Origin of the sequence: Sphaerospermopsis sp. FACHB-1194, from assembly GCF_014696235.1 — a bacterium.
GTDB classification, from domain to species: domain Bacteria; phylum Cyanobacteriota; class Cyanobacteriia; order Cyanobacteriales; family Nostocaceae; genus Sphaerospermopsis; species Sphaerospermopsis kisseleviana.
In genome coordinates this window covers 57,672-115,342 of sequence record NZ_JACJPU010000011.1, presented here as the reverse complement: position 1 = coordinate 115,342, position 57,671 = coordinate 57,672, and the positions used below count along the sequence as shown (strand labels likewise).

The following is a 57,671-nucleotide window of genomic DNA, read 5'->3' as shown; positions in this document are numbered from 1 at the left end:
ACCAATTTGGTTGTACACATCAAAGCTGTAAACGGAAATGCCAATAACGATAATTGCTGGGATCGCTGTCCAGAGTATTTCTAAAGGTACATTACCTTCAATTGGTGGACCATCTTCGGTGTCACCTGGACGGCGACGGTATTTTAAGACAGAGTAGAGTAAAACGCCTTCAACTATGAGAAATATTCCTATGGAGACGGTCAACATAGCACTAAATAGACCATCTATCAATACGGCTTCATCTGCTGCGGCTGCGGGTAACAGCCCGTGATTTTGACCGTACCAAAGACTGACCAGGGTTAGCACGATGCCTATGATTAGTGTCCAGATCGAACTTGGAATTTTCACGGCTTAACTTAATGGAATTAACTACGTTGATTTCACAGTAACTCACTTACTAAGGTAGTGCAGGGTTGGGTATCTTGACTCTCAATGTCTGAAATTTTTATTAAATTTTTTAACTATGTCGCTAATCTTGAGTAAAGGTATCCATAGTCATTTTGTCAAGAATAAATGATAATTTAAAGCCAAATTTAAGGAAAATTTTAGAAAATTGCCAGTGAAATTTCAATAAATGTCAACAATTAATTATTGCTATCTTAAAAAATGCCTAAATCTTACAGCGAAAAGTTGTGTTGGTGATTCAAAGTATAAGGTAACGTCAATTTTTCAACCCTAGTTCATAAGTTAGGGTGGAGATAGGTGACTGGTGACTGGGGACTGGGGACTGGGGACTGGGGACTGGGGACTGGTGACTGGGGACTGGGGACTGGGGACTAGTGACTGGGGACAGAAAGTAAAAAGCAAAAAGCAAAAGTTAATATTCTCCCCCTGCACCCTGCACCCTGTCCCCCTGCTTCTTCTTCCCCTGCCTCCCGATCTCCCCACATCTCCATTTCCCAACGGTTCAACTCTCGCAATTTAGGTCAATAGACAATTTTAAGAAGCTCTACCTCAAGCGGTGATAAAGTATCAGGTATCGTTGATGAACGAATTTGTCCTAGAACAACAAAATGAAGCGGCCGCACCACAAAACAGCCCCAAGGAAGTGATTCGTCGCTTGGTGTGGAAAATTTGCATAGCTACTTTAATTTTGATGGCTATAGGCAGTGCCACCCGCGTGATGAATGCTGGTCTTGCTTGTCCAGACTGGCCTTTGTGTTATGGGGAATTAGTGCCGGCTAAACAAATGAATCTCCAGGTTTTCTTGGAGTGGTTTCACAGATTAGATGCAGCTTTGATTGGCTTTAGCGCGATCGCCTTAGCTGGTTTATCCTGGTGGCATCGTCGGGTTTTACCTCACTGGTTGCCTTGGGCTGCAACTTTTGCTTTGTTTTTAATTGTCTTCCAAGGGATTTTAGGAGGACTTACCGTTACCGAATTGTTGCGGTTTGATATTGTGACTGCCCATTTGGGAACGGCGTTATTATTTTTCACTACCCTTTTAGTCATTGGTACGGCACTTAGCCCTTATCAAGGTACGGGAACTGTAGGAAAACTGCCTTGGTTGGGTTTGGTTGCTGCGGTTTTGGTTTATCTGCAAAGTTTACTCGGCGCTTTGGTAGGCTCTCGCTGGGCTTTGCATCAGTGTTTTGCTGGGGATCAACTTTGTGGTGTGATGTATAGCCACATTTTTGGTTTAGTACCACCAACGTTAGCAATTTTAGCTGTTGTCTTAATTTCCTGGCGTACACCTGCTTTACATCCTGCTTTACGAAAATTGGCAAATATGGCAGGTGGGTTATTGATTTTACAACTGCTGTTAGGTGTTGCCACCTTCCGGTTACATCTACAAGTCGAACCTCTCACCGTAACTCACCAAGCTGTCGGTGCTACTTTGTTGGGTACTTTGGTGGTATTTACGGTTTTAGCTTTGCGTGACAGCACGGTTAGTCATGCTAATGGGTAATTGGTAATGGGTAATTGGTAATGGGTAATTGGTAATGGGTAATGGGTAATTGGTAATTGGTAATTGGTAATTGGTAATTGGTAATGGGTAGTTGGGTAATGGCTAATGGGTGATTAATCGTCCCAGTCCCCAATCACCAGTCCCCAATCACCAGTCCCCAATCACCAGTCCCCAGTCACCAGTCCCCAATCACCAGTCCCCAGTCACCAATCCCCAATCACCAGTCCCCTCAGTTATTAACAAATTTAAGCAAAGAGAGAGAGCTAACATGATTGAGACTAATGTCTCTCGTCGCCACCATGATTCATTTTTTCAGGTGATTCAAAGTTATTATCAGCTAACTAAGCCCCGGATTATTCCGTTGCTTTTGATTACAACGGCTGGTAGTATGTGGATTGCTGCTAAAGGGCAAGTTAATCCTTGGCTATTGTTAGTAACGCTGCTTGGTGGTACTTTGGCTGCTGCCAGCGCCCAAACAATTAATTGTATCTATGACCGCGATATAGATTATGACATGGAAAGGACGCGCCATCGTCCTATGCCTTCTGGTAGGGTGCAGCCTCGTGATGCGTTGATTTTTGCGATCGCTCTGGCTGTGGGTTCTTTTACTCTCTTGGCTGTTTTCGCCAATCTCTTGGCTGCACTTTTAGCATTTTCTGGTATCGTTTTTTATGTCTTGGTCTATACCCATTGGCTAAAACGCCACAGCACTCAAAATATTGTGATTGGTGGTGCTGCGGGTGCGATTCCAGCTTTGGTTGGTTGGGCTGCGGTGACAGATACTTTAAGTTGGGCAGCTTGGTTAATTTTTGCCATTGTCTTTTTATGGACTCCGCCTCATTTCTGGGCTTTGGCGTTGATGATTCGGGATGATTACGCAAAAGTAGGGATTCCGATGTTACCTGTGGTTGCAGGTGATAAAGCCACAGTGAGGCAAATTTGGTTTTACACGGTAATTACTGTAACTTCTACTGTGCTGCTATTTTATCCTTTACACGCTAGTGGTATTGTGTATGTGGTAATTGCTTTGACTTTGGGTGGGGTATTTGTCCATAAGTCTTGGCGGTTGTTACAAAACCCAGAGGATAAAACTGTTGCTAGGGAGTTGTTTCTATATTCCATCTCTTACATGATGTTGCTGTGTTTGGGGATGGTGGTTGATAGTTTACCAATTACTCATCATCTTGTGAGTACAATTCTTACTCAGTTGCATTTGCTTGGTTAAGAAATTTACACAAATAAATGCAACGAAAAAGCGATCGCATTTCTGAGTTTTGGGGGTGCGATCGCTTTTTTTAGGTGACTGGGGACTGGGGACTGGGGACTGGGGACTGGGGACTGGGGACTGGGAAGATGGATAACCTAATTACCAATTACTCATTCCTAGTCTCTGACTAGAACACCGATTCATTAATCGTAAGGGCGAAGCATTCGGGTGATAACCTATCGCTGAAACCATTGATATTCTGTCCGAATGCTTCGCCCCTACAAGACGTTCTAGGAATGCTATGATAGAGTCTCTGACTCTAATTTTACTCAAGGCAGAGCCTTTAATAATTCATTCCCATACAGAGTATGGGAACGAGAAATAACGAGAAATATTTATCGTACCCAGTCACCAGTCACCAATCATCAATCACCAATTTTTACAAATCGTAAATTAAACACTCTAGGGCATCTGGATACATTTCACAGTAGCTTTCTAGGGATGTTTGACGATGTTTTGCTTGTTGTTGATGGGCTTTTTCGGCTTGCAATTCTTCGACGATATCCCAAGCTACTGCACAGTTAGGGGAATTAATACCATTTTGATCACAAACTTCTCTGGCTTCGGCAATAGCGTCTAGTATTGCTTGTTCAATGGTTTTTTCTTGTTTTTTTTCGGAGTTGTTTGCAGCGTTAACTCCGTTGCAGGTTGTCATGATACTTTCACCTTTTTTCGAGTGAGATAAAGATTGATATGGGGGTAATAAGGGATATCAATTAATTCTGATTCTGATGGTGATATCCTCTGAAAACTTCATCAAGCAGTATTGGCTCAACTCTGATTAATGTTAACAATTTAAAGAGATTTTTTTAGTTAATTATTATACTGTTTTTGTGGTTGAGATTTAATCCCCTTGCGGGGAAGTGGTGATAACTGAAACAACTGTTCAATCACCATACTAGAGGCGTGTTTCAATCCCCTTGCGGGGGAAAACTTAAACTCTCTAGTATCAATAAACAATAGCTTGACATGAAAAAAAAGTCAAGCTATTGATGAGGGTAATTTTTGTGAATTAACTGTGAATTAACTATTACTCAAATTGAGCAAGAGTAATTTCTTCATTGGGAAAATGAGCTACTATTTTGAGATTACCACCAAGAGCTTTGATATAACGAGAAAGAGTGGAAATTTGAATATCCTCTTGGTTCTCTAATTCAGCAGTAGTAGCTTCAAAATTGTTGAAGTCTGCTTCTATTTCCTCTGGTTTCAGTCCTAGAGACTCTTGTAGTTCTAAGAGAGTAAGATGGAGTGACATCAGTTTGGCGCGAGTTTTATTTTTTGCTCGGCGTTCAGGTGTCATTTGTTTGCGTAATTCGCTGAAAGGTTTTGTCTTCATATTAATCCTTCATCTTCAAGCTCTTGTATGTATTCGTCATAGAGCTTGTCAGCTTTTCGTATATTCTCTACATACCAACGGTCGTTACCTGTTTTGTTACCACCTAGAAGTAGTATTGCAGTTCTACGAGGATCAAAAGCATACAAAATTCGGTATGGTTGTCCTTTATGCTGTATACGAAGTTCTCGCATATGTTGATGACGAGAACCGTTAATAGCAGAACTGTATGGAGCGCCAAGATTTAGTCCTCTTTCTTCAAGTAACTCTACTACTGCATCTATGGAGTCTTGAGTACCTTCATCCAGTTCTTCATACCATTCCCCAAACTCATTTATATACTCTACTGGGTATGTCATGTTTTTCTGTATCCTATTCTCTAAAAACGTCGTGCTGTCTGCTGGTTGAAAAGTTGATTCAGTCGCTATGCTGTGTGTTGTTTGAAAAGTTGGTTCAGTTGCTTTAGCGAATGTTGGAGGCGTTGAGCCTAGTAATATAAATTGGTTAAACTTGTACATACATTTTTACTGGATTAGTAGAATACATACACCAAAAAGCGAAATTTTGGGTATAGATTCTATGTTACAACCTTTACCCAAAATAGTGTAATAAAAAAAGGATTCTCGTTTAGTAAATATCCTTTATGATCTAAATATTTATTCTATAACTCTTTTTACTTTTCTGATACACGAGCCTTGACATTTTTCAATTTTTACTTTTACTACATCACCTATAGACAGATTAACTTCTTGTTTATTCACTTCCTCATCTGGTTGACAATCAGAACCTTCAATTTGATAAGTTATTATGGTTCTTAATTTAGTCTTTTTACCAGATTGAACGTGCTGTTTGTCAATTTTTATTACTGTTGCTTCTACAATTTCACCGATTTTGAATTTATCTTCAACTATTGGTTTTGCAATTTGCACAGCAGGTACTTTAATTTCCCCCACAGGAACACCTGCATCTTTGTAATATCGCATTAAGCGAGATACCCAACCTAAAATTTGCAGGATGGTATGAGCATCACTGTTATTTTTGAAATACTGACTACAGGTAATTTCTATGTTGCGATAATATCCCAGGGTTTTACCACTATGTCCGATTTGTTTACCATCTTTAACCAAGGTTTTGAGGTATGTTAAAAATCGGGATGTAGCATCAGATTTATCAATGATTGTCCGCAGATATGCAAGGATTTTACCTACTTCATTGACATCTGTATCTTCTTGGACTAAAGTTTGTGCGATCGCATGAGCAATTTCCCATTGTCCATCTGTTAAACTCATAATTAATACATTCCTTCTGGTGGTAATCTATCACTGGGATAACGTAAAATAGCCGCAAGTTCTTCTAGTTGCTGTTTTTGAATCAAGCGTGAATGTGCAATTTGAATATATTTCTGGATAAATTGCACTAATTTCACTCCAGTTAATTCATCATCTTCACTAATTTCATAAGTTGAATAACGCTGTTTTAGATTTTGTGGTTGATTGATTTTATCTACATTTACTGTCATTGTTCCCATTCCAATAGGTTTACCACCTCCTACTTTTAAAGCAATGGGATATTTTTTATCTTGTCCTAAAACAATTAATAATGTTCCTAATTCTTCAGGAAGTAAATTTTTAAATTGTATTTCTGTTGTAAATGTATATTCTCTTCCTGCTTGTTGTACAGAAATTCCTTCTTTTTGTCCTTTATCAATCGCTTTAGAAGTATTAAAATAAAACTTTCTTCCAGCTACTTTACCATTAATAAAGTATGCCTTACTTTGGTCTGGACGAGGACGATATAAAGAAGGCATAAATCCTGTGGAAAAACTGACTATTTCACAATGAGCATCATTAAATTCTATCAAACCTTGCCAATCTAATGCACCAAATACCCGACTAGCAGGACAAAGTTTTTCTTTATTTTTACAAGATAAACGTTCTGGAGGAATTTTATCTTTATATCTAGATGTAATTACGGGTAAGGTGCTATTAGTAATTGCTTCATATACAGAACGAATGCAACCTTTTAAAGAACTTCCTTGAATTGATAATTTATTATCAACTCCTTGCACCATTGTTTTAATTAGGGAAATTTTTGTCCCAATATCGCTACCTAAAACTACTGCACCTGTGGAAACATGAAGGGGTGTTTGCACTTTTAAAGTCAGGTAAAGTGTACCGTGCAAACGATTTTGATCATATTTATGATGTCCATAGGGACGCTGTAAGTTAGGTCTGTCTTTGGGAAATGATACAAAATTATAAGGTTTGGCATTTTCTGACTGAGATGCACTTTTAGGAATTGGTTTTTTCGGTGGTTGGTAAGTCATGTTTATGATTATAATGTGAGTGCTACAAAATGAACTGTTGCAGTTGTTTGATCTAGAAAATATCGTTGTTTTATTTCTAGATGTTTGGGATAATTAAAACCTTTAGGAAAGCGGGTTTCTGTAGATGGATAAAAATACGCATTTCTTTCTTCTATTTGCCATTCTTTTTCTAATGGTTTAAATTCTGAATTTGCACCATTCATACTTAAAAGTAAAACTTCATAAGTATTATCTTTTTTGTATTTCCATCTTAGTTCAAATTGATCATTAAACATTTGTCCTTCTAACATAGGAAATTGAAATTGATCACTAATTGAGTTTTTCTGCAATTTATTAATTCCACTGACTCTATGAGTCCAACGTAGAAAATAATAGGTATTATCTGTGATTGATTTATTGATTAATTCTAATAAATGCTCAACAGATACAGGATGTTCTTTATATCCGATAAAAGCTGTCATTTTGCACCTAATTAAACCTAAACTAATACTTGACTCCAAGACCTAACACCACGTTCAAATAAATCATTAACTGTTCTTTCTTGCCAAGTTAATTCTACACCAAATCCTAAAGCCATTTCTTGAGCAGCAACAGGTGTATCTTGACTATCTTTGTCAGGGAAACCATAAGATTTTGCATCATTTTCGGTTAAAAATTCACCTACACCTAATAAAAAAGTATTTCGCCATTTTTTGTTAGTACCGAAAGCGCAGATTTCTTGTTTATCTTCTGATAAAATACAACCAGGATATTGAACAACGGCTTTATTTAGTTGGATTTTTACAGTTCCTAAACCACGAGATTTAGCAAAACCTAAACCAAACCAACCATCGTTTAAATCACGCAATACTAAACCAATTAAACCTAACTGTGCTAAGGTGAAGTTTTTTAAATGTAGTTTAGTTTTAAATTCTCCCGCAGTGCAGACTTGATAATTAAATGGACCGACAGCAACAGAACCAAATACTCTATCTATTGCTACACCGTTTCTTTCTTCGGTTCTTACTGGTTTTGATTTTTCTGGATAAGCATCTTCTATTCTGAGTCTACTTGCAATAGAAGTATTACCAAACATTTGATCAGTAAATGATGATTGTTTATAGATTTCATGACTTGATAAGTTTTTAGGTAAATAATCACCTTTCATTGGATCACTTGCCCAAAGTTTTTGGGTATTATTATCACCTCCTACTGTTCTGACAATACGTTCAGCATGGGCGCGAATTGCACCTTTTAAACTGCTTCCGGGTAAGTATATAGTACGTCCTCCAGCGTGATAGGTTTCCACAAATTCCATGTCTGGTTTTGTGGGATCTGCACCTTCTTTTCCAGATTTTATCAGAATTGGACTATCGGGAATGATGGTTAAATCTATGGTGCAATGATTTACGAATTTTTTGTGCATAATGTTAATTGATTCAGGTAAATTTAAGCAGCAGATAAAACTAAATTATTTAACTGTAATTCAGATTGTTGAAATACGAAATTAACAGCAGCAAATAATTTATCTAGTTCTTGAATTGTGTAATAAGTGCTATTTCTAGTAAAAACCTCATTTTCTAATTTTCCAAATTGCCATGTTATTCCATTAGAAACAATCCCCAAAATAATTATTTGATGTTCTCCATTTAATCTTTGAGCAGCGATCATTTCTGCTAAACATTGCGTCCATCCTGCTTCAAAGTTATCTTGTTTAGCTTCTACTAAAATGAAATAGGGTTTGTCAAAGACAACTTTACCTAAAGGGGAGCGTTTAGCTAAAATATATTCAGGAAAGCCTGATAATTTCTCATCATAGTTTAATGATTGATGACTCCATAAAATAAAATGTTGCCGGTAGATTTTCCAAACTTCTTTGAGAACGGGATAAATAAGATTTTCACAAATAGCAAATTCTGAATTATCAACAACTGCATCCCGCATCATTAATTCTAAATCTTCGCGGAAGTAGTTAGAAATATTAAAGGCAATTTCGCTGATAAAATTGGCTTCGGTATAGGTAACTTGAAAAGCTTTGAGGACTTCACCGATGGTTTTGTAATTACTGAAAGCCATTTTTTGACCTCTTATTAAAGATAATATAGTTTTTGTGTAATTAATAATTGACGCGATCGCACTCTGCTGGCAGTATTAAACATCAGTAAACGTGATGTAGCTTCACCAATAGAAGTAATACCAATGATTTCTCCATTTTTTATAGTAAAGTGTTCTGTCCAAATTTGTAAACGATTAGCAGAAATTAAATTATTGGTCATTTTTCATCATACTGTAAGCTCTAGCTTTACTTAAAATCATTAATTGATCTAATTGTTCATAAACTTCTAATTCGCTATTTTCTAATTCAGAAATTGTCCCCATACGGCTTTTTTCTAATAAAGTTTCCAATCTGTTTTGTGCTTGATTTGAAACTTTAAATTTGGCTATTTGTTCTGGGGTTGGTTGTTGAATTAAAAAGTCTAAGACCTCAGTATAAGTTGTTGGTAGATCACTGGAATCGGCTAAGGTTAATGGTTCTGGTGTATGGGATTCTATCAGTTGTGAAAGTAGTTCTGGAAGACGATGTAATATTGGTTGTAATCGGTTAGCTAATTCATCTGGTACTTGTATTGTTAGTTGTGCCATTTTGATTAATAATGATGATGTTTATTTTTATGTTAACTCCATTTGGGTGAGATGGGGAAGTTTACAAGATTAATTTTGATGCGTTTATCTGTAACGCACTCTACGGAAGATTTAAGCTGTTGTTTGGGTTGCATCTTTTTGAGATATTTGTTTGTTTAAATGATCAATTAATTGATGTACCCATTCATCTCTATAATCTGCTGCATCTTCATAAGCGGTTTCATCTCCCATAACTAATTTTTGAAGATATTGCAACATAAATTTTGGATCGTCTTCAACATCAACCCAGCGCATTTTTTCTATATTTAGTTTAACAACTCCTAAACCGCGAGAACGTCCACCACCAAGGGGAATTTGTTCGGTTTCAAATTGGTGTAACCCAATCATTAATAATCCTAGTTCCCAAGGTTCTGCATTTTCAACTATGGCATGAAATTGAAATTCTGTACTTGCTGGTACTACTTGAAAATCGTAGAGTTTACCATCTGCGGCGGTTTCTGTGTCTCTATCAATTGCTACTCCGTCTCTTTCTTGATATTGTCCAAACCAGGTGTTAGGTACTACGTTTAAATCTCTGATTTGAAATTTACTTGCTATCCAAGGTGAACCAAAGAGGCGAGAGATTAAATCTGTCATTTCTAACAAATTTTCTGTTAATTGAAAGTCATTATCTTTGTATTTATCTTTTAAATATTTAACCTCATTGTTTCTAGTTGTAGTTGTGAAATCTGCGGGATCTTCTGCCAAACTGGGATCAATTCCTCTGAGGAAACTTTCAAGACGGGATCTTAAAGCACCTTTAAAGCTAGAACCGGGGATTAATGGTTGTCCTAATGCGTCTTTGATGACGGGTAAATCTGTGCCGATGGGTTCGGTGGAACGTCCCGCACTTATGCGTAATGCGGTGATTGTTGTGAGTTTTCCGGTGATTTCTAGGCGGTTTTTGAATGTGTCGAACATAATAATTATACCACTTATAGTTAATTAATTGAGACGGAGACAACTAAATATGTCCTCAACAGATATTTCCCATGCTGTTAAAGAATTTAAAACAGGTAAAAAGTCTTGATTTTGCTTAACTTCTGGTAGTTGATGGGGTAAAAAAGTCATGATTAAACGTTCTTGAGGGTCAATAAGCCAGCCTAATTCTGTACCATGTTTTAAGCAAAATAAAATATTGTTAATTACACGGGTTGAACTTTGTTCTGGTGATAAAATTTCAATTGTCCAATTAGGAGGAATTGTAAATTCATTTTGAATTTCTCCATTATTATCAAGGGGAATTAATTCCCACTTAAAAATACTGATATCTGGAACAAGAGAACGACCTGCAAAGGTGCAACGCAGTTCTGTAAATGCACGAGCTATTTTTTTAGGTATGCTAATTTGATTAATAGCAGGTGCTAAAAATGTTTGTATGGCGCTGTGTTTACCTTTAGGCATGGGTTTTTGGTAGATGTTACCATCAATATATTCACTCGCTGGTTTTGTTTCTGGTAGTTTGAGGAAGTCTGTTAAGGAGATTAAAGTGGAGACGGGAGTGGAGGTCATAGTTTTAGAAACTATACAGTAGGACTAAATAAATTTATTCTGTGAACATTATAGACTTAATCAAGGGATTAAATTTCTAGGTCAGTTGGAAATTGAGGAGGTTGTATTTGTGGTTTATTGCTGACTACAGAACTGATGGCAGATTTAATGAAGTTAACAAATACTTCGCTGACATTTTCATAGTCAGTGCTAGTAATTGGCTTAAATCCATGAGCAAATAATGAGTTATTTCTAACTTCTAAAGCATTGATGATTTTATTAGCATTTTCTAGGTATATTTTACCTATAGGATCATCAGGAAGTTCACTTAAAAGATCATAGCTACTTCTTAAAGCTATTTGGATTTTTCCCTTGACATTAGAACGTTTTTTCTCATATTTATCCCGTAAATTTTCTGGTAATTTCGCAGTATCAATATCACCTGTTTTCATACCATAGGTTTTCAACAACCGAATTTGAGCTAATAATTCCAAAGCTCTATAAAGTCTTCCTACTGCATCATCATAACGTTGTTGTTCAGCGCGTCTTTCTGCATTTAATATTAAATCTTGAACTATTTCATAACCATTTCCTTCTGTACCATTACTAGAATCAAATTTTTCATCTATTTGTCCTCTACTATTAATTACTCGTTTGAGAAATAGAACTAGATTCCTAATAACTGGATTTTTCATTTGAGGTTCTAATAACTCTAAAGCATCTCTATGTTCAAATCTATCCCAAGCATCTAAACCTGAACAACAAGCATATAAAGTTTGGATTTGTCGTTTAATATCAGATGGTAATGCCATTGATGATAAAAGACGTTTTAGTTGTGCGATCGCTGCTGGATAGTTGTACTGTTGTAGGAAAATAGGTAAAAATTGTTCTAGAGTCCGTTGTACAACTACAGGTGCTACTGTTGCTTGTCCTGTTAATTCTCCTCGTTCAACTTTAATAATATTTGTGCGGACGGCTGTAGTTACATATAATGTAAGTTGATAATCCACAGATGCCATTGCTAAACCTACAGACATGGATTTAGTACCACCTGTATAATCAGCCATCATTTGAGCATCTGCAACAGTTTCCTGAATCTTCTGAATACATAATGATGCTTTCAGATAGCATTCTGATAAATCATCTGGTTCTTCAATCAAGATTACATCTCTATCTGGTTGAAATTTATCACCTAGTCCTATTTGTGTAGGAATATTGGGCAACTTTTCAATTACTTCTGTTCCGCGTCTTACTTCACAAGGTGTTCCGCTTCCTATTACTTGCGATTTACTACCTTTGGGACCATCAGAACAAAGAAAAACCACTCGATCTGGTTGCAATTCACGAATAGCGGTGATGATAGGTTGATGAGAACCACCGACTGTAATAAAAAGAATTTTCGGCATGATTTAATTTTCTCCTGATCAATGAATTGTTAAAATGATTAATGATTTAATTAAGCTATTAAAGCTGTGTGTTACCGGCTAAGATAACCAAGACAAAGTAGATAAAGTTGAGTTAAATGTAAATGAGATATTATTTATTGATTTAACGCCTTAAATACGTAGGATCTTGCATTTCTTTAGTCAAAATCTCAGTTATATTCATGAGTTTATCACCTGATACAACTACCACTTTATTATTTTTCGCTGTATTTATAAATTCTTCATCTATATCATACTCGCTTGTTATGAATATCTTCACACAGTAATTAGATCCCAATTTATCAGCCTTTGATACAAGGTCATACAAATCTTTAGATTTTAATTTTCCACCAGTTTTACACTCACAAATCATAGCATTAGCACTATTTAAACAAAAGACATCTATTTCACCTCTATAGTTATCAATTGTCACGCCTATTTCTACAGAATCAAATTTACACAATTTAGCAGAAGAATATACAAATACTTCTAACCAGCCACCCGCTATGAAAGAATAATTCTCCTTCGTTTCAATTCTGAATTTTATATTTCCATTTAATTTCTGCAATTTACTGAGCAACGATAAACTTTCTAATTTTTGCAAAAATCCTTCTAAATCACTAATTGATACACCTAATTTCGTAAATTCTGTTTCATTTATATTAAATCCTTTTGGTGCTGTTTTAATAGTATCTGCATCTCCAGAATTTTTGCGGATTACATAAAGAATTTTTCTTGCAATTTCAAGATTATCTACTATATATTGTGCTGTATTCTCTATATATCTTTCACAAACTAATTGCCGTCTAAATATGTTAAGTCCATACATAGCGACATAATTTTCTACGGTTAATCGCTTATTAAATGATAAAGGTTGTCTACCAAAAACTAATGGAATAATCTGTGATTGATCGGTGTTAACACTAAAAACCAATACGTCTTTAAATTTTTCCTGAACATAGCTATAAACTGAAATAGCCATAGTTTGAGGAACTGATGTCAAGTTTACATATTTTATTTGTTTGACATCTTGACAAAGTTTTTTAGTAGCCATATACACTTCATCAAATTTATTAGGATCAACAGTTATGACATCAGTTTCATTATTAAAAATTAAGTCTTGTCGGTTCTGTTTTATGACAGTTTCTACATTTTTTTGATATTGTAAATATTGTCCTCCTTTACACAATATAAACTTAATTTTATCAACTTCATCGAGAAATTGAAGAACTCCTGCAACGGTTGGAACAGCACTCCGTCCTCCAATTAAAACTAGCATTACTTTTTCCGACATATTTCAATACCTCAATTTCTTAAAATTGCTTGGTTAATTATTAGCTGTATATTGGGTAATTGTTTAAGAATTACCATCACGTTTAAACTTTAAATGACGTGCGCCATATCCCAAATAACGGCGAATTAATTCTAACCAAATAGGTTTAAAATCAGCGTCGCAACATTCACCAATTATTTGAGCAGCTTTTTTGATATTATTATCAATATCTTCAATGATTTTCTCGGCTAAAGAACCTTTACCTCTTCCCCATTTCTTGTCTCTTCCAACTTGATAACAGATAAAGTTCTTAATTACTTCTGCGCTATCTGTAGTGTCAGCAACACGGAGTAAGTTACGAAATTGTGATTCTTCTAAGTCTCCATAGCTTGTTTTATCTAAGGCGTTTTTAATCCAGATTACTAGATCATCTTCAGATTGAAGTATACCTTTTTGAATTTTTAATTGCTGTTGGTTTGATAATTCACTCATACTGCTTCCTCTCTTAATACATTATGAAACTCATTGCAAATTTGCACTTGTCCAAAACCTTCAGAAGTTCTTTCTCCAACTCCTTTTATTTCTAATTCTTGCAATTTTTCAATCCATATTTTTTCCTTTTCTTTATCTACACTAAATAAATACACACCCCCTCTATTTGTTACTAATTCGATATCTTTCATTAAACCCCAAGCAGCATTCCAACCTGAACGATAATCATAACTACTATAAACTGTATGTAGTTTTAAAGATGAATCTTCCAATCCTGTAAATTCTTTGAGCATTGCTTCAGAAATTACGGTTGTGTATTGCCAATTTTCTGTTAAAATCGCATCTGCTTGTAAATCAATTGTGAAATAAATTCTCTTGTTTGGTATTTCTGATATTATACCAAATATATCACTCCATTCATGCCATCGTTTACGTAATTTTACATTAAATTGATTCAGGCGATCGCCCAAATTTGTTTTGATATCACTTGGTTTTTTAGCGGTTATTTTTACTTTCCCTAAACCCCGTGAACTTGCACCTCCTAAGCGAAAATTATCTTGATGATTATCAATGAATGTCTGCAAAGATGCTGCTAAATCATCAGGTACTAAAATTGCACTTTTATATATTACAGCTTCTTTTTGATGTTGTTTTGATTCATTCAAAACTTGAATACTGTAAAGTACACTTTCTTCAGAAGTTGCACGTCTTCTATTTATCCCAACTCTGGTTAATAATCGAGAATTGGCTGCTTTTTTCTCATAGTTACTGATATTTTGACTATAAAATCCTGTAAAATTATCTACTCTATCTCCCTCTAATTCATTGTTCTGGGGTTGTACAGGACTATTAAAATCATATACTTGACCATAATTTTCTGCACAAAAACGGTCTATTAAGGTGTCAAAAACACCATCCCCTTTTGATATTTTAAACCCTGGTTTGATTTTAGAACTTAAAGCAGTTGCAGGTATGACCCTAACTTCTGATTTAATTTTACCATGTCCTGGATACGCATTTTGAAAAATCGCGGGATTTTCACTCAAAAATAATTGATGAAAATCATCACCATCTGTAATTTCTTGATTTGATTGTTGCAATATTTGATTAGCAACTGCACCACGAATGACTGAACCAGGAATAAATGTTTCTACTTCACTAATATTACCTCCTGGTTTCTTTTGTCCAATTGCTAAAGGTGATAAAGCTTTGATTTCTAATTCGATTTTTTTCATTCTTTCTCACTTCCTTTAGCTAAAAATTCCCATGCTTCTTTTTCTATTGTTAAATCTGGTAATTCCCAATGTAACCAACCTAAACCGGCTGATTTACTTCCACCTAAAGCGTTAATATGTTTCAATCCTGCTAATATTAATGGTTTTGTATAGCTAGGTGCATCATTTAATAGGTGAATATTTCCTGTAAATCTGAGTTTTGTATTTGGGGGTGAGGTTTCTAAAAAGTAAAGTTTACTTTCTTCAGCAGTGCGACGACGACGGTTAATAGTTACACCAGGACGAATAATTTCTGGTAAGTTTTCTGGTTCTTCTTCACAAATTAAATCATCAAATATTATCCGAGAAGGTAAAACCGGATTTCCAAAAATTTGACAAATTAAACAATGATAATTTTTGTTATCTTCTGTTTTTTTATCTTTTGGTATTATATACTCTTCTCTGGTAAAATTTCCCACTAAACCCGCTCTTTGGGGACACATGGTTTGCGGGTTGGGAGAATAGCAAACATCCCATTTTAAACCTCTAACTATTTTCTCACATTCATGGCGCAATCTTCCCTTTAATTGGGAAGCGGGTATGAGTAAATTTCCTTCTGCGTTGCGAACTATTGGTTTATCTGCAAGTGAACCAGATGAACCTCCAGCACCTATACATAATGCTGTGTCAATGATAGCGGTGATGGTTTTTGTGTGGATTGAATTATTAATTGTTTCTAATTTAATCATGACTCAACCCCCGCAATTAAATTTTCTAAGTTTTCTGATTCTTCGGTTTCTGGTTCTTCTACAAATCCATAAATATCAACCATATCGCGCCAAATTGTTTCATAAACTTTGTCTTCTGTATCATACATCCAAGGTGCTAAGTTACCACCATTTTTATCATCCTTTGGTAAACACCAAGCATCTTCAAAATGTTGTTGTAATTCTGTTTTTCCCTGTTTCAGTCTGACTCTAAAATAACGATAATTGAGAATCGCTGTATGTTTACCCCGTTCTAATAAACTACGAATTTGATAAAGTTGTGATTTGGGGAATTTGGTTTTTTTCAATGCTGCTATTGATTGAATTAATCCCCCTATTTCATGTAATGTGTAAGGTCCTCCATAGAGTTTTAATTTCTGCGGACTTTCTTTAGTTAATGCTTCTTGGCGAAAATCTTTAATATTAGATGCAATCATGGTGACAGATTTTAAGGTGATAAAATCTATTGTTCCTCCATGATATTCTACTTTTTTTAATTTCTTGGCTTTTTCTTTGGCTGATTTCAGTAATTGTGTTACTAAGTCTTGGGCGTAGTAAATTGGTGTATCATCAGCGGTAATTAAAACGCCTATGGATGTGCTAAGTTTGCACTCTGAAGGTTTTGCTGTTTGTGGTTGATAACGATGGATTTTTTTCTGATCTACTGGTTTTTTAGATTTTAGTCTATAATCTGCTATTTTTTCATCTGATCTTTGTACCATTATTTCTTCAAATTTTTCTCCTATTCTTTGGGAAATTTCTAAGGTTTTATTAGCAGGTACAATGATAAATATATCATCTCCTCCAATGGTAATGATTTCAAAAGGATGAACTAAATCACCATTTTCTAAATCTGAATCTTGCTCATTTATTCCTTTCAATTTATGAGGATGTAAACTTTCAGCTATTGCATAATAAACCGCTTCTTCTGTTGCTCTACTTACATCTTCACTGAATTTTTTGTATTTTTCTGGTGTGCGAATTTGTTGAATATATCCTCCCATGTTATTACCATCAGCGTAAATGTAGCTAATAAAGTTTTTACTAGCATTAGATACATGAGTTAATAATTCGGCAATTTTGACATCTTCATGGTTTAAATTACCATAATATTTAGCTTTTAAGTCGTGGTGTTTTTCTAAAAAGTTATGGAATCTTTTTACCCAACTTTCAAATATTCCTCTATCCCATTTTAAACCAGTATTACGATACCATGCTGGTGCTTGTGTTTCACCATCTTTTGTTCTATCACCAACTATGAATTTTCTGGCTGATGCTTCAGAAAAGTTTACTTCTCTACCATTTTTATCTACTTTCATGATAGCAGAACGTCTATCACTCCCATCTCTCATTAAATAAGGATGGGTTTCAAACATTACTGGATAACGACGGTTGTTTTTACGTCCAAGAATATCATTACCGCTACGTCTTTGATTAAATAAAATCGCTAATTTGGTGGTAATTTCGTTAAAACTTTTGCGGTTTCTGAATGCTTCTAACCGTTCTTTTTCATCTTTAGGAAACCCAAAATAAGCTTGAACTATCGGTTTTTGATAATTCTGATTATACCAATCTAACCAAGGTGTATCTTCAATTTTTTCTTTGAGTAAACCAAATCTAATTTCTAATGGTTTAAATGTCTCACCAACTGCACAGGAATTTGCTGTTAATGTTTCATGGGCATAGCGTTTTTCAATAGCATCTGCTAAGTCATTTACATAAGCAGCAGGACAAAAAGCCAGAATATTTCCCCCTGTAGAATAGATGATTAATTCGGGAATGAGAACTTCTGATAATTTGTAATCTTGATAGAAGTTTTCATCTAACCATTTCTTTACATCATTACATTGAATCGTATATAAATTTTCAGGTTTTTTCCTATTGTTTTCTTCTTGTTTGCTATCGTTGTCATCTGTATATAATGAAGGCTGATAAATTTTGTTGAAAAAAGCAGGTAAATCAATTAAATTGATTCTATCTAACAAAGCTGAAGCACCACGCACTTCTTGAATTTTAGCTGATTCAAATACATACTGCTTAACCTTAGTCACACCTCCATAAACTAAACCGATATTAGTTGTTTGATTCCATAAATCAAGATAATTATTTTTTAGCTGTTCCACAGTCTCAGGAAAATCATCTTCGTTAATTTTTTGCAAATCTTCCACTTGTTGAATAATAGTTCTTACCTCTACTGGAACTTCTCCCCCAGTTCTCAAAGCTTCGCACATTTCCCGCAAAACAGAAATATCAAATTGCGGTTTTCTTCCATTACCCCAAGCTAAACACCAACTAATTCCTATTGCTACCGAACTTTTACCTTTCATCACCATTTTTCCCTTGCTTGACTACTATTTTATTCCTTCTTGGCACTTCTTCAACAATAGACATCTCCAGAAAAGAAATTATGGAACTTATTTATGGAGACAGGTCGAAGCTGATGGGATATCTAGATGTCTGATTTTTCCGTTAAATTATCGCCCTGTAAGGGCGAAGCATTCGGAAAATATCCTTTGGTGAATACCGATCATTAATCGCTCGAATGCTTCGCCCCTACTTCGCCCCTACAACTTATGACAAATTAATACATTCTATTTTGGAGATGTCTAATGGTAATTGACAATTACCTGTCTCTCATTCGTGAGAGGATGGGGAAATAGGAAATTTTTTCTTTTTTTCTCCTAGAAAGCAAAAGATTCAAACCGTTCGGCTGACGCTCACGGCGGAAGCCTTGAATGAAACCATTATCAATTATCAATTATCAATTATCAATTGATCATATCTTGTACCCGTTCCAGTAAAATATCAGGAATAGGACGCGCTTTACCTCTAACCCAAGCACCACAAGTCATTTCTACATAAGGTTCTAATTGATGAACTATCTCCGTTTCTGTGAGAGTGCTGAAAATGACACCAACTGGTATTAAATTAGCACGAATACCACAAAAATTATGCCATCCTTCCACCGCTTCTAGTCGAGAACTAATTATTAAATAATGTGTACAAACTTCCAACAGTGGTAATTTTTCTGGTTGCACCATCCCACCCACATCTACTATTACTAAAGATTTTTGTCTGCGTAACTGAAGAATAGCTTGCGCTTGGTAGGGAAAAAACCTCTCTGTTAAAGATCCGCGATTACGTGCTTTAAAGGCTTCGATTTCTTCATCGGTAGCTTCTGCACCCATTTCTAACACATAATTTCCTTCACCGTCCCAATGTGCGCGTTGTAAATAAATATCAGGATTTTCTTTGAGCAATGCTTGAAATAACCCATGGGAAAATACACTTTTACCACTGTCGGGGGGACCAACTACCATCAACGCTGGACACAATTTTTCTGGTTTTGTCAAGGGAGAATTTGCGCTATTATTTGCTCTCAATTCTCCCAGTTGACGAAAATAATTAGACCATTGTTGTTCTGGTGTAGTATCTCCTTCCTGGGTTCTTCCGTTGGGGGGAATGATTTTGAATACTTGTCCAATTTGTACTAAGCGAGTGTGAGTAGCTACGATTATCGCACCGATGCGGGGATCATAACAAGCAACCCAAGCGGTAGGATGTAATTCATGGATCAGATAACCATATAACCAAATCGGTGCGCGTCCCGAAATTACCACACCACCGGTTGTATCAATTCCTGCTGGAAGTTCTAAACCTGTTAAGTCTTGGGGTTCGATAATGCGATCGCTCCTAGTTAATTCAATCAATAAAACCTGATAATGTAAAGCCTCTACCATCAGGGTTTCACTTAATAGCAAGCGTAAGGCAGGTTCAGTCATCAGCTTTTCTCCGTTCCTGTATTTGTAAATATGAACAATTGACAATTGACAATTGACAATTGACAATGGAAAATTAACAATTAACAATTTTCTTGCTGGTTTTTATGATTGAAGTTAAAAGTTTGATTAACTCCGTGATATCATTTTTGATGCTTTTGTATTGTTTTTCTGTGAAGTAATCTGTTTTATACATTAGTTCTATCCAATAATCTGATTCATTTGCTTCTTTAAGGGCAATTGCTAATTTATGAATGAAATCTGCTTTACTTTCTGCCTGTTCTGCTTCTCTGACTAATGCTCCAATTGCAGTACCAGAACGCAGTAATTAATTTGATAAAACAAATTCTTTTTTTTCGTTATTTAAATATTGATATAAGTTGACAACACGGACTGCAAAATCAAAGCTTTTCTCCTTAATAATGTTTTCTTTCATAACTTGTCAATTATCAATTGTCTCTTTCATAAATTATCAATTGTCAATTATCAATTGTCAATTCAATAGGTGTATTATTTCACCCTGATAGAAAAGGGGTCTTCTAACCTCAAGGCAAAATGATTACTGATACAGGAGGAAACATTAATACTTCGTTTATACCTCCAAAGTGTTGTAAGGGTTTAGCACTGCTAAACCCCTACTTTCTTAATTTCCTGTTTCCTATGACTACACTCTATTTAACCGAACCAGGAACAACCCTGCGCTATGTCTTTAGACCACAGGCGAAGCATTCGGATGATAGTCTTAGGTAAAACCGAAGACCACAGTAAGGGCGAAGCATTCGGATCATAGTCTTAAGTAAAACCTAAGACCACAGTAAGGGCGAAGCATTCGGATCATAGTCTTAGGTAAAAACCTAAGACCACAGTAAGGGCGAAGCATTCGGATGATAGTCTTAGGTAAAACCTAAGACCACAGTAAGGGCGAAGCATTCGGATGATAGTCTTAGGTTTTACCTAAGACCACAGTAAGGGCGAAGCATTCGGATGATAGTCTTAGGTTTTACCTAAGACCACAGTAAGGGCGAAGCATTCGGATCATAGTCTTAGGTAAAACCTAAGACCACAGTAAGGGCGAAGCATTCGGATCATAGTCTTAGGTAAAACCTAAGACCACAGTAAGGGCGAAGCATTCGGATGATAGTCTTAGGTAAAACCTAAGACCACAGTAAGGGCGAAGCATTCGGATGATAGTCTTAGGTAAAACCTAAGACCACAGTAAGGGCGAAGCATTCGGATGATAGTCTTAGGTAAAAACCGAAGACCACAGTAAGGGCGAAGCATTCGGATCATAGTCTTAGGTAAAACCTAAGACCACAGTAAGGGCGAAGCATTCGGATGATAGTCTTAGGTAAAAACCGATAATTAATTGTCCGAATGCTTCGCCCCTACATTGTTGACGCGAAACCTAAATCAAAATGTGGTTTATTTACCTGAAAAATGTATTTATTTGGTGGACAAGTGATTTTCTAAGAATTTCACCTGCTGTTTATCAACTTCTTTGTGATCCCAATACTCAGGTATTTTTAAGCGTTGTCAGTATTTGGGAAATGCAAATTAAGTTATCCTTGGGTAAGATTCAATTTAAGTCAGCATTACCTCAAATTATTGAGGATGAAATCAAGCAAAATAAAATTCAGTTATTACCTCATTTTTTGATTTTTTTCCCCTTGAAAGAGGAGGTTTTAAACCTTGAATGAAACAATTGTCAATTATCAATTGTCAATTATCAATTGATAAAGATTTACATTTAGTAATCTTTGGTAATTTTCAAAAAATGTTGGTTTTTTGGGTTGACATCTGGAAGTTTTTGTTTTATTCTGTATTTATTGGCTGGAAACAGCAATCTGTACCTTAAAAATTAAATACTGACTTCGCTTGTTACATTGTTGTTTCCGTAGCTTGGCGCAAACGCCCCTTGAAAGCTATTTGTAACAAGGTCTCCATGAGTGTAGGGTTTTTCATAACCAATTCCCCGCAAGGGGATGGAAACCTCAGTGGAGATAAATTCTTTTGCTCTGTCTAGATCATCGTCTTCATGTTTTTCATAACCAATTCCCCGCAAGGGGATGGAAACTGTAGCGTTCCGTCGTGCTTACCACCCTTGCGAGAGTACATATGTTTTTCATAACCAATTCCCCGCAAGGGGATGGAAACTAGGCTGTAACCCGAAGCTGGTGATACCCAACAAAGGTTTTTCATAACCAATTCCCCGCAAGGGGATGGAAACGTTTAGCTCTCTTTTTTCTATCTCTTCCACGTCCAGTTTTTCATAACCAATTCCCCGCAAGGGGATGGAAACGACTAGAAGCGTTAATCAAATTCAGTGGTAGTGCGCCTCTTGCGTTTTTCATAACCAATTCCCCGCAAGGGGATGGAAACAAAACTTGGGGATAAAAAAAGATAGAATTACTAAAAAATGCGATCGCTTGGTTGTAATAAATTAGGACTTACGCAAGATGTGACTGAAAACCTTATTCTTGCGTAAGGGTAATTCATGAATTACCCCTACTTTCGTTCCCTGTTGCGTAAGTCCTGCGTAATTTAATCAGCTTTTGCAGTGCCAATACAAAAAATTGAACTTGCCAAAATAGACAATAAACAATAGACATCTCCAGGAAAGAAATTCTGGAACTTATTTATGGGGGCAAGGCGAAGCTTATGGGATATCTAGATGTCTGATTTTTTCGATAAATTATCGCCCTGTAAGAGCGAAGCATTCGGAAAATATCCTTTGGTGAATACCGATCATTAATCGCTCGAATGCTTCGCCCCTACTTCGCCCCTACAACTTATGACAAATTAATACATTCTATTGTGGAGATGTCTAATAAACAATGTACAATTGAAAATTATACTTACTGCAATTGGTTTTTTTGTCTCCTGGAAACAAGAGATTTTAAACACCCTCTTAAACAATTGTCAATTATCAATTATCAATTATCAAATTGAACAGCTTCCCCTATCCACCCACACCGCAAATATTACATTGGTTAGCAGCAGGACAACTAGCCAACCGTTTGCAGCGTTCAATTAGACTATGGGTAATATTAAATAAACTGTATGGGGAAGAAAACTGGACAACGGACTTAGCAAAAAAATTTACCTACGCACAACTACGCGATCGCCTATTTTCCTACTATCACCCCAAAAGCGAAAAACTCAACGCCGAACAAATAACCACCAAATGTCAGGACCCCACCTGCATCTGTCATCAAAGCGGATGGCAAATTATTCAAACTGCCAATAGCCACATTTGCCAAACCCAATGGCAACAAGAAATACAACAACTCACTGGCATCAGTTCCCAACAACTGCACCAACAACTACAACAACCCCCCTTTGCCACAGTTCATCGTTCCCTCAGAGATGATCTTAAACAGCTAACTCGTTTAGGATGGCTGCAAACAGTAGTCAAAGGAGAATATCAAACTCTCTCTAAAACCGAACTACCAGCACCAACAATTTCTGCAACAGCACAAGCAACCTTTACCCAACTGTCCCTACCCCAAACCTGGGAACTACTGCACGTACTAGAGTCCATATCCTTTGTGCAGCCAAACCTAGATATCATCATTCATAATTTGTGGGAACAAATAGTAGATCATACCCATACATCCCCCACCATCCAAGAACCACAACAACGGATATTTCTGCATTTAGACTATATACTTTCTTCAGAAATGCAGGACCAGGTAGATAACTATCAAGAACAGTTAGAACAACTGTGGCGTATACCAGCCGCTGGAGTAGTGCAGTTTGAATATTGGATCGCAGCTACAGCCAGCAAAGTACAAATAACCGTTTATCCTGTGTGTTTGCATTACCTCCGACGTGCCAAATATCTCAGCGCCTATGGTATAGATCCCCAAGGAAATATAACATGGCATAACTACCGACTAGACCGCATCGCCTCAGAAAAATTGCAAATTCTTCCCTGGGGAGATCCAGGTATACCCAAAGAATTAAAAGAAATGTGGCACAGTGGCAACTTACCCACCCCAGAATATGTAGAGACAGAATTAGAAAAAGCTTGGGGTTTCAACTTTTACCTACAACGGGAATTATTGATCATTCGTTTTCCGCCAGCATTTGCCCAATGGTATGTAGATAACACATTTCGCCATCATTCTTTCCAGCGTATTGCCTATGAAAAATTAGCAAATTTAATTACAGCAGACATTCCCAAAACCCAGCAGCAGCAAATATTAGATATTATCAAACACAGAAATAAACAAGATATTTATTATCAAGCTTGGATACGTACTGGGGATATTAATGTTTTGATGCGGTTACGAGACTGGCGGCCAAATGGAGAAGTAATAGCACCTTTGTCTATTCGTCAACGACTCAAAGAAGAAGCGAGTAAAGAATTAGCTAATTATTAATTATTATATCAAGTCCGCTTACAGCAGTTTTCATGTCTTTAGACCACCGTAAGAGGTTGTTTGAAAAGTATTAGATAAAACCGATAATCTCTAGAAACCTAACCCCCCTTCCCCCCTTCCCTACAAGGGAATGGGGGTTTCAAAGCCTCTCCCCGCGTCGGGGAGAGGTTTGGAGAGGGGTTTATTTATACCAGGAATTACGCAAAAGGGAACGAAAGTAGGGGTAATTCATGAATTACCCCTACGCAAGAATAAGGTTTTTAGTCATAAGCTGTTGTGCATTTAATTTGTATAAGTGGAACAGGCATCTTGCCTGTTAAACAAGAGTTCAGAATATTAGGATTATACAATTTAGCTGTGTAACAGCTTATACAATTTAGCTGTGTAACAGCTTATCTTGCGTAAGTCCTATAGTGATCCGATTTGATTCATGAATTTTTCGTAGAGGCAGGGAACAGGGAACGGGAAAGAAGGCTGTCAGTATTTATGGTGAGCGAAGCCGAACCATGTACGGAGTTCTGTTCAAAAATCAAATATTAGTCCTATATACATTAAAAACCTTTCAAACATCCTCTAAGGGCGAAGCATTCGGACAATTAATTATCGGTTTTTACCTAAGACTATCATCCGAATGCTGATGCTTCCAGCACGCTTCGCGAACGCCCCTACATTGTTGACGCGAAACCTGTCTTACCTAACATCCAATCTAAATGTTGTGGTAATAATGTTTGTAAATCATAATTATTAACTATTGTCTTGCGTGCAGCGGTACGAATAGAAATCATATCTGGAGAATTATCTAAAGCTGTATTCACCTTTTCGGCAATTTGTTGGGGAGAAAAGAAATTTACCAACAGTCCATTTTTACCATCTTTAATTACTTCCTTAACTGGTGGAGTATCAGAAGCTATTAACAAACATCCTGCGGACATTGCTTCTAACATTGACCAGGATAAAACAAAAGGAAAAGTTAAATAAATATGGGCTGAGGATGCTTGTAAAACTTGCAAATATTCAGTATAAGGAAGTAAACCAGTAAAGTGTAATCTGGTTAAATCTAAATCTAATTTTTCTAACATTAATTGTTTATAAGTTTTCCCATCAGGAAGATTTTTTCCATAGGCTACTCTATCTTCTCCCACAACTACAATATGACAGTTTGGGCGTTGTTGTTGAATTAATGCTACTGCTTCCATAAACTGAGGAAAACCGCGATAAGGTTCCATTCCTCTGGCTACATAAGTAATTAATTCTGAAACATGGGAAAGATCAAGATTAATTCGGGGTAAAACTAATTTAGCATCTGGCTTGGGTTGAAAGAAATTAGTATCAATTCCATCGTGACAAACAGTGATTTTTTGATGATATTCTAGGGGAAATTGTTGACGTTGCCAATTAGTAGGAGAAAGTCCGCGATCGCAATGGTATAAATCTAGTAAAATCGGTGAATTTTTGACTTTAATACGACACAAATCATCGGCATTTAATGGATCACTGGGATCAAAATCGGCATCAGAACCGCGAGCATGATAAAACCATTCAAAGAAACATAATAATTCTGCTTTCGGGAAAATTTCTTTCATAAATAATGTCGGACCCCAGCCGGAATGACCGTAAATTATATCGGGAATAAAACCCTGTGTTTTTAATTGTTCTGCTATGCGATATACAGCTTGTCCGGTGAGAATTGCATTTTCTAAATTGCGGATATAATGATGAGTTTGGGGTGCTGCTGTGCGGGAAGGTTCATAAATAACTTTCAATACTCCTGGTATTGATCCTTCCTGACGATTTGTACCAAATACTACTTGATATTTATCATCTTTGGCTAAAGTTGTGGCCAGATGACGAAATTGGGCGGGAAAGTTGGGATGTAAAAATAAAATCCGTTTGGGATGTTGAGAAGTATTTTTCATGGTCAACTGTGTACAAAACCGTAAAGTAAAAAATTCGTAAGGATTCAGGATACAGAATACAGTTGCTACAAACAAATATTCTGACTCCTGACTCCTGATTCCTGACTCCTTGATCTCCTGACTCCTTACAAAAATTCTACCTATTCCCTCATTATTTACCCCTGATTGGAAGGCTGATTGATTTGGTATAAATAATAAGTTGCCATGGGAATGACAGTAGCTGCAATTAACAAACCTACTACCCAAGCAGTAGCATTACCTTTGTTTTTGTCAGTTTCTTCCGCATTGCTAAATGTGCTTTCTACCTGTACAGTTTCTTTTTCTGCTGGTGGACCGGGATCGGGTTTACCAGAAAGGACTGCTACTAGGCGATCGCGCACATCCAAAAATCCTTGATTATATTTATTACCATCCCGTAATGCTGACCCTAGTGTTTCTTCTGTGACACTATTAGCGATCTCATCAGTCAAGAGAGTTTTCACTTGATCCCCGCTGACAATAGTTGCACCATTGGTTAGAGTATCAACGATCACAATCGCTTGGTTAGCTTGTGCTTCTGGTGTAGGAAACCATTTTGTAAATAGTCCTTTCGCAAAACTTTCCGGTGTTTCCCCATAGTCGAAACGGTGAATGGTAACAATTCTCACCTCATTACCTGTTGCTTTGGCCAAGTCTTTAAAAGCACCGCTGATTTGACCTTCATTAAAACGGCTAAGAACATCACCTTCATCTACAATCCAGGTATCTGCTGTCAGGTTGGGTATTTGATATACTCCAGTAGCAAAAGCAGGTGTCACAAAAACAGAAATAGCCATCATCATCACCAATACAGGTACAATGAGACGGGTAAGGTATGAATGACCACTAAATAATTGCTTGAGTAGCTGTTTCATGAAATGAATCCTAAAATACTCTTGCAATCAAAATACTACATAATCTAGGTCAAAAGCATCTGATTTGAGGATAATTCCTGGATGGTAAAATTACCAGGATTTATTTCAGGATTTATTTCAGGATTTATTTCAGGATTTATTTCAGGATTTATTGGTCGAATCAATCTAAACTCTAAAATCTAAACTCTAAAATCTCATGACAATCATCTTAACTAACGACGACGGTATCGACGCACCAGGTATTCAAGCTTTGCTGAAAGCGGTAAATGACAAAGATGTAATTATCGCTGCACCAGCAACACATCAGTCTGGTTGTGGACATCAGGTGACGACAACTGAACCGATTAAATTAGAACGTCGTTCTGATTTTGAATATGCTATTGCTGGTACTCCTGCTGATTGTGTGAGAATTGCCATAACACAAATTCGTCAAGATGTCAAGTTTGTGCTTTCAGGAATTAATGCTGGTGGTAATTTGGGAGTGGATGCGTACATTTCTGGAACTGTTGCTGCGGTGAGAGAAGCTGCAATGCACGGTATTCCTGGTGTGGCGATTTCTCATTATCGCAAAGCTAAACTCAATTATAATTGGGATTTAGCTGCTAAATGGACATCAGTAATATTAGCAGATTTACTGAAAAAGCCTTTAGCACCTGGTAGCTTTTGGAATGTGAATTTACCCCATCTACTACCGGGAGATGGTGATCCTCAAGTTGTTTTTTGTCTACCCTGTACCAAACCTTTACCTGTAAATTATCGAGTAGAGGGTGATAATTTTTATTATGTTGGTGAATATGGTAAACGCGATCGCACTCCTGGTAGTGATGTAGATGTATGTTTTGCTGGCAATATTGCAATTACTCAATTAAAGGTTTGATCATGCCAATTTTGGATTTTGGATTTGGGAATAAGCTGGGGTAGTTCATATTTCTTCATCTACACTTTGCAGCAAAAACACAATGTTATCTACAGATTTTGTCAGTTGATTGATTTCTTGTAATGAATCTTTTTGTGTTTCAGCGAGACTTTGTACAGCATCACACAAGGCAAAAATTTGATATCCTTGCTGCTGTAATTGTTTTCCCTGTGATTCTACTTGTACGATCAAAGCATCTACTCTTTGAGCTAAACGCTCAATAGTATTGGTAGTAGAAAGCACAGCTTCACCGATTTGCTCAACAATAGATTCTAAAGATTCTAAGCGGTTTGTTTTAGTTTCTATTTCTGCGTATATCATTTCTAGAGCACCCCAATTTTGAAAAATCATTATCAGATAATAGAGAACAAGGCGATCGCTATTTCTATACCTGGGGCTATACTTGGTAGATTTAATGAAGCTAAATGTATTATTTGTTCAAATAAAGCAGCAAATACAAAAGCTAAACCGATCCAAGCACCACCTACAAACCTAGCAGAAAGTAAACCAACAGCAACAATACTAGCTAATTGATCCAACTCAATCACTAGATCAGCGATACCCCAAATAAAACCTTCTCAACAGTTAGAAATAGTGTGCTTCATAAGTGATCCTCCGAATGAAGTGATCAGACTGATAAGAATTAAAGCAGCGATCGCACCTATGAGACGATACGGTTTAGAAGTAGGTACGTAATTAGTACCATCAGATACATATAATCTAGTTTTGAACATAGTGATGATAGATCAGATTATTCTTATTGGTTGTTTATATTACCCCAATCTTGACAAAAAATATCATAATTTAGGAGCATTCCAGAAATAACCTTGGATAAAAATTTATCATTAGTCGCCCGAATGCTGATGCTTCCAGCACGCTTCGCGAACACCCGTACAAGAGTCAGGAGTCAGGAGTTAGGAGTGAGAATATTTTACTTAGAGAATGCTGTATGAGAATCTTCTAAATACTACAGGACTTACGCAAAACAGAACGAAAGTAGGGGTAATTCATGAATTACCCCTACATCAGAACCAGGTTTTTAGTCCAATATTGCCTAAGTCCTATATTAGTCAGTAATTAGTGAACAGTAATTGGTTAAAATAGCAGTAGGAAAAAATTTGAGTCTACTTGAGATTATTGCTGGATTGAATTAAGAATTAAATTGTATGTCTTCCTCTAAATCAAAATCTGACAAACGTATAATTTACCAAGAATTTGGTAATGATAACTCACCTGCTTTAGAACGTCCAGTACAAGAACTACCCCCAAACCAACAAAATGTAAGGGTACAAGCAACCCGCGCAGGGAGGAAAGGAAAAACAGTCACGGTTATTACCGGGTTTCAAACCAAAGCAGAAACCTTAACCGCTTTATTGAAACAGTTAAAAACCCAATGCGGTACAGGGGGAACTGTGAAAGAGAACGAAATTGAAATTCAAGGAGATCATAAACAGAAGATTTTAGAGATTTTAGTTAAGTTAGGTTACAAAGCTAAAATCAGCGGTGGTTAATGTAGGTGTTACTTCTGGGTGTTACTTCTGGGTGTTAGTTCGGGTTACTGTATCTTTTCAGGAATGCGAGTTAGAGAAAGTGATGTTAATAATAGAGATGTGGACAATGAACAGGAGAGTATTATGAATGACTTAATTAGAATCGTAGCAGCCATCTTTTTACCACCTTTGGGAGTATTTTTACAAGTTGGTTTTGGCAAAGATTTTTGGATTAATTTACTGTTAACAATTTTTGGTTTTTACATTTTGGGTATTATTCACGCAGTTTGGGTAATTGCGAAGAAGTAATTATGGCAGAGGGATAGGCGATATTTTCCTATCTCTCTATTTATTTAAATACTTGAAAAATTCTCACAAAAAGCCAGAATATGAAGGTAAAATATCCTATTAATTTTCACAAAGGTCTAACTTTTTTTATAGTGTTAGGACTAATGTTTTTCTACCATAACTTTACTATTGGAGCTTGGGTTTATCTTGCCCTTCATGGTACTTATGGTTTTCTTTGGTTACTAAAAGATCGTATTTTCCCAGATAAACAATGGGAACAAGAAATGCCCAATTTGATGGGAATTATTACCTTTATCATCTTAGGTTTATATTGGGTAGCACCATTTATTCTTATTAGCAGTGGTACTGTTCCACCCTTACCATTAGTAGCTGCGGCTATTTCTTTAAATATTGTGGGGGTGTTTTTACACTTTGCTAGTGATGCTCAAAAATACTATACACTCAAATACAAAACTGGACTAATTACAGAAGGTTTCTTTGCTAGATGTCGTAATACTAATTACTTGGGAGAAGTCTTGATTTATCTAGCATTTGCCATGTTAGCACAGCATTGGCTACCTTTTTTAATTCTGGGGTTATTTATAGCCATGATATTTGTTCCCAATATGCGGAAAAAAGATCAATCTTTGTCTCGATATCCTGAGTTTGAAGAATATAAAGAAAGTTCTGGTTTGCTGTTTCCTAAACTATTTATTTCCAGGAATCTCAATAAAGAAGAAACAACAGCTTAAAGCGAAATTGATTTGCTATAGAGTGAATCCATAAATATAGACAAATATAGACTTTTTACCTGTTTCCCAGGGGGAGAGTTTTATGAATTATAAAGCAATAACATTAGCGACAATTTTGGGGATTTCTACACCTGCAATTATAGATGTAGCAATGACTCAACCGGCGCTGGCACAAAAGTTTAATTATCCCAAGGGAAATTTTGCCGATAAAGACTGGGAAGTAAGTTTGTCTTTTGATAATAATGTCTATTACTATTATGGAAAAAATCGCCGTAATCGTAATTCCTATATTAGCCTATCTGGGGCTGTAACTTCAGGTACTAATGATCGGCAAGTTTATACTTGGAATAATAATGGTATGAAATATCGAGTAACTTGGCGACCTAGTGATCCTAATTTTATTCGTCTTCAGGTGATAAATCCTCGTAGTCAGGTGATTTTAAATCGGGTACTTCAGGCTATTAACTATGATGATGTGATCTCTCCATAGATTAAGTTTGAGTTTGATGATATTGGGTAATTGGTGACAACTAATTACCTGTTTTTATTGGTGTTAATAAAAATCACTGTTATTAATTATATTTAAATATACATAAATATTTAATTGGTGAGTATATACATTTTAAACCCATATCATTATACTTACTGATGTGGGTTATATCTAAACAAGTTAATAATTTGACAAGATGATAGGTTTTGTGTTAAGTTGACAACGAAAACAATTTAATCATTTAAAAATACTACCGTTTTGAATTTGAAGGTATTTAGGTATGAAGAGGATCAATAATTCATCTGACTTGTTTAGTCTTAACCGTCGGATGTTTTTAAATCTGCTGGTTTCTAGTGTTGGAGTTTATTTAACTAAAGATGTAATTTTTCCAGAAATTGCGAGTGCGAATGATGATAGTTTCCAGGAAAAATATCATGTTTTTGTTCCTTATGATATTGCTAGAAGGGGTGGTATTCAAAACGTTACTTTGAGGTCTGGAGATTCTTATAAGTTAACAATCCCCCCAAGAATTATTGAAAATAACACCATTTCTATTCCTAAAATTGGGTTGCAAGGTAATGATGTTACTTTCATTTTTCATAGTTTATATGATCCAGATGTGAGAATAGCTGATAAGATTTATAAAGAAATAGACAATGCTGATTTTATTCGTAAAGATGCCACCAAATCCCAAGTAAAGGAAATTTATGAATTAGTTGAAGATAGTGAATATATAAAAGATACTATTTCTCTGGATTTATTGCAATATTTGGTAGCTTCATCTAACTTAGATGAACAAATTCGACAAAGGTATGAAATAGCTCATCAAACTTGTCTATTAAATATCATTGAAAAAGCGATTGAAACAGCACTAGCTAAATCTCAACTCTCTGAAGATGGAAAGAAAAGAATTAGAGGTACATATCAATATGTGAGAGCTTCAGAACCAGTGCCTGATTTTAGTTATCTGACGGAATTAGAAGCTATGATTACAGGTTCAGATATTCCTATGTCCATTAAAAATATCTATTCACTTGCAAGTGCTAAATCGAGAGCTTTTACTGTAGATGTAATTATTGTTAAATTAATTCAAGATAATCAATACTTAAGTTTGCAAAATAAAGAAACCTATTTACGAACTTACAAAGAAATTCGGGCTGGTCAAAAAATATCTGATCAAAATACTTTGCAACTTCTAAATTTATTTATTTTAGGTTCTAATATTTCATATAGTAGCAAAGTAGTTTATTTAATGGCACAGAATATCTTTGCGGAAAAGGATGCCGAATCTGCCAACAAAAACTTTGGTGGAGTTAAAAGTGTAGCTAATTTCGTTACTAAAGCAGGTAGCAATATTGTACCTATAGGTCAGGGAGTTCTCAATGTTTTAGGAGCACAAACAGCGACAGGTGTAGCTATTAGTAGTTTGAGTGGAGGAGCATCTACCACAGCAACTTTAGTATACTTAGGAGGAGGTTCTGTAGCTGCTGGTGGTTTGGGAATGCTAGGAGGTTTAGCAGTAGTTACTGGGGGAGCAGCTTTAATAGGTGCAGCTGGACTATTATCTGTTGCACTTGTGTCTCAAATGGATGCAGAAGATTATAAGAATTTAGGAATTGCTACAACAACAGGAACTTTAACTGGTGCAGGTGCGGTTCTCATTGCTTGGACTGCTGCTTCTATGTTGGAGGTAGCAGGTACGTTATCAGGAGCAGCTGCTATTACTACAATTATTTCAGCTTTAGGAGGACTAAGTGTTATTACAGGAGGTGCATCTTTAATAGCATTTGGTGCAGGTTTTGTAGTGTGGTCATTTCTCAAAGGACAAAAACATCGAGATGCAAATATACTACATCAACTGGAATCAAGATTGTATACTTTAACGGAAATTCCAGCTGATCCTGAGCTAAAAGATTTTATAGGGTTTCTTGACAAGGAATTAAATCAAGATTCTCATATAAAAGGATTTTTAATTGCTCCTAATATTCCTATAGATAAGCTATCCAATGCTATATCTAGCTATGCAGATTCACTACTTGAAGCTGATGAAAAAATATTAGCAATGAAAAATACTGGTTTTTGGAATGATGGGAAGGAAGGTATTATTTTAACTAACAAAAAACTAATTTGGAAAAATGGATGGTCAGAACCTGAATTTATTGCTTTTTATGCAATATCTGAATATCGAAAATTACCACAACTTGCTACAGATGAAGAAAATATATATTTTTATCAACTCGCAGAAAAAATAGGTAAAAATTACAGTAATCTTTAAAATCTAGGTTGTAAATCTAGTTTTTGTAAATTTACCAAAAATATAATGTAGTGTGGGCAAAATGCCCACTTTTGATTAGTTTTTGACAGTGATTCAACTTGCTAAGTAAACTTCCAAACTTGCATCATTCATGTGTGTTTCCGTGAGAAAACTCCTCAAATAATTGAAAGAATTTATAAAAGCTTCTTTTCCATCATTGGAAGTTTATTAAAAAAATATGTTATAATATACCCACATAAAATCAACATCACAAAACTATGAAAAAAATAGAAATTGAACTTGATCAAGCAACTTACGACAAAATAGAACAATTGACACAAACTCATCATTGTCAAGTTTCAGATTTAATCAAAGCCATGATTGAGCAACTAACTAAACCGGAAATAATCAATAATTCATTTATTGGTGAATGGTCTAATGATGCTGACTTAGTAGATAAAATGGTTGAAGATATTTTACAACATAGAAGTTAATACAAAATAATTGAGTTGTGAGAAAATCTTTAATTGATACAGATATAACCTCGGAAATTCGTAAAGGTAAAAATTCTAAAATAAACGCCAATGCTATTGCATACAGAGCAATATGGAAACATTATACAATTTCTGTGATTACTGTTTCCGAAATTATCAAGGGTTGGAGAAAACTAAATCGTAATGATCGCATTCAAGAATTTTTAGCGGATTTACCTGAAATGGAAATCGTACATTTAGACCAAAAAAGTGCAGAACTTTCAGGATTGATTCATGCTGATTTAGAAAGCAGTGGACAACCTATAGGATTAGCAGATGTATTAATAGCTTCTATCGCTATCCAAAACAATTTAATTTTAGTTACAGGTAACACTAAGCATTATCTGAAAATTCAAGCATTAGGTTATCCTTTAGTAATAGATAATTGGCGTAAATAAACAATTCTAATTAATAATTCGATAATAGGTAACAGGTAAAAACCCATTACCAATTACCTATTACCTATTACCTATTAGCCAAATATTGATACATCTCCCAACGTGCATCAACTTCCGCTTGCGCTTGGGCTAACAATTGTTTAGCAATTTCCGGTTTACTCTTAATCAACATCTTAAACCGGTTCTCCTGATACATGGATTTTTCCACTGACTCAGAAGGTGCTTTCATATCCAATTGGAGGGGATTTTTACCTTCATTTTGCAATGCAGGATTATAACGATATAACAACCATCTACCAGAGTCAACTAAGGCTTTTTGTTGTTGTAAACCGGTGGTCATATCAATGCCGTGAGCAATACAATGACTATAGGCAATAATTAAGGATGGACCATCAAAAGCTTCCGCTTCTAAGAATGCTTTTAATGTGTGTTCATCTTTTGCACCTAAAGCGACGCTGGCCACATAAACATTACCGTAAGTCATGGCCATTAAACCTAAATCTTTCTTCGCTGCGGGTTTACCACTGGCGGCAAATTTAGCGACTGCTGCGGTAGGAGTTGCTTTAGAAGATTGACCACCTGTGTTAGAATAAACTTCTGTATCCATAACCAAGATATTGACATTTTTACCACTGGCTAAAACGTGATCAATGCCATGAAAGTCAATGTCATAAGCCCATCCATCACCACCTACTATCCACACACTTTTCTTGACTAAATAATCAGCAAGAGATGTGAGATTTTGGATTTTATATTTGAGATTTTGGTCATTTTGAGATGCTGCAATTTCATCTAGTTTTTGTTTGAGAACTCCAACATTTTCCCGTTGTTCCCAAATATCTGCTTCGGTTTTTTGGGCATTTTTGAGGATATCATTTACCAAATTATCCCCAACTTCACTATTTAATTGTTGCAATAATTCGGCTGCAAATTCCGCTTGTTTATCAATAGATAAACGATAACCAAAACCAAATTCGGCGTTATCTTCAAATAAACTATTGGACCATGCTGGACCTCTTCCTTCTGCGTTTTGAGTCCAGGGAGTTGTGGGGAGGTTTCCACCATAAATAGAAGAACAACCGGTAGCGTTAGCAATGAGTGAGCGATCGCCAAATAATTGTGTTAATAATTTAAGATATGGCGTTTCTCCACATCCTGCACAAGCACCAGAAAACTCAAACAATGGTTCTTGCAGTTGTTGTTGACGAATTTGATTTAATTTCAACTTTCTGCGATCGGGATTTGGTAAACTTAAAAAGAAATCCCAGTTTTCCCGTTCCTGTTCTCTCAGGGGTAACTGCGGACTCATGTTGATAGCTTTTTTGCTGGGTTCTGCTTTATTTTTCGCAGGACAAACATCCACACAAATACTGCAACCTGTACAGTCTTCCGGTGCAACTTGGATAGTAAATTTCTGACCAGCAAAACTTTTATCTTTTGCATTTGCTGACTTAAAACTTGCAGGTGCATTGACTAATTTATCCGCTTCATAAGCTTTCGCACGGATAGCAGCGTGGGGACAAACCATCACACATTTACCGCATTGAACGCAGACATCCTCATCCCAAACCGGAATTTCTTCTGCAACGTTGCGTTTTTCCCATTTTGCGGTTGCAGTGGGGAAAGTTCCATCTGCGGGTAAAGCACTTACAGGTAAGTCATCACCTTCCCACACCATAATTTTACCCAAAACTTGATCCACAAATTCTGGTTTGGTGATTGGTAATTGGTAATTGGTAATTGGTGATTGCTGATTTTTCTTACTACTTGTTGTAGCAGGAATTTTGATTGCGTGGAGATTTTCTAAAGTGTTATCAACAGCTTTTAAATTCATGTTGACAACATCTGCACCTTTTTTACCATAGGTCTTTTCAATCGCTTGTTTAATTTTAGCGATCGCTTCTTTTTCTGGCAATACCCCCGCTAATTTAAAGAAACACACCTGCATAATCGTGTTAATTCTTCTACCCATCCCGCTATTTTTCGCCACCTGACTAGCATCAATAGCATAAACTTTCAGGTTTTTATCAATAATTTGCTGTTGCACTTTTACAGGTAAATTTTTCCAAACTTCCTTCGCAGGATAGGGACTATTTAATAAAAATGTCGCTCCGGTGGCAGCATTTTTTAAGATATCAATTGTTTCAATGAAACCCCAATGATGACAACCGATAAAATTAGCTTGGTTGATGAGATACGTTGAGCGAATTTTCTCAGCACCAAACCGCAAATGAGAAACCGTCATTGAACCAGACTTTTTAGAATCATACACAAAATAACCTTGAGCATTATTTTCTGTACCTTCCCCAATAATTTTAATTGAGTTCTTATTTGCACCTACCGTACCATCAGAACCCAAACCATAGAACATTGCACGCACAACGCTATCTGGTTCAGTAGAAAACCCAGGATCAAAATTCACAGAAGTAAAAGTGACATCATCATTAATCCCAATAGTAAAATGATTCTTGGGTTTTGATTGACGGAGATGATCAAAAACCGCTTTTACCATTGCAGGGGTAAACTCTTTAGAAGATAACCCATATCTACCCCCGACAATTTTCGGGAAGGTGGTTTTTTTCCATCCTTCATGGATAGCTGTAACTACTTCTAAATATAAAGGTTCACCTGCGCTTCCTGGTTCTTTAGTTCTATCCAAAACCGCAATAGATTTGACACTATTAGGTAAAGCTTCGATAAATCTTCCCACATCAAAAGGTTGAAAAAGTCGAACTTTGATCACTCCCACTTTTTCACCTTGGTTATTCAGATAATCTACAGTTTCATGGACAGTTTCACAACCAGAACCCATGAGAATAATTACCCGGTCTGCTTTGGGATGTCCATGATATTCATATAATTTATAATATCGTCCTGTTTGTTCTCCAAACTTGTCCATAATCCTTTGAACAATATCAGGACAAGCATTATAATAAGGGTTTGCACCTTCACGAGATTGAAAATAAACATCGGGGTTTTGTGCTGTTCCTCTTAACACTGGTTTATCAGGAGTTAAACAGCGTTGACGATGTGCAGAAACTAATTCTAAAGGTACTAATTCCCGTAAAACTTCGTCAGATAATAACTCAATTTTTTGCACTTCATGGGAAGTTCTAAACCCATCAAAAAAGTGTAAAAAAGGAACTCTGGTTTCTAAAGTTGCAGCTTGAGAAATAAGTGCAAAATCATGACTTTCTTGTACAGAAGCAGAACATAATAATGCAAAACCTGTACTTCTAGCAGCCATCACATCACTGTGATCACCGAAAATAGATAAAGCGTGGGTAGCTAAAGAACGTGCCGAAACATGAAGGACAAAACTGGTTAATTCTCCCGCAATTTTAAACAAATTGGGAATCATTAATAACAAACCTTGGGAAGCGGTGAAAGTTGTACTTAAAGCACCTGTTTGTAATGCACCATGTACCGCAGCAGCAGCACCACCTTCACTTTGCATTTGGGTGACATTGGGAATTGTACCCCATAAATTAGGTTTATTTTCTGCCATCCACGCATCAGCCCATTCACCCATATTTGATGATGGTGTGATCGGATAAATTGCAATTACTTCATTTAATTTGTAAGCAACACGCGCAACCGCTTCATTACCATCAATTGCGGCATAAGATTTAGCTAATTTAGCCATGATTTTTCTTCCTGTGTCTTTTGTGGTTATTTCAAATTTACGCAGATCATCCTAAAATATAAGATTTGAAACTTGCTAAACTCAGGAAGTAATTTTGTAATGTTTTCTACTTTTTTAAAGCTCACGCAGAGGCGCAGAGGCGCAGAGAGAGTAAAGAGGGTTTTAGTAAAAATATATGGGATTTTTTGTAATTACAAATTATTAATTATTTTAGCAGATGGTGAAGATGATATCTATTTCTATATTAATGATGTACTCAAGATGGGGAAGCTTTGATTTGTTAAAGTTTTCTGATTTTCAAGGGGTGGGGGTGCGGGTTTTTGGGAAAATCAGTTTGACGCTGTTGGGTTTTTGTGGGTATAATTAAATTATATTTTTCTGTGTTTTTACATATTCCAGGTAAATTATGAATTTTCCAGATCCAGAAATTGAACCCTAGATGTTGATTAGGAATATCGACATATATTTTATTTTCTATGCTAAAATATTATCTATCTTAAAAAAAGAGGTAAAGAATATGAGCAACACATCTATTCAAGAACAAACAACCTATAAACGAATTTCTGCAATTGTGGAAAATTTGATTGCTAATAACAGTGTATATCAAGAAAGGTTAGAAAGAGAACAGATGATTGAAAAAATGTATGAACTGTTTACTCGACCAAATTTAGGAGACGATGTAGAAACCATAGCTGATGATGACTTAACAGCAAGAATTAGTAAAATTTTAGCTTTAGAAGCAATAAGTGGTTTATTGAATGATTTAACACCAGAAGAAATGGCAATATTTGATGAAGCAGTAAAACGGAAATAAATAACAAAAACATGGGATATCTACTAGATACAAATATTGTTTCAGCAATTCTCAAAGAAAATCCAAAAGCAAATAATCGGTTAAAAATGTTAAATCGCCAAAATGAGCAAGTTTTTATTAGTGCGATGACTTACTATGAAATTGAGCGAGGACTTTTAGCTGTTAAAGCCGTGAGAAAATTATCAGACTTTGAAAACTGGGTGAAAAAATACCAAGTATTGCTATTAGATGATATGGCGATTTTTAAAAAAGCATCAGAAATTTATGCTGATTTAAAACAAAGAGGTTTACCAATACAAGATGCAGATATATTTATAGCAGCTACCTCAATAATTAATGATTTAACCTTAGTTTCCCATGATTCCGACTTATCAAGAATCACAGGATTAAAATTAGAAAATTGGTTATAAAATTGATTTCAGAAATCGGGGATCTGGGTGTATATTTAATCGTTTACTCACTCGTTCTCAGTCTCCAGACTGGGAATGCAAAACCAGAGGTTCTACCTCAAAAACAACCTATCAACTTAAAAACTCTAACTCTGTCTTCTCTGCGTCTCTGCGGTTCGTTTATTTTCTCTCAAACAAAAATTTTTACTCGTTTTTACTTTTTCCCAGACTCCAGACTGGGGAAGTCAACCCAGAGGTTCTACGTCTAAAACAACTTATAAAAGACCCTTGGATTATACATAAAATTATTATAAACACAGAACAACAAAATAATCAATCCCCAAACCCTATAAAATTCGTGAGTTATTGACACCATTCTCAATAGTATTCTCAATAAACCCCTAGCTATTGCGAAAAAGTCACATCATCAACTTTTTTCCCAAAAAATAGATTAAAAAAAATTATCATTCAGCAAAACACTAAATTAAAGCTATTTTTTCCCACATTCAAAATCAGCAAGAAACAAAAAACCGAATAAGCTAAAATACAAACAGAGTCAGCCTTTGTAATTTAAAACATACCCATGCTGGAGAACCTGCAAACCCAAATTTATCAAATCGAACAATTCGCCAACACCCTGGTTACTAACCAACTCACTCACCTCAGCGTTGTCAGTATCGCAATTATTTTCGCTGCTGGTTTGTTGACCAGTTTAACACCGTGTATGCTATCAATGCTGCCGATTACTATTGGTTATATTGGCGGTTATGAAGCAAAAAGTAGATTACAAGCTGCTGCACAATCAACCTGGTTTGCATTAGGATTAGCTACTACATTAGCAGGTTTAGGAATTATAGCAGGTTTGGTAGGAAAAGTCTACGGTCAAGTAGGAATTGGTCTACCAATTATTGTGAGTATTCTTGCTATTATTATGGGGTTGAATTTATTAGAAGCTTTACCTTTACAATTCCCATCTTTAGGTGAAACAAATTGGATATCTAATGATTTACCTCCTGGTATTCGTTCATACTCTATTGGTTTAACATTTGGTTTAGTTGCTTCTCCTTGTAGCACACCAGTTTTAGCCAGTTTATTAGGTTGGGTTGCTAATACTCAAGATTTGCTTTTAGGTGCGGTTTTACTACTTGCTTATACTGCGGGATATGTGACACCTTTAATTTTAGCAGGTACGTTTACTGCAACAATTAAAAAACTGCTAGAATTGCGTCGTTGGTCTGGTTGGATAAACCCCGTTAGCGGTGCTTTGTTAGTAGGTTTTGGTGTGTTTTCTTTACTTTCCCGTCTTCCTCTTGGTAGTTTCTAAAGTGATAAACCGCAAAGTACGCAAAGTACACAAAGAAGAGAGCAAGAATTTATTACCTTTGTAAACCATGACTGTAGATAATTCAACATCCCCAGAAGTTAATTTGTTTTCTGTTCCGGTTCGTTTCTTGAAACGGGAAGTTTTACCTGTGCTGACAGATTTAAGGTTAGCAATTATTCTGTTATTAATAATTGCTCTTTTTAGTATCAGTGGTACAGTAATTGAACAAGGACAAACACCAGCTTTTTACCAGGCTAATTATCCAGAACATCCCGCTTTATTCGGTTTTTTGACTTGGAAAGTGATTCAAGTTGTGGGTTTGGATCATGTTTATCGCACTTGGTGGTTTTTGGCTTTATTAGTGTTATTTGGTACGAGTTTAACTGCTTGTACTTTTACCCGTCAATTACCAGCTTTAAAAGCTGCCCAAAAATGGCAATATTATGATGATCCGAAGAAGTTTAAAAAGTTAGCTTTGAGTGCAGAATTAAATGATGTTGTTCTAAATTCTATCACTCCAATTTTAACAAAAAACCGTTATAAAATCTTTCAATCATCAGAAAAAAATGATATTCTTTATGCTCGCAAAGGTATAGTCGGACGCATTGGACCGATTATTGTACATATCGGTATTGTGATGATTTTACTGGGTGGTATTTGGGGAGCAATGACGGGTTTTATGGCTCAAGAAATGATTGCTTCTGGTGATACTTTCCAGGTAAAAAATATCATTGATGCGGGTGCTTGGTCTGCTCAAGATGTATTAAAAGATTGGTCAGTAAAAGTTAATAGATTTTGGATTGATTATACTCCCAAAGGAGGTATTGATCAATTTTATTCTGATTTATCTGTGTTAGATAATGAAGGTAAAGAAATAGATCATGAAAAAATTTATGTGAATAAACCTTTGCGTTATCATGGTGTGGTTTTTTATCAAACAGATTGGGGTATTTCTAGCGTTAGAATTAAACTCAATAATAGTCCCATTTTCCAATTACCAATGGCGTTGTTAGATACTAAAGGTAAAGGTAGACTGTGGGGTACTTGGATACCTACAAAACCAGATTTAAGTGAAGGTGTTTCTCTGTTAGCTAAAGATTTACAAGGCATGGTTTTAATCTATGATGGTCAAGGAAAATTAGTAAATACTGTGCGTTCAGGAATGTCTATTCCTGTAAATGGGGTAAATTTGAAAGTTGTTGATGTGGTAGGTAGCACGGGTTTACAAATTAAGTATGATCCGGGTATTCCGATTGTTTATAGCGGTTTTGCTTTGTTGATGTTGGGTGTGGTAATGAGTTATTTTTCCCATTCCCAAATTTGGGCTTTGCAAAAAGATGATGTTTTGTATATTGGTGGTAAAACTAACCGCGCTCAAGTAACCTTTGAAAGAGAGGTTTTGGGAATTTTAGAGCAACTGACTCAACCAGCTACAAAATAATTTTTTTGATTTGGGCAACAATAGCAATTAAGTGGTGTATTTTATAGGTATGATACCGCTAATTAAGGTGCGTATATCCTATGGATAAATCAAAAATACAGTCACTAATTGCTATTATCCACCAAGAACTTATTCCCAATTTCGTGATTGAAAGTGTCCATCCCCACAACCCGATAGAAGTACGCGCTATCCCCTCTCCCTGGGAGTTGTTGGGTACAGGAAACTATGCAGCGGTGGTTGTTCATCCTGAATATCCTGATGTGGTGGTGAAAATGTACGCACCTGGTCGTCCTGGGTTTGAGGAAGAATTGGAGGTCTACCAGCGTCTTGGTTCTCATCCTGCTTTTTCTGAGTGTTTTTATGCTCATGATGGTTTGTTGGTTTTGAAAAGATTATTTGGTGTTACTCTTTATGACTGTTTACACCGGGGTTTGCGTATTCCTCCCAAGGTAATTAAAGATATTGATTATGCTTTGGACTATGCTCGCACTCGCGGACTTTACCCCCATGATGTACATGGTAAAAATGTGATGATGTTTGAGGGTAGGGGTTTGGTGGTGGATATTTCTGATTTTCTGCAACAGGAAAAATGCTCAAAATGGGATGATTTAAAAAGAGCTTATTATTTGATATATCTACCTATTTTTTATCCTTTGCGGTTACGAGTTCCTCATCCTTTGTTAAATAAAGTCCGTAAAATTTACCGTTTTATTAGGTCTATTTCTGGTCATATTTTGGCATTTGTTAATAAGTTAATGGGTAAGAAGTCTCTCAAAAATTAATCAGGTTAATTAATTATGCCTAATAAAATTAGGGAATTAAAGAAAATGCTCAAAAAAGCAGGTTTCACAGAACGTCCAGGTAAAGGAAGTCACACTAACTGGACTCATCCATGATATCCTGGAAGAATTACAATATCAGGTAAGGATAGTAAAGATGCTAAACCATATCAAGAAAGTGAAATTCTAGAAGCAATAGAAATTATTAACGCCAAAGAAAATGAACAAAATTAATGGGACAATGGATAAATTAAGATATCAAATGATCATTCAATGGTCAGAGGAAGATGATTGTTTTTTAGTTAGTTTACCTGATTTTCCTGGACAAAAATGGCGCACTCATGGAGAAACTTATGAAGAAGCTGTTGCTAATGGTAAAGAAGCTCTAGAATCTTTAATAATTTCTTATGAAGCTGATGGTGAATCTTTACCTGAACCTAATATTTATAAAATGGCTGGTTAGTGATAAAAAAATCTCCAAAACATTATGTAATGAGGGTTTGCTGAAAAAGTCCCTTCGTTGAGGCAGGGAATAGGGAATAGGGAATAGGGAATAGGGAATAGTTTGAGCTATCTGTTATCCCCAGATTTTCTAATTTATCAGACCCAAAATGCACAGTTTTTAAGGTGTACCCTTCAAAAATCTTGCACTTTCTTTCCTCCTGATCAGCCTCAACCCTTTGATTTACGAGTATTTTGGGTTTATTCAGCAAGCCCTAATGAGGACTGAAGTCCTCACTACATACCTCATTACATACCTGATTATTTGCGTTTTTTATGCTTTACTTCCACAACTGTATGCACATTTCCACGGGGAGTAAAATCAGCTTTGACTGTCATTTTCAAAGGATCACAAGCTGCAACTACATCATCTAAAATTTGATTTGCTGTTTCTTCGTGGGAAATATAGCGATCGCGGTAACTGTTAATATACAGTTTTAAAGCTTTTAATTCTACTACCTTTTCATCCGGTACGTAGGAAATGTAAATAGTCGCAAAGTCAGGATAACCGGAAAAGGGACATTTACAGGTAAATTCAGGCAAAGTAATATCAATATTATATTCTCTACCTATACGCGGATTGGGAAAGGTAATTAGTTTTCCTTCTTCAATCTCACGTTCACCATATTTCATTTCTGGTTTGCTTGGGGGTACAGTCTCAGACAAGGAATTACTCATAAAATGATTCTGGAAATTATTCTAGAAAAATGCAGAGATTCATGAATACTAATAATAATTTAACATTGACAACACCTGTTTCACGCTTAAAATTCACTGCTGCTCTTTTCCCAGTCTGGGCAATTTTCGTCATCCCAACCATGAGGGTGCATAGCGCAAACTAACAAATTACCACCATAAGCTTGACCATGATAATTGCTGCAACCTATACAAGCAGGATTTTTTTCCGCTGTCGCTTCCACTTGATATGGAAAACCTGGATCTACATCTGCTACCACGTCTTCCAGTTCCCAGTATACTTCCATCAGCGGTTCTGCTAATTCCTGTAAATACTGGTCAATTTCCGCAGCAATGTTATTCTGCACCTCGAAGGTAATTTCTTCCGTTAGCTCAAAAAAAGCATCTACCATGTCATTAATTCCTTGGAAGAAGTTTTCGACTTCATCAGTCACAGTTTCGATGATATCAACTAAGTCTTTTTGCCACGGTTCCATAAGCTTAACTGTGTTACTGGCTACAAACAGGACGCTTCCGGGTTCTCGGTTGTAAGTGCGATAATAACTAGAATATAGCCATCAATGCAAATCAAACCAGTGTTAGATTTAGCGCCATCCCCCAAATTACCATTTTTACTGATGTTCAGGGTGAAAAATTAGTTTTTACTGATCGAGTTTAAGCTGTTCTAATTGTTTTTTCAGGTCTAGCACTTGTTGACGCAGGTGATCCACGTTTTCTTTGGGAGTTTGTTTAACAGTCGGTTCTTCATCTTCCCCTATTATTTCGATGCGACGGGGTTCAGAAGCTTCTGTTTTTTCTGTGGTTTCACCAGGTGTCTGGGGTTGTTGGGCTTGTCTCATCATATCTTCTACGAAACGACGAGCTTCTTCTGTGTTCATTTCACCCTTGGCTACCATCTCGTCAGCCAGTTTTTGGACTTGCGATCGCAGTTCCGCTAATTTCCCCCCTGCTTTTTCGCCTGCGTAAGAAGCCAAGCCTACACCCAGGTAAAAAGCTTTTTGTACAATATCTCCAAAACCAGGCATTGCTGCAAAGCACTCCTAAAAATAGGGCGACCCGGAGACTACGCCTATCGCAAGCATCCCGTATTGCTGCTACCTTCCGGTCCTGACAAAGTTTGGGCGTTGAGATCGCATAGATCCAGGTCTGAAATCATCATAACATCAAATTTCTAAAAATGTGCATCATTCCACAACAATTTTCCATTCGTAAAGCTGATAACTCACACAACCGTTGACTACTAAGGGATCAGCAGCCACGATGGCCTGCGCTTCATCCATTGAAGCCGCCTCAAATAACATCATCCCCCCTCCCCTTTGCGCCCAATATCCCGTTTTAGCTTTATGTCCTTTATCCATCAATGCTTTGACGTAAGCTGTATGGGCTGGTACATATTGATCAAAGGTGGGCTTATCCACTAAACCTGCTTCAATTTTGACAAACCAAGGCATAATAATTAGGTAGTTTAGATTTTTCTTAAATTATCATATTGGTGATTGATAATTGATAATTGATAATTGATAATTAATAATGGGTAATAGGTAATTGGGTTATTAACTTCCTCCTGACTCCTGACTTCTAAAATTATGAATCGCTTTTTTATTGCTATACTTCCACCCCAACATATTCAAGATTACGCTAACGAAATTAAACAACATTTTGTTAATAATTATGGTAGTCGCGGCGCTCAAAATTCCCCTCCACATATCACTCTACAGCCTCCTTTTATGTGGGAAAAAAAGGAAATATCAATTTTAGAAACCTTTATGGAAACTTTCGCCAAAAAGCAGAATTACTTACCCATTACACTTGATGGTTTTGCGGCTTTTCCTCCTCGTGTTATATACATGAATGTAGTAAAAAGTCAAGCACTTTTAAAGTTACAATTAGATTTAATGAATGATATAGAAAGTAGTTTGGGAATCATCGGTAAAGATGGGAAAAATCACTCTTTTACACCCCATCTTACCGTAGCCAGGAGAGATTTAAAAAAACATCATTTTCCTGCTGCTTGGAATGACTTTAAAGAACGTCAGGTATATTTTGAATTTACCGCATCTCATCTGACCTTGCTACTCCATGACGGCAGACAGTGGAACGTAAAATCAGAGTTTTCTTTTCAGTAATGAATCTTTAAAAAGATTTACCTTTTTTTAACCATAAAAATCTATCCTTTGGTGGATAATGAGGGAATAGTAAGTTGATTTTCCAACTATCTCCCAGTATACCAGTATAACGTTATGACAACCAAATTAATTCTCAATTCTAATGAAATCCTTAAATTAGGATCTGAAGGGGCAAAAGTTGAGCAGTTGCAACAAATATTAAAAATTCTCAACTTTGATCCTGGCATTATAGATGGTAATTTTGGGAATAAGACTGTAGTAGCAGTGAAACAGTTTCAAAGAGCAAAAAAACTTGAAGCTGATGGGGTGGTGGGAATAGGCACTCAGACGGTTTTAAACAATGCTTTAAATGATTTAGAGAAGGCGAGTTTAGTTCTTTATGGTGGTGCAACTGGTAAACTACCTTTACCAGGGGTGGCGCTGATTAAAGAATTTGAAGGTTTGTATTTGAAGGCTTATCCTGATCCTTTAACTGGTGGTAAACCAATTACTATTGGTTGGGGAACGACTCGCAAGAAAAATGGTGGTGAGTGGAAATTAGGTGAAACAATTACTAAAGCAGAAGCGGAAGAGTTGTTAATGTTGCAGTTAGAAAATAGCTATCTGCCAACTTTAGAGAAAATTCCTGTATGGGATGTGTTGAATGTTAACCAACAGGGTGCTTTATTGAGTTTTGGTTATAATTTAGGTGCTAATTTCTATGGTGCAAAGAATTTTGAGAGTATAACCAGAGTTTTAAAGAATCAACAATGGAATGAAATTGAAGAGACTTTTGTTAAATATAGAAACCCTGGTAGTTCAGTGGAAGCAGGGTTAAGAAGGAGGAGATTAGCAGAGGCTAAATTGTTTTTGACTCCAGTAAGTTAAAAAAATTAAATCATGTAGGTTGGATTGAGGAACGAAACCCAACATTTACAAACCAAAACTTACGGAATTTTGTTGGATTACCCTATCCCTTAACCCAACCTTGTATCTTAGAGGAGGTTGCATTGATTATCTGCTCAGAGAAGTTACACATCTTGTTCACCACAGCCTGATCACAGGGTAAACTGATGGAATTGACTGATCAACATTAGTGAACTTATGACTGCGTTTTTATTAGAAGTTGGTACAGAAGAACTACCCGCAAGCTTTCTGAGTGGTGCGATCGCACAATGGCGATCGCGTATTCCTCAAACTCTAGAAGCTAATAGTCTCAAAGCGGAAACGGTGGAAGTTTTTGGAACTCCCCGACGGTTAGCAGTTCTCATCACCGGTTTACCATCCCAACAACCAGACAAAGAAGAAGAAATTAAAGGACCACCCGCACAAGCCGCATTTAAAGATGGTCAACCCACAAAAGCAGCAGAAGGTTTCGCTAAAAAACAAGGTGTGGAACTGTCAGCTTTAGAAGTGCGTTCTACGGATAAAGGTGATTTTGTCTTTGTTAATAAAAAGACAGCAGGACGACCAGTAGCAGAAATATTAACAGAACTCGTTCCCCAATGGGTTTGGAATTTGGAAGGAAAGCGGTTAATGCGGTGGGGAAGCGGTGACGGTAGGTTTTCCCGTCCTATTCGCTGGTTAGTTGCTTTATTAGATGGGGATATTTTACCCTTAGAATTGCAGAACGGTGAGAAGATAGTTAAAAGCGATCGCATTTCTCCAACCCATCGCGTTTTACATCCCGAACCTGTCAGCATTTCCCACGCAACAGAATATGTAAATACCTTGCGTTCTGGTTATGTGATTGTTTCCCCAGAAGAACGGGAAAAAATCATTGTTGAACAAGTCAAAACTGCAGTGCAAAAATTAGGCGGTTTTACAGAAATTTACCCAGACTTATTAGAAGAAACGACGAATTTAGTAGAATATCCGAGTGCGGTAGTTGGTAAATTTGAGGATGAATTTCTCAAATTACCTACAGAAGTTTCTACCACAGTGATGGTAACGCACCAGCGTTATTTTCCGGTATTTAAGACAGCGGAAAATCAGGAATTATTACCTAAATTCGTCACCGTTTCTAACGGCGATCCTGTAAAATCAGATATCATTGCTGTTGGTAATGAAAGAGTAATTAGGGCGCGTTTAGCAGATGGGAGATTTTTCTATGAAGCTGATTTAGCGAAACCTTTAGAAAGCTTTTTACCGCAATTAGAAACAGTTACATTTCAAGAAGATTTAGGTTCAGTTAGGGGCAAAGTTGAGAGAGTTGTAAACATAGCAAATCTCATTTCTCAACAATTGCAATTAGCAGAAAATCAAAGTCATAAAATTCAAAGGGCAGCTTTATTATGTAAAGCGGATTTAGTCACCCAAATGGTGTATGAATTTCCTGAACTACAAGGTATTATGGGGGAAAAATACGCCTTAGCTAGTGGTGAAGATGCAGAAGTAGGAAAAGCAATTTTTGAACATTATTTACCCAGAAATGCTGATGACATTCTACCGGAAACATTAACCGGGCAAATAGTAGGAATAGCTGATAGACTAGATACATTAATTAGTATCTTTGGTTTGGGTTTAATTCCTTCAGGTTCATCCGATCCCTTTGCATTACGTCGCGCTGCAAATGCGATCATTAATATTACGTGGTTTTCTAATTTGCAGATAAATTTAGAGAAGCTATTAGAACAGATAGCGACAAATTTTGCATCTACATTTAATAAAGATGCTAAATCTTTAATCGCCACATTACGGGAATTTTTCCTACAAAGGATTCGGACTTTATTACAAGAAGAAAAACAGATAGATTATGACTTGGTAAATGCGGTATTGGGAGATGATCAAGAATATACAGAACGCGCATTACAAGATTTATTGGATGTACGCGATCGCGCAATTTACTTACAACAAATCCGCAAAGATGGTACATTAGAAAAAATCTATGAAACCATTAACCGTTCTACTAGACTCGCTGCACAAGGTGATTTAGATTTTCAGCAGTTAGAACCAAAAACATTAATTAATCCCCAATTATTCCAAAAATCATCTGAATCAGCATTCTACAACGCCCTAGTAGAATTAGTACCCCAAACCCAAACCGCACAGCAAACACGCAACTATCAACTGTTAATAGCAGCATTAGAAAAAATTGCTCCCGCCGTGAGTAAATTCTTTGATGGTGAAGATAGCGTGTTAGTCATGGACCCAGATGTAAATATTAAGAGAAATCGGTTAAATTTGCTGGGTTTATTGCGAAATCATAGCCGTGTATTAGCTGATTTTGGCGCGATTGTGAAAAATTTGTAGCAAAAATCAACAAAAAGAGGTGTAATTTTTGCCAATTAACGCTAGTATAGGATAGCTTAACCAGGGATGATGCTAAACAGTCTATGCCAGAAGCTATTGTGATAGGATTGGGAAAGTCCGGTATTGCTGCGGCAAGATTGTTGAAACAGGAAGGATGGGAGGTGGAACTTTGCGATCGCAATACCTCCCCAAACCTCCTGGAACAACAACAACAACTTGCTCAAGAACAAATTACCGTCAAATTAGGACACACCCCAGATTTTGAAAGTTTAAATTTAGCCAACACATCGCCTAAATTAATAGTAGTGAGTCCTGGTGTACCTTGGGATATTCCGATCTTGTTAAAAGCGCGAGAGTTAGGAATAGAAACCATTGGGGAAATGGAACTCGCATGGAGACATTTGCAAAATATTCCCTGGGTAGCAATTACTGGTACAAATGGGAAAACCACAACCACCGCGTTAACTGCTGCCATTTTTCAAGCTGCCGGTTTTAATGCTCCTGCTTGTGGTAATATTGGTTTGGCTGCTTGTGAAGTAGCTTTAAATCAAAAGCAAATTGAGGAAAACGAACCGCAAAGGACGCAAAGTACACAAAGGGAAGAGGTTTTAAGAGAGATTGTAAATGAGTCTTGTTTGGTTGAAGAAAGAAGTAAGGAAGATATACAAGGAACTATCGAAAATCCAAAGTCTAAAATTCAAGGTTCTGTAGATTGGGTAATAGGTGAATTAAGTAGTTATCAAATAGAATCTTCTGTGACGCTTGCACCGAAAATTGGTATTTGGACAACCTTCACACCGGATCATTTAGCCCGTCATAAAACCTTAGAAAATTACTACAATATTAAAGCCAAACTGTTAAATAATTCCCAGTTACAAATATTTAACGGAGACGATGTTTATTTAAACAAAGCAAGTTTAAATCAGTGGTCTGATGCTTATTGGACAAGTGTTAAAGGGGCAGAATTTTTAATAGGTGAAAAAGGTTTTTATATAGAAAATGGCTGGGTAATAGAAAAATTATCTGCAACTTCTGAACCTCAGAAAATTGTTGAAGTTTCTGCTTTGCGAATGGTAGGAGAACACAACCAACAAAATCTATTAATGTCCGTTGGTGCAGCGAGATTAGCAGGAATAGAAATTGCAGCAATTTGTCGCGCTGTGAGTGAATTTCCTGGTGTTCCCCATCGTTTAGAACATATTTGTACATGGTCAGGAATTGAATTTATTAATGATAGTAAAGCTACAAATTATGATGCAGCAGAAGTAGGTTTAGCATCGGTAAAAAGTCCAGTGATTTTAATAGCTGGTGGTGAAGCAAAAGACGGAGATGATACAGCTTGGTTAAAGAAAATACAAGATAAAGCTGCTGCTGTTTTACTCATTGGTAGTGCTGCAAATGCCTTTGCTCAAAGATTACAAGAAGTGGGATATAATAACTTTGAAATTGTGGAAACAATGGATAAAGCTATTCCCAGATCCGCAGAATTAGCGAAAAAATACCAAGCGTCAGTAGTGTTATTATCTCCAGCCTGTGCCAGTTTTGATCAATATCCTAATTTTGAAGTTAGGGGTGAACATTTTCGGGAGTTGTGTTTAAATTGGGTGGATAAAATGCAGGGATAATTTAGCGCAGATAGACGCAAATGAAAGAAAAAATTTAAAATATCTGCGTTTATACCAAAAATCCCAATTGAGAAAACATCACCGTAACAAAACGAAAAACTCTCTAAAAAAGTCTTACCTTTGCGTACTTTGCGTCCTTTGCGGTTAAAATAAAAATAAATGTACACATTTAGGATCATCCCCATTCATCTATGGATAAAAAATATAAATTAACTCTGAGGATAGATAAACTATAAAGTTCATAAATGCTTAAATTCAATAGAGTCTTTCACTTCTGTAAAACAAGGTTTGGTAAAAAAACCAAGCCTTTTTTATCAATTGATAATTGATAATTGATAATTGACAATTGTTTCATTAAAATTTTAAGTATTTGTGCAAAATCTGAAAACTATTCGTTTACTCACTTTTATTGTTTTACAGCTATTTTCAGGTAAATAGGGGTTGCTGAGAAAGTCTTTCCGTGAGGGCATAGGAGTCAGGAGTCAGGAGTCAGGAGTCAGGAGGAGATTTGAAAATTTCTTTGCCATCTCTTGAAATCCCAAAAAATGCACACTTTTTCCGGTATACCCTTCAAAACCCTTGCACTAATTTCTGTGTTTATCAGCCTCTAACCTTTGATATATCAAGGTTTTAGGTTTATTCAGCAAACCCTAAATAAACCACATTTTGATTGAGGTTTCGCGTCAACAATGTAGGGGCGTTCGCGAAGCGTGCTGGAAGCATCAGCATTCGGACAATTAATTATCGGTTTTTACCTAAGACTATCATCCGAATGCTTCGCCCTTACTGTGGTCTAAAGACATGAAAACTGCTGTAGGATGGTTAAAATTAAAATTGTTAATTCAGGTAAATAAAAAGTAAAAAATGGCGGGCAAGATGCCCACCCCACAAGACTTTTCTTATTACTTCCTTTCTTCCTTTGCGTCTTTGCGTCTTTGCGTGAGATATAAAATAAACTAACCCAAAAACAACTGATAAGCAGGATTTTGACTTTCATCCCAATAACGATAACCCAAAGAATCAAGAAACTCCTGCCATTGATTCATTTCATGGGGTGGAACTTGCATTCCTACCACAATTCGTCCATAATCTGCCCCATTATTGCGATAATGAAATAAGCTAATATTCCAATCAGGAGACATAGAACCCACAAATTTCATTAACGCCCCAGGACGTTCAGGAAATTCAAACCGATATAATAATTCATGATCAGCAAGTTGAGAATGTCCCCCTACCATGTGCCGTAAATGCAATTTTGTTAATTCATCATCGGTTAAATCAATTGTTTTTAAACCGTTATTTTCAAACTTTTCTACAATTTTCGCAGCATCGGCGCGGTTTTCAATTTGCACACCGACAAAAATATGCGCTTCTTTGGTATCGGCAATGCGATAATTAAATTCTGTTAAATTGCGATCGCCTAAACATTCACAAAACTGACGCAGACTTCCCGGTTTTTCAGGAATATTCACCGCAAAAATCGCTTCTCGACGTTCTCCAAATTCTGCCCTTTCTGCCACAAACCGCAAGCGGTCAAAGTTCATGTTAGCACCGCAAGCGACGGCAACTAAGTTTTTTCCTTGTATTTGTTCTCGTTCTGCATAGACTTTAGCAGCAGCTACAGCTAATGCTCCCGCAGGTTCTAAAATAGAACGGGTATCTTCAAAAACATCTTTTATCGCTGCACAGGTAGCATCGGTATCCACCAAAATAATTTCATCTACATATTCCTGACACAAGCGGAAGGTTTCCTCTCCCACTTCCCGCACTGCTACCCCATCAGCAAACAAACCCACCTGAGATAAGCGTACCCGATGACCGGCTGTGAGAGATTGAGACATAGCATCAGCGTCTACCGGTTCGACACCGATAATTTTGATTTCCGGGCGCAGGCGTTTGACGTAAGCAGCAATACCCGCAATTAAACCACCACCACCGATAGCCACGAAAATCGCGTGAATAGGTTGTTGATATTGGCGTAAAATTTCCATGCCGATAGTTCCCTGGCCAGCGATGACATCAGGATCATCAAAGGGATGTATAAAGGTTAACCCTTTTTCCGCTTCTAATTGACGGGCGTGGGCGTAAGCGTCATCATAGGTATTTCCATATAAAACCACCTCTCCCCCCCGTGCTTTGACGGCATTAACTTTTACTTGGGGAGTGGTTACGGGCATAACAATAATAGCTTTTGTTCCCAAGCGACTAGCAGATAAGGCTACACCTTGGGCGTGGTTTCCCGCAGATGCAGCAATTACACCTTGTTTGAGTAAGTCTGGGGGTAGGTTGGCCATTTTGTTATACGCACCCCGCAGTTTAAAGGAGAAGACAGACTGCATATCTTCCCGCTTGAGTAGGAGTTTGTTGTTGATACGGTGGGAGAGGTTGGGGGCATATTCCAGTGGTGTTTCTTGGGCTACATCGTAAACGCGGGCAGTAAGGATTTGTACCAGGTAGTCGCAATACATGGGCTATAGATGCAATGTTGGGTTGGATTGTTAATTTTACCGCTTGTTGGGTAGTTGGTGATGACATCTATAATCCCAGTCTTTTAAGAGTTTGTTCATAATCTTTAAGAGCGTTAAAAATATCAGTAAAATCTCTTTTGGTGACTGATGGAGAATTTAAAATTTGTGTACAGTTTTCAATATGTGTATGTGCATGACTATTTCTCAAACGTTTGAGACTATCTAGTTTTGGTTTAAGTATAGCTAAAGAAACTGGATTTACAGATTTTTCAAGTTTTTCAAAATTCATCAAACCTATAGTGAGAACAAGTAACTTTCGGAAGTTATTTTCATAATCGAATTGAGAAGTATTCTTGACTTCTTGTTGAACTAATTTAATATGATTATTATTTGTAAGGCATCTTTTCGCACATCTTAATACAATATCATCTATAGCTTGTTCGATCCATCCACATAGTTCTAAAAGAGCAAGTTTGGAATAATACTTTTGTAAATTAGGATCTGTAGTTTGATTATAAAATTTATCCATATCATTGAGAGTTTTCTGGATTTTAGTCTTTACTATTGCCATACAAGATCACAATCCAGAAAAAACTTTTCTAGCAGCATTAAGTCGCGCTAATACTTTATCCTTGGATGCAAGATCCTCTTTAAGAACTTCAGGAGATAAGCTGCTATGGTGTAGTAGTTTATTGAATAAACTACTAATTTCTTCGCGTTTCATTGATTTAATTTTACTGAGGTTAGATGCAATACCAAACATTACAGATTCAAGAACAGCTATGCTTTTGCGTTTGCTTAATTCTGTTATATTTTCGTTTATTATATCAACTGTTTGTTTAAATATTTTTTCTTTTTCATCCAGCTTACTTTCATCTAAATTTCTATGTTTACCCATATAGTTGTTCAGGAAATCTGTTAATTTACCATTATATTTTGTATGTTCATCGTAAAATGCAAAAAATCTGAGAATAATCTCTATAGTAATAAAGCGGTGTTTTTTTCTGCCTTGTTCTTTATTTAAATTAATCCAAGCTGGATATTCATCCATTTGTTTCAATCTCTGATTAAAACTACCATTGTATATACAATTTCTAATTTCCTGATTGTTTAATTTGATACCCCCAGTGTTTAATCTATGAAAAATAGTAAATAAATAATTTGTATGATTTTTTTTAGAATAATCACATCTTAAAACAGTAATTGGTAATGTTAAATTTTCTATTCTTGTATAGTAAAGATAAAGTTCAGAAGCGGGATTAAGAAAATCTTTAACGTGCTTACCAGATATTTTTGGATCAATATCTGGTAGATTAGATAGTTTCCAGTTTTCTTCCTCAAAGAAGCGAATAATAGCCGACATTCTCTGTAATCCATCAATAACTTGCCACTTCTGTGTTTTATAATCAACACTAAAACACATACTTGGTATTGGTAACTGCTTGATTAGTGAATCAATAAATCGAGTTTGATCTGTTTTTCTCCAAACCTCTTCTCTCTGAAATTCTGGTTGAATCACAAGAATTCCTTGCTTGTACATTCTGTAAAGATCAGCACAGGAACGCAGTTCGTTATAGGCGATTAAATCATCAGGTGGTACGTGATCTGAATCATCCTCATAAAAAATAGTTTCTTCAGCTTCTTCAATTTGTTTAAAAATGTTGTTTTCAGCTTCTTGAATTTTACTGTTCATTTTATTTTCCAAGTTTAATTCAATCATATTTCGCAAAATTTAAATATTTTTTTATAAATTTCAAGTTGTCTTTAAATATCAAGATTCAGTTGAATATCTGAAAATAACTTGACATATACCCCTATTTTACTCAATTAACTGGTACAGCAGATGTAAATATTTATCATAATATGCCAGTATGGCTATCTCTTGTATTAGCATACTACAATATACTTACTTTGGAAATAGCCTAAGTAAAGCTTACCACAATTTTCCTTATTAAAAATATAGCGGAGATTTCTTAATGGCTTTAATATCTACATCTTTCTGTAAACTGGTATTAGCAACTTCGATAATCCAAAAAATATCTTGTGGTTCTGGGTGGCGTTCATTATAAGCTGACTCTGGTAAACGGACAATAGCTATATCTGGTTCTGGTTCAGAGGAAGATAATGTAACTGGACCATTAAAACGAACCTCAGCTTTACCTGCTAGTAACTCCTCCAGGTATTTAGTACCACATCTAGCAGTGTTGTAATGAATGGGTGTTTCTGGAGACATTTCGACTATTTCCCCTGCTAGTAATTCTACAGGGCGATCGCTCAAAATCCCTGCGGCAATCATTCGATGATAATCTTCAATAGACCATTTAACAAGTGTCTTCATAGTCTTAGTTAATATGCTTTGTCTTATTCTATAACACCACCCTCTTTACTGGTTTTTATTTCTGTGATAAATCCAACAAATTCGCCAACTTATAAACTATCCTCGCACCTACATTTCCATCCCATTCCGCATCACCAACTTCATTCACATCAAACCCAATAATCTTTCTTCCACTCTTGACAACTTCCCTAAATAAACAATAAACTTGCTCTAATTCCAAACCCCCAGGAACGGGAGTTCCCGTATTAGGACAAAGTTTAGGATCTAAACCATCAACATCAAAACTAATATGGACATTCTCAGGTAAATTCCCTACTATTTCCTGACATAAATCAATCCAAGTTTTACCAGCATATTGTTGTTGTTTGATCGCTGAATCATAATAAGCAACAACCCGATTATTTGAATTATTAATTATTTCCACTTCATCAATACAAATATCCCGCAAACCCACCTGCACTAATTTAGAAATTTGCGGAATTTTCAACGCATTAAACATAATTGATGCATGGGAAAATTCAAACCCTTCGTAAGCATCTCTTAAATCTGCGTGTGCATCAATATGTAAAATTCCAAAATCAGGATATTGATTTGCCAAAGCTTGGAAATAACCCAAAGGTGAACTGTGATCACCACCAATTACAGCAACTTTTTTACCTAAATTCATTGCTTGCTGACATTGGCTAAATAACCATTGATTTACCTGTGCACCCGCTTGATTAATTTCTGTGAGGATAGGTGTTAAATCCGGTGTGTTTGTTAATGCTTTACCTTCAGATTGTCTGGCAATTATTTTAGCAGCTTGTTGACGATAATAATTATTTTTATCTAAGATATCTTGAGAAATTTCAACTAAATAAATTCCTTGTTTCCAACCATCAGGATGATCAAAATCAAACAAATCTATTTGATAGGAAGCATCTAAAATTCGCTGTGGTGCATTCGCTGTTCCCGCACCATAAGAAACAGTAACTTCCCAAGGAACAGCAAAGATAATTAAATTAGCAGTGTTATAATCATAAGGTAAGCCTAAGAGATTACCATTAATTTCTGCTATACCGCTAGGATCGTAGTCTGGGATGTAATTACTCATAGTTTATTTTTTGGATATGCAGATAAAACACTGTTGAGAGGACATTATTATTGTAGCAGAATAGACCATGAAAATCACAGAAAAATAAAATTACAACATTTAAAGAAAAAGGTTTGGCTGTGAACCAAACCTCAAAAATTGCTGTGCTTAACAACGTACTAAATTAATTTAGTTCTTGTCTGCTTACAGATCATCTTCCTAGAGGATGTGTCAAAATATTCCAAAAACTGATAAAGCATTACTTGGTTAAAATTTTAAATATGGTTCTATTTAGCAGTATTAAATTCTTTAAGTATCTATCTAAAGTATGAAAAAGGCTTGGACTCAAGCCAAGCCTTTGTATATACCAGGTGTTTACCATATATAGTTAATTTAAACTCTGTTTTCTGCTGATTCATCTCTCTATCAGGTGAGTACAAAATTCATAAAACCTGCTAATAGATACCACTGAAAATCAAACATCAATTTGCATAAAAAAAGACCCTGGAATATTGACCAGGGTTAATACACGTTTTTCAGGCATTAATACACTAAATAATACTCTCTGTAAATCGCTATTTCTACTACCTAAAGAGTAATTAAAATAGATTTTTATATTGTGTGTGAGTAATAATTTACTTGTGGGAATAGTTGTGGGAAAATCCAAGCGTTGCTATTTATCTACCACAAAAAAGGCTTGGTTTTTCGCCAAGCCCAGATATATACCAAGTGTTTACCATATCTAGTTAATTTAAGCTTACTTAGATTTTATATCATCTACCTAGAGGATGTGTACAAATATGAGTTTACCTGTTAATAACTGAATTTAATATACCTGTCAAAAAATTATTCTTTCTTCCTAGAGTTGACATTATTCAACCGACAATAATTGAGAATAATCGAAAGTGTCAATGTCAAGAATGATGATTAAAAAAGAAAGGCTTGTTCTGTGATCAAGCCTTGGGTAGAA

Annotated in this window: 60 protein-coding genes, 1 other RNA gene and 1 CRISPR repeat array (1 of these 62 only partly in view); of the genes, 24 read left to right on the top strand and 37 right to left on the bottom strand. The window is 36.2% G+C overall.

The genetic code is table 11. From position 1 onward, the window contains the following. Both H6F45_RS09340 and H6F45_RS09335 read right to left on the bottom strand, forming a co-directional pair. Positions 1-348: the start of a cytochrome c oxidase subunit II gene (locus tag H6F45_RS09340; protein WP_096569698.1), read on the bottom strand. The gene continues 729 nt to the left of window position 1, outside the view; the window shows 348 of its 1,077 coding nt (coding positions 1-348); the start codon lies at positions 346-348; its stop codon lies beyond the left edge, outside the window. Between the two features lie 313 nt (positions 349-661). Continuing rightward, positions 662-814: a hypothetical protein gene (locus H6F45_RS09335; RefSeq protein ID WP_190347025.1), complete on the bottom strand. Its 153-nt coding sequence runs from the start codon at positions 812-814 to the stop codon at positions 662-664. Between the two features lie 171 nt (positions 815-985). Here H6F45_RS09335 and H6F45_RS09330 point away from each other — a divergent pair, with 171 nt between their 5' ends. Beyond that, positions 986-1,909, top strand: a complete 924-nt coding sequence (locus H6F45_RS09330; protein WP_096569700.1) for a heme A synthase — start codon at positions 986-988, stop codon at positions 1,907-1,909. On the opposite strand, the gene H6F45_RS09325 is transcribed toward H6F45_RS09330, so the two are convergent. Continuing rightward, positions 1,899-2,042, bottom strand: coding sequence for an alpha/beta hydrolase (locus H6F45_RS09325; protein ID WP_190347024.1), 144 nt, complete (start codon positions 2,040-2,042; stop codon positions 1,899-1,901). The genes H6F45_RS09330 and H6F45_RS09325 overlap by 11 nt on opposite strands. Positions 2,043-2,177: 135 nt before the next feature. On the opposite strand from H6F45_RS09325, the gene H6F45_RS09320 reads away from it, so the two are divergent. Beyond that, positions 2,178-3,134, top strand: a complete 957-nt coding sequence (locus tag H6F45_RS09320; protein WP_096569704.1) for a heme o synthase — start codon at positions 2,178-2,180, stop codon at positions 3,132-3,134. A 421-nt stretch (positions 3,135-3,555) separates the two neighbouring features. On the opposite strand, the gene H6F45_RS09315 is transcribed toward H6F45_RS09320, so the two are convergent. The 19 genes from H6F45_RS09315 to crn3 all read right to left on the bottom strand — a co-directional run bounded on the left by H6F45_RS09315 (position 3,556) and on the right by crn3 (position 19,939). Then, positions 3,556-3,831: a Calvin cycle protein CP12 gene (locus tag H6F45_RS09315; RefSeq protein WP_096569706.1), complete on the bottom strand. Its 276-nt coding sequence runs from the start codon at positions 3,829-3,831 to the stop codon at positions 3,556-3,558. Between the two features lie 375 nt (positions 3,832-4,206). Continuing rightward, positions 4,207-4,512: an XRE family transcriptional regulator gene (locus H6F45_RS09310; protein WP_187040912.1), complete on the bottom strand. Its 306-nt coding sequence runs from the start codon at positions 4,510-4,512 to the stop codon at positions 4,207-4,209. Then, the gene (locus tag H6F45_RS09305) at positions 4,509-5,027 is read right to left on the bottom strand and encodes a type II toxin-antitoxin system RelE/ParE family toxin (RefSeq protein WP_347237722.1); all 519 of its coding nucleotides are present in this window, start codon (positions 5,025-5,027) and stop codon (positions 4,509-4,511) included. Before H6F45_RS09305 ends, H6F45_RS09310 begins: the two co-directional genes overlap by 4 nt. A 138-nt stretch (positions 5,028-5,165) precedes the next feature. Next, positions 5,166-5,798 carry a hypothetical protein gene (locus tag H6F45_RS09300; protein WP_187040911.1) on the bottom strand — a complete coding sequence of 211 codons (633 nt, stop codon included), beginning with the start codon at positions 5,796-5,798 and terminating at the stop codon, positions 5,166-5,168. A 2-nt stretch (positions 5,799-5,800) separates the two neighbouring features. After that, on the bottom strand, positions 5,801-6,835 hold the full coding sequence (locus H6F45_RS09295; protein WP_190347023.1) for an RAMP superfamily CRISPR-associated protein: 1,035 nt from the start codon (positions 6,833-6,835) through the stop codon (positions 5,801-5,803). Positions 6,836-6,843: 8 nt separating this feature from the next. After that, complete coding sequence (locus tag H6F45_RS09290; protein ID WP_190347022.1) at positions 6,844-7,296, bottom strand: hypothetical protein; 453 nt, start codon at positions 7,294-7,296, stop codon at positions 6,844-6,846. 17 nt (positions 7,297-7,313) lie between these two features. Then, the gene (locus H6F45_RS09285) at positions 7,314-8,240 is read right to left on the bottom strand and encodes an RAMP superfamily CRISPR-associated protein (RefSeq protein WP_190347021.1); all 927 of its coding nucleotides are present in this window, start codon (positions 8,238-8,240) and stop codon (positions 7,314-7,316) included. Between the two features lie 23 nt (positions 8,241-8,263). After that, the gene (locus H6F45_RS09280; protein WP_190347020.1) at positions 8,264-8,890 is read right to left on the bottom strand and encodes a hypothetical protein; all 627 of its coding nucleotides are present in this window, start codon (positions 8,888-8,890) and stop codon (positions 8,264-8,266) included. Between the two features lie 14 nt (positions 8,891-8,904). Then, entirely contained in the window at positions 8,905-9,090 is a 186-nt protein-coding gene (locus H6F45_RS09275) for a hypothetical protein (protein WP_096569724.1), read from the bottom strand. Then, complete coding sequence (locus tag H6F45_RS09270; RefSeq protein ID WP_137667162.1) at positions 9,080-9,457, bottom strand: hypothetical protein; 378 nt, start codon at positions 9,455-9,457, stop codon at positions 9,080-9,082. Before H6F45_RS09270 ends, H6F45_RS09275 begins: the two co-directional genes overlap by 11 nt. A gap of 111 nt (positions 9,458-9,568) precedes the next feature. Beyond that, a complete protein-coding gene (gene csx7 / locus H6F45_RS09265) occupies positions 9,569-10,417 on the bottom strand; it encodes a CRISPR-associated RAMP protein Csx7 (RefSeq protein ID WP_137667163.1) in 849 nt (282 codons plus the stop codon). Between the two features lie 24 nt (positions 10,418-10,441). Continuing rightward, positions 10,442-11,008: a Uma2 family endonuclease gene (locus H6F45_RS09260; protein WP_190347019.1), complete on the bottom strand. Its 567-nt coding sequence runs from the start codon at positions 11,006-11,008 to the stop codon at positions 10,442-10,444. A 68-nt stretch (positions 11,009-11,076) separates the two neighbouring features. Continuing rightward, the gene (locus tag H6F45_RS09255) at positions 11,077-12,393 is read right to left on the bottom strand and encodes a TIGR02710 family CRISPR-associated CARF protein (protein ID WP_190347018.1); all 1,317 of its coding nucleotides are present in this window, start codon (positions 12,391-12,393) and stop codon (positions 11,077-11,079) included. A gap of 142 nt (positions 12,394-12,535) precedes the next feature. Then, positions 12,536-13,705, bottom strand: coding sequence for a DUF1887 family CARF protein (locus H6F45_RS09250; protein ID WP_190347017.1), 1,170 nt, complete (start codon positions 13,703-13,705; stop codon positions 12,536-12,538). A gap of 63 nt (positions 13,706-13,768) precedes the next feature. Beyond that, entirely contained in the window at positions 13,769-14,176 is a 408-nt protein-coding gene (locus tag H6F45_RS09245) for a hypothetical protein (protein ID WP_190347016.1), read from the bottom strand. Beyond that, a complete protein-coding gene (gene csx10, locus H6F45_RS09240) occupies positions 14,173-15,411 on the bottom strand; it encodes a CRISPR-associated RAMP protein Csx10 (protein ID WP_190347015.1) in 1,239 nt (412 codons plus the stop codon). The genes H6F45_RS09245 and csx10 overlap by 4 nt, the downstream gene beginning before the upstream one ends. Then, positions 15,408-16,139, bottom strand: coding sequence for an RAMP superfamily CRISPR-associated protein (locus H6F45_RS09235; protein ID WP_190347014.1), 732 nt, complete (start codon positions 16,137-16,139; stop codon positions 15,408-15,410). Before H6F45_RS09235 ends, csx10 begins: the two co-directional genes overlap by 4 nt. Continuing rightward, the gene (cas10, locus tag H6F45_RS09230; RefSeq protein ID WP_199291094.1) at positions 16,136-18,484 is read right to left on the bottom strand and encodes a type III-B CRISPR-associated protein Cas10/Cmr2; all 2,349 of its coding nucleotides are present in this window, start codon (positions 18,482-18,484) and stop codon (positions 16,136-16,138) included. The genes H6F45_RS09235 and cas10 overlap by 4 nt, the downstream gene beginning before the upstream one ends. A gap of 441 nt (positions 18,485-18,925) precedes the next feature. Then, positions 18,926-19,939: a CRISPR-associated ring nuclease Crn3/Csx3 gene (gene crn3, locus H6F45_RS09225; RefSeq protein ID WP_190347012.1), complete on the bottom strand. Its 1,014-nt coding sequence runs from the start codon at positions 19,937-19,939 to the stop codon at positions 18,926-18,928. Between the two features lie 1,544 nt (positions 19,940-21,483). Between crn3 and H6F45_RS09215 the strand changes: the two genes are divergently transcribed. Both H6F45_RS09215 and H6F45_RS09210 read left to right on the top strand, forming a co-directional pair. Further along, positions 21,484-21,633, top strand: a complete 150-nt coding sequence (locus H6F45_RS09215; RefSeq protein WP_190347011.1) for a hypothetical protein — start codon at positions 21,484-21,486, stop codon at positions 21,631-21,633. Positions 21,634-21,889: 256 nt separating this feature from the next. Continuing rightward, positions 21,890-22,315: a CRISPR direct-repeat array (repeat unit 37 nt; unit sequence GTTTTTCATAACCAATTCCCCGCAAGGGGATGGAAAC). Positions 22,316-22,881: 566 nt separating this feature from the next. Further along, positions 22,882-24,321: a TIGR03985 family CRISPR-associated protein gene (locus tag H6F45_RS09210; RefSeq protein ID WP_199291093.1), complete on the top strand. Its 1,440-nt coding sequence runs from the start codon at positions 22,882-22,884 to the stop codon at positions 24,319-24,321. 665 nt (positions 24,322-24,986) lie between these two features. Here the strand turns inward: H6F45_RS09210 and H6F45_RS09205 are convergent. Next, the gene (locus H6F45_RS09205; protein WP_190347010.1) at positions 24,987-26,237 is read right to left on the bottom strand and encodes a glycosyltransferase family 4 protein; all 1,251 of its coding nucleotides are present in this window, start codon (positions 26,235-26,237) and stop codon (positions 24,987-24,989) included. Between the two features lie 155 nt (positions 26,238-26,392). Continuing rightward, on the bottom strand, positions 26,393-27,130 hold the full coding sequence (locus tag H6F45_RS09200) for a TPM domain-containing protein (RefSeq protein ID WP_096569750.1): 738 nt from the start codon (positions 27,128-27,130) through the stop codon (positions 26,393-26,395). A 196-nt stretch (positions 27,131-27,326) separates the two neighbouring features. On the opposite strand from H6F45_RS09200, the gene surE reads away from it, so the two are divergent. Further along, positions 27,327-28,007: a 5'/3'-nucleotidase SurE gene (gene surE / locus H6F45_RS09195; RefSeq protein ID WP_096569753.1), complete on the top strand. Its 681-nt coding sequence runs from the start codon at positions 27,327-27,329 to the stop codon at positions 28,005-28,007. A gap of 45 nt (positions 28,008-28,052) precedes the next feature. On the opposite strand, the gene H6F45_RS09190 is transcribed toward surE, so the two are convergent. Beyond that, positions 28,053-28,367, bottom strand: coding sequence for a hypothetical protein (locus H6F45_RS09190; protein WP_096572738.1), 315 nt, complete (start codon positions 28,365-28,367; stop codon positions 28,053-28,055). Between the two features lie 32 nt (positions 28,368-28,399). Beyond that, positions 28,400-28,594, bottom strand: coding sequence for a HupE/UreJ family protein (locus H6F45_RS26485; protein WP_272111033.1), 195 nt, complete (start codon positions 28,592-28,594; stop codon positions 28,400-28,402). 279 nt (positions 28,595-28,873) lie between these two features. Between H6F45_RS26485 and H6F45_RS26995 the strand changes: the two genes are divergently transcribed. From H6F45_RS26995 to H6F45_RS09150, 8 genes are all read left to right on the top strand, one after another. After that, positions 28,874-28,999, top strand: coding sequence for a hypothetical protein (locus H6F45_RS26995; RefSeq protein WP_277876972.1), 126 nt, complete (start codon positions 28,874-28,876; stop codon positions 28,997-28,999). A gap of 213 nt (positions 29,000-29,212) precedes the next feature. Next, a complete protein-coding gene (locus H6F45_RS09180; protein WP_187039285.1) occupies positions 29,213-29,557 on the top strand; it encodes a translation initiation factor in 345 nt (114 codons plus the stop codon). A 123-nt stretch (positions 29,558-29,680) separates the two neighbouring features. Continuing rightward, a complete protein-coding gene (locus tag H6F45_RS09175) occupies positions 29,681-29,845 on the top strand; it encodes a YqaE/Pmp3 family membrane protein (RefSeq protein WP_190347009.1) in 165 nt (54 codons plus the stop codon). Between the two features lie 80 nt (positions 29,846-29,925). Further along, entirely contained in the window at positions 29,926-30,576 is a 651-nt protein-coding gene (locus H6F45_RS09170) for a DUF1295 domain-containing protein (protein WP_190347008.1), read from the top strand. An 82-nt stretch (positions 30,577-30,658) separates the two neighbouring features. Further along, positions 30,659-31,066, top strand: coding sequence for a hypothetical protein (locus H6F45_RS09165; protein ID WP_190347007.1), 408 nt, complete (start codon positions 30,659-30,661; stop codon positions 31,064-31,066). Between the two features lie 280 nt (positions 31,067-31,346). Further along, a complete protein-coding gene (locus H6F45_RS09160) occupies positions 31,347-33,341 on the top strand; it encodes a hypothetical protein (RefSeq protein WP_190347029.1) in 1,995 nt (664 codons plus the stop codon). 257 nt (positions 33,342-33,598) lie between these two features. After that, the gene (locus H6F45_RS09155; RefSeq protein WP_096569763.1) at positions 33,599-33,814 is read left to right on the top strand and encodes a hypothetical protein; all 216 of its coding nucleotides are present in this window, start codon (positions 33,599-33,601) and stop codon (positions 33,812-33,814) included. A 17-nt stretch (positions 33,815-33,831) separates the two neighbouring features. Then, a complete protein-coding gene (locus H6F45_RS09150) occupies positions 33,832-34,251 on the top strand; it encodes a PIN domain-containing protein (protein ID WP_190347006.1) in 420 nt (139 codons plus the stop codon). Positions 34,252-34,318: 67 nt separating this feature from the next. Here the strand turns inward: H6F45_RS09150 and nifJ are convergent, their stop codons facing one another. After that, entirely contained in the window at positions 34,319-37,897 is a 3,579-nt protein-coding gene (nifJ, locus tag H6F45_RS09145) for a pyruvate:ferredoxin (flavodoxin) oxidoreductase (RefSeq protein WP_190347005.1), read from the bottom strand. A 517-nt stretch (positions 37,898-38,414) separates the two neighbouring features. Here nifJ and H6F45_RS09140 point away from each other — a divergent pair. The 7 genes from H6F45_RS09140 (at position 38,415) to H6F45_RS09110 (ending at position 43,107) form a co-directional block, all read left to right on the top strand. After that, entirely contained in the window at positions 38,415-38,711 is a 297-nt protein-coding gene (locus H6F45_RS09140) for a hypothetical protein (protein WP_096569769.1), read from the top strand. 11 nt (positions 38,712-38,722) lie between these two features. Beyond that, on the top strand, positions 38,723-39,121 hold the full coding sequence (locus H6F45_RS09135; RefSeq protein ID WP_190347004.1) for a type II toxin-antitoxin system VapC family toxin: 399 nt from the start codon (positions 38,723-38,725) through the stop codon (positions 39,119-39,121). Positions 39,122-39,683: 562 nt separating this feature from the next. After that, positions 39,684-40,424 carry a cytochrome c biogenesis protein CcdA gene (locus H6F45_RS09130; protein ID WP_137667366.1) on the top strand — a complete coding sequence of 247 codons (741 nt, stop codon included), beginning with the start codon at positions 39,684-39,686 and terminating at the stop codon, positions 40,422-40,424. A gap of 67 nt (positions 40,425-40,491) precedes the next feature. Continuing rightward, a complete protein-coding gene (locus H6F45_RS09125; protein ID WP_096569775.1) occupies positions 40,492-41,865 on the top strand; it encodes a cytochrome c biogenesis protein in 1,374 nt (457 codons plus the stop codon). Between the two features lie 80 nt (positions 41,866-41,945). After that, positions 41,946-42,647, top strand: coding sequence for a serine/threonine protein kinase (locus H6F45_RS09120; RefSeq protein WP_137667368.1), 702 nt, complete (start codon positions 41,946-41,948; stop codon positions 42,645-42,647). A 15-nt stretch (positions 42,648-42,662) separates the two neighbouring features. Then, a complete protein-coding gene (locus tag H6F45_RS27325) occupies positions 42,663-42,761 on the top strand; it encodes a type II toxin-antitoxin system HicA family toxin (protein ID WP_137667369.1) in 99 nt (32 codons plus the stop codon). A 124-nt stretch (positions 42,762-42,885) separates the two neighbouring features. Beyond that, complete coding sequence (locus H6F45_RS09110) at positions 42,886-43,107, top strand: type II toxin-antitoxin system HicB family antitoxin (RefSeq protein ID WP_096572740.1); 222 nt, start codon at positions 42,886-42,888, stop codon at positions 43,105-43,107. Positions 43,108-43,406: 299 nt separating this feature from the next. On the opposite strand, the gene queF is transcribed toward H6F45_RS09110, so the two are convergent. The 5 genes from queF to H6F45_RS09085 form a co-directional block, all read right to left on the bottom strand. Beyond that, positions 43,407-43,823, bottom strand: coding sequence for a preQ(1) synthase (gene queF, locus H6F45_RS09105; RefSeq protein WP_096569781.1), 417 nt, complete (start codon positions 43,821-43,823; stop codon positions 43,407-43,409). 86 nt (positions 43,824-43,909) lie between these two features. After that, entirely contained in the window at positions 43,910-44,317 is a 408-nt protein-coding gene (locus H6F45_RS09100; RefSeq protein WP_096569783.1) for a hypothetical protein, read from the bottom strand. A 165-nt stretch (positions 44,318-44,482) separates the two neighbouring features. Next, the gene (locus H6F45_RS09095) at positions 44,483-44,866 is read right to left on the bottom strand and encodes a phasin family protein (protein ID WP_137667370.1); all 384 of its coding nucleotides are present in this window, start codon (positions 44,864-44,866) and stop codon (positions 44,483-44,485) included. 25 nt (positions 44,867-44,891) lie between these two features. Continuing rightward, positions 44,892-44,988: signal recognition particle sRNA small type (gene ffs / locus H6F45_RS09090), an RNA gene on the bottom strand. A gap of 37 nt (positions 44,989-45,025) precedes the next feature. Further along, positions 45,026-45,292 (bottom strand): YciI family protein, encoded by a 267-nt coding sequence (locus H6F45_RS09085; protein ID WP_096569787.1) that lies wholly within the window; start codon positions 45,290-45,292, stop codon positions 45,026-45,028. Between the two features lie 135 nt (positions 45,293-45,427). Between H6F45_RS09085 and H6F45_RS09080 the strand changes: the two genes are divergently transcribed. The 4 genes from H6F45_RS09080 to murD all read left to right on the top strand — a co-directional run bounded on the left by H6F45_RS09080 (position 45,428) and on the right by murD (position 50,823). Next, positions 45,428-45,967: a 2'-5' RNA ligase family protein gene (locus H6F45_RS09080; RefSeq protein ID WP_190347003.1), complete on the top strand. Its 540-nt coding sequence runs from the start codon at positions 45,428-45,430 to the stop codon at positions 45,965-45,967. A 114-nt stretch (positions 45,968-46,081) separates the two neighbouring features. Further along, the gene (locus H6F45_RS09075; RefSeq protein WP_190347002.1) at positions 46,082-46,834 is read left to right on the top strand and encodes a peptidoglycan-binding protein; all 753 of its coding nucleotides are present in this window, start codon (positions 46,082-46,084) and stop codon (positions 46,832-46,834) included. A 216-nt stretch (positions 46,835-47,050) separates the two neighbouring features. Next, the gene (glyS, locus tag H6F45_RS09070; RefSeq protein ID WP_190347001.1) at positions 47,051-49,198 is read left to right on the top strand and encodes a glycine--tRNA ligase subunit beta; all 2,148 of its coding nucleotides are present in this window, start codon (positions 47,051-47,053) and stop codon (positions 49,196-49,198) included. 83 nt (positions 49,199-49,281) lie between these two features. Beyond that, complete coding sequence (gene murD, locus H6F45_RS09065; RefSeq protein WP_190347000.1) at positions 49,282-50,823, top strand: UDP-N-acetylmuramoyl-L-alanine--D-glutamate ligase; 1,542 nt, start codon at positions 49,282-49,284, stop codon at positions 50,821-50,823. 956 nt (positions 50,824-51,779) lie between these two features. Here murD and ilvA read toward each other — a convergent pair. From ilvA to H6F45_RS09040, 5 genes are all read right to left on the bottom strand, one after another. Beyond that, positions 51,780-53,291, bottom strand: a complete 1,512-nt coding sequence (gene ilvA, locus H6F45_RS09060) for a threonine ammonia-lyase, biosynthetic (RefSeq protein ID WP_190346999.1) — start codon at positions 53,289-53,291, stop codon at positions 51,780-51,782. Between the two features lie 67 nt (positions 53,292-53,358). Further along, the gene (locus tag H6F45_RS09055; RefSeq protein WP_190346998.1) at positions 53,359-53,862 is read right to left on the bottom strand and encodes a HEPN domain-containing protein; all 504 of its coding nucleotides are present in this window, start codon (positions 53,860-53,862) and stop codon (positions 53,359-53,361) included. Between the two features lie 6 nt (positions 53,863-53,868). Beyond that, positions 53,869-55,011 carry a DUF262 domain-containing protein gene (locus H6F45_RS09050; RefSeq protein ID WP_199301781.1) on the bottom strand — a complete coding sequence of 381 codons (1,143 nt, stop codon included), beginning with the start codon at positions 55,009-55,011 and terminating at the stop codon, positions 53,869-53,871. Positions 55,012-55,242: 231 nt separating this feature from the next. Beyond that, positions 55,243-55,629 carry a Uma2 family endonuclease gene (locus H6F45_RS09045; protein WP_190346997.1) on the bottom strand — a complete coding sequence of 129 codons (387 nt, stop codon included), beginning with the start codon at positions 55,627-55,629 and terminating at the stop codon, positions 55,243-55,245. A gap of 55 nt (positions 55,630-55,684) precedes the next feature. Continuing rightward, a complete protein-coding gene (locus H6F45_RS09040; protein WP_096569803.1) occupies positions 55,685-56,722 on the bottom strand; it encodes an agmatinase family protein in 1,038 nt (345 codons plus the stop codon). Positions 56,723-57,671 lie beyond the last annotated feature (949 nt).

Bases quoted from the DNA above. Each gene is read 5' to 3' on its own strand.
- H6F45_RS09330 (WP_096569700.1), top strand. From the start codon at position 986: ATGAACGAATTTGTCCTAGAACAACAAAATGAAGCGGCCGCACCACAA.
- H6F45_RS09320 (WP_096569704.1), top strand. From the start codon at position 2,178: ATGATTGAGACTAATGTCTCTCGTCGCCACCATGATTCATTTTTTCAG.
- H6F45_RS09315 (WP_096569706.1), bottom strand. From the start codon at position 3,831: ATGACAACCTGCAACGGAGTTAACGCTGCAAACAACTCCGAAAAAAAA.
- H6F45_RS09310 (WP_187040912.1), bottom strand. From the start codon at position 4,512: ATGAAGACAAAACCTTTCAGCGAATTACGCAAACAAATGACACCTGAA.
- H6F45_RS09305 (WP_347237722.1), bottom strand. From the start codon at position 5,027: ATGTACAAGTTTAACCAATTTATATTACTAGGCTCAACGCCTCCAACA.
- H6F45_RS09300 (WP_187040911.1), bottom strand. From the start codon at position 5,798: ATGAGTTTAACAGATGGACAATGGGAAATTGCTCATGCGATCGCACAA.
- H6F45_RS09295 (WP_190347023.1), bottom strand. From the start codon at position 6,835: ATGACTTACCAACCACCGAAAAAACCAATTCCTAAAAGTGCATCTCAG.
- H6F45_RS09290 (WP_190347022.1), bottom strand. From the start codon at position 7,296: ATGACAGCTTTTATCGGATATAAAGAACATCCTGTATCTGTTGAGCAT.
- H6F45_RS09285 (WP_190347021.1), bottom strand. From the start codon at position 8,240: ATGCACAAAAAATTCGTAAATCATTGCACCATAGATTTAACCATCATT.
- H6F45_RS09280 (WP_190347020.1), bottom strand. From the start codon at position 8,890: ATGGCTTTCAGTAATTACAAAACCATCGGTGAAGTCCTCAAAGCTTTT.
- H6F45_RS09275 (WP_096569724.1), bottom strand. From the start codon at position 9,090: ATGACCAATAATTTAATTTCTGCTAATCGTTTACAAATTTGGACAGAA.
- H6F45_RS09270 (WP_137667162.1), bottom strand. From the start codon at position 9,457: ATGGCACAACTAACAATACAAGTACCAGATGAATTAGCTAACCGATTA.
- csx7 (WP_137667163.1), bottom strand. From the start codon at position 10,417: ATGTTCGACACATTCAAAAACCGCCTAGAAATCACCGGAAAACTCACA.
- H6F45_RS09260 (WP_190347019.1), bottom strand. From the start codon at position 11,008: ATGACCTCCACTCCCGTCTCCACTTTAATCTCCTTAACAGACTTCCTC.
- H6F45_RS09255 (WP_190347018.1), bottom strand. From the start codon at position 12,393: ATGCCGAAAATTCTTTTTATTACAGTCGGTGGTTCTCATCAACCTATC.
- H6F45_RS09250 (WP_190347017.1), bottom strand. From the start codon at position 13,705: ATGTCGGAAAAAGTAATGCTAGTTTTAATTGGAGGACGGAGTGCTGTT.
- H6F45_RS09245 (WP_190347016.1), bottom strand. From the start codon at position 14,176: ATGAGTGAATTATCAAACCAACAGCAATTAAAAATTCAAAAAGGTATA.
- csx10 (WP_190347015.1), bottom strand. From the start codon at position 15,411: ATGAAAAAAATCGAATTAGAAATCAAAGCTTTATCACCTTTAGCAATT.
- H6F45_RS09235 (WP_190347014.1), bottom strand. From the start codon at position 16,139: ATGATTAAATTAGAAACAATTAATAATTCAATCCACACAAAAACCATC.
- cas10 (WP_199291094.1), bottom strand. From the start codon at position 18,484: ATGAAAGGTAAAAGTTCGGTAGCAATAGGAATTAGTTGGTGTTTAGCT.
- crn3 (WP_190347012.1), bottom strand. From the start codon at position 19,939: ATGACTGAACCTGCCTTACGCTTGCTATTAAGTGAAACCCTGATGGTA.
- H6F45_RS09215 (WP_190347011.1), top strand. From the start codon at position 21,484: ATGCAAATTAAGTTATCCTTGGGTAAGATTCAATTTAAGTCAGCATTA.
- H6F45_RS09205 (WP_190347010.1), bottom strand. From the start codon at position 26,237: ATGAAAAATACTTCTCAACATCCCAAACGGATTTTATTTTTACATCCC.
- H6F45_RS09200 (WP_096569750.1), bottom strand. From the start codon at position 27,130: ATGAAACAGCTACTCAAGCAATTATTTAGTGGTCATTCATACCTTACC.
- surE (WP_096569753.1), top strand. From the start codon at position 27,327: ATGACAATCATCTTAACTAACGACGACGGTATCGACGCACCAGGTATT.
- H6F45_RS09190 (WP_096572738.1), bottom strand. From the start codon at position 28,367: ATGATATACGCAGAAATAGAAACTAAAACAAACCGCTTAGAATCTTTA.
- H6F45_RS09180 (WP_187039285.1), top strand. From the start codon at position 29,213: ATGTCTTCCTCTAAATCAAAATCTGACAAACGTATAATTTACCAAGAA.
- H6F45_RS09175 (WP_190347009.1), top strand. From the start codon at position 29,681: ATGAATGACTTAATTAGAATCGTAGCAGCCATCTTTTTACCACCTTTG.
- H6F45_RS09170 (WP_190347008.1), top strand. From the start codon at position 29,926: ATGAAGGTAAAATATCCTATTAATTTTCACAAAGGTCTAACTTTTTTT.
- H6F45_RS09165 (WP_190347007.1), top strand. From the start codon at position 30,659: ATGAATTATAAAGCAATAACATTAGCGACAATTTTGGGGATTTCTACA.
- H6F45_RS09160 (WP_190347029.1), top strand. From the start codon at position 31,347: ATGAAGAGGATCAATAATTCATCTGACTTGTTTAGTCTTAACCGTCGG.
- H6F45_RS09155 (WP_096569763.1), top strand. From the start codon at position 33,599: ATGAAAAAAATAGAAATTGAACTTGATCAAGCAACTTACGACAAAATA.
- nifJ (WP_190347005.1), bottom strand. From the start codon at position 37,897: ATGGCTAAATTAGCTAAATCTTATGCCGCAATTGATGGTAATGAAGCG.
- H6F45_RS09140 (WP_096569769.1), top strand. From the start codon at position 38,415: ATGAGCAACACATCTATTCAAGAACAAACAACCTATAAACGAATTTCT.
- H6F45_RS09135 (WP_190347004.1), top strand. From the start codon at position 38,723: ATGGGATATCTACTAGATACAAATATTGTTTCAGCAATTCTCAAAGAA.
- H6F45_RS09130 (WP_137667366.1), top strand. From the start codon at position 39,684: ATGCTGGAGAACCTGCAAACCCAAATTTATCAAATCGAACAATTCGCC.
- H6F45_RS09125 (WP_096569775.1), top strand. From the start codon at position 40,492: ATGACTGTAGATAATTCAACATCCCCAGAAGTTAATTTGTTTTCTGTT.
- H6F45_RS09120 (WP_137667368.1), top strand. From the start codon at position 41,946: ATGGATAAATCAAAAATACAGTCACTAATTGCTATTATCCACCAAGAA.
- H6F45_RS27325 (WP_137667369.1), top strand. From the start codon at position 42,663: ATGCCTAATAAAATTAGGGAATTAAAGAAAATGCTCAAAAAAGCAGGT.
- H6F45_RS09110 (WP_096572740.1), top strand. From the start codon at position 42,886: ATGGATAAATTAAGATATCAAATGATCATTCAATGGTCAGAGGAAGAT.
- queF (WP_096569781.1), bottom strand. From the start codon at position 43,823: ATGAGTAATTCCTTGTCTGAGACTGTACCCCCAAGCAAACCAGAAATG.
- H6F45_RS09100 (WP_096569783.1), bottom strand. From the start codon at position 44,317: ATGGAACCGTGGCAAAAAGACTTAGTTGATATCATCGAAACTGTGACT.
- H6F45_RS09095 (WP_137667370.1), bottom strand. From the start codon at position 44,866: ATGCCTGGTTTTGGAGATATTGTACAAAAAGCTTTTTACCTGGGTGTA.
- H6F45_RS09085 (WP_096569787.1), bottom strand. From the start codon at position 45,292: ATGCCTTGGTTTGTCAAAATTGAAGCAGGTTTAGTGGATAAGCCCACC.
- H6F45_RS09080 (WP_190347003.1), top strand. From the start codon at position 45,428: ATGAATCGCTTTTTTATTGCTATACTTCCACCCCAACATATTCAAGAT.
- H6F45_RS09075 (WP_190347002.1), top strand. From the start codon at position 46,082: ATGACAACCAAATTAATTCTCAATTCTAATGAAATCCTTAAATTAGGA.
- glyS (WP_190347001.1), top strand. From the start codon at position 47,051: ATGACTGCGTTTTTATTAGAAGTTGGTACAGAAGAACTACCCGCAAGC.
- murD (WP_190347000.1), top strand. From the start codon at position 49,282: ATGCCAGAAGCTATTGTGATAGGATTGGGAAAGTCCGGTATTGCTGCG.
- ilvA (WP_190346999.1), bottom strand. From the start codon at position 53,291: ATGTATTGCGACTACCTGGTACAAATCCTTACTGCCCGCGTTTACGAT.
- H6F45_RS09055 (WP_190346998.1), bottom strand. From the start codon at position 53,862: ATGGCAATAGTAAAGACTAAAATCCAGAAAACTCTCAATGATATGGAT.
- H6F45_RS09050 (WP_199301781.1), bottom strand. From the start codon at position 55,011: ATGATTGAATTAAACTTGGAAAATAAAATGAACAGTAAAATTCAAGAA.
- H6F45_RS09045 (WP_190346997.1), bottom strand. From the start codon at position 55,629: ATGAAGACACTTGTTAAATGGTCTATTGAAGATTATCATCGAATGATT.
- H6F45_RS09040 (WP_096569803.1), bottom strand. From the start codon at position 56,722: ATGAGTAATTACATCCCAGACTACGATCCTAGCGGTATAGCAGAAATT.